This is a genomic window from Bacteroides rodentium JCM 16496 (genome assembly GCF_000614125.1).
Lineage (GTDB): Bacteria > Bacteroidota > Bacteroidia > Bacteroidales > Bacteroidaceae > Bacteroides > Bacteroides rodentium.
The window spans coordinates 57,672-98,900 of the sequence record NZ_BAKJ01000013.1 but is presented as its reverse complement, the minus strand read 5'-3'; the positions used below and the strand labels follow the sequence as shown (position 1 = coordinate 98,900).

Below are 41,229 nucleotides of genomic sequence, written 5' to 3'. Positions count from 1 at the left end.
ACCCTGACTAACTGGGTAATGGACAAGATACTGAACAAACTCTGATTAGCGTTCATGGGGTAGACCTTACCCCATGTCGAAACCTTCACATTTCCGACCGACCAGTTTGTACACATCGGCACTCTCGCCTACAATCCATACCACATCTCCCTCCACAAAAGGTTCATGCGGGTCGGGAGCATGCAAGGTCTCCCCTCCCCGTTCCACACCGGCAATCAGGCAGTGATATTTCTCGCGTATCCCTGCTTCTTTCAGGGTCTTGTTCAGGAAAGGAGACTGCCCGTCCACACAGAACTGGCGTAGAATCATCTCACTCTTCTCTATCACATCCGCATTCATGGCAGACACCTTATCCATCTCCTGGCCGAAGATGTTCAATTCCTCATCCGTGGCAATTACTTGTATCTTGTCCTGCGGGAAAAGGCGGACAGACGCTCCGGGAATATTAATCCGTTTCTTGCCCCGAAGGATAGAGACCACATGGATACCGTATTTCTTTCCAAAATTCAGCTCCGCCAATGTCCTGCCTGCCCATTCCGACTCGCCGGGAATCTCAAAATCCGTCAGGTGCAGGTCGCGTGACAGCAGACGCCCCGCATACTCCGGTTTCTTCTCTCCCATATACTCGGCACGCATGTCGCGGTACCGCAGATTCTGGAAGAATGTCCTCTCTATCATGATGGACTGCTTCTTCAACTGGCGGGAGAGTATCATTAAAGTCACCAGCAACACCGCCACTCCAAATACCAGTCCCACAGATATCTTGAATAAACCGGCTATAACGAACATGACAAACGAAACACCCAGCAGCAGACGCAGTACAATGGTAGCCACCAACGGCGCCCGGTTTCCACGGTTATCCTTCCATAAAGTCACGAACTCCTCCGAGTGATTCTTTTTAATCATGATAGCACGCAGAAACGGAGCGATACACAGAATGATGATAAAGGCAGCCAACAAAGAGCCCCATACCCCGGGCAGACTGTCGTGCACGAAAGGCACCAGAAAACGGAACGCCAAAGCTATCACCGCCACGCAAATGATGGAATATACAACCGTAATCCTGACCAGTGCAAATATCAGTTTCTTCCACAGGCTTTCATGGTTCATGGTCTGCGAACCCGAAGCATAGCGGGTCAAGAACTTTCTCCATTTTTCCGGCAAATGCGTATCCACAAGATTGGAAGCGGGGTCTGCCAAACGAATCATATAAGGAGTAAGGAAAGTAGTGATGACAGACACCGCCACCACAATAGGATACAAGAAATGGCTGGTGACATGCAACGACACGCCCAGCGAAGCTATGATAAAGGCAAACTCACCGATTTGCGTCAGGCTGAAACCGCACTGCATGGCCGTCTTCAGCGGTTGCCCCGCCAGCAGCACACCCAGCGTCCCGAAGAGGGATTGCCCGAGGATAACCGCTAAAGTAATCACGACAATAGGTCCCGCATACTCCACAATCATGGCCGGGTCTACCATCATGCCGACCGATACGAAAAAGATGGCGCCAAACAAGTCCTTGACCGGCTTCACCAGCCGCTCTATACTCTCCGCCTCTACCGTTTCGGCAAGAATGGAACCCATGATGAAGGCACCGAAAGCAGCCGAGAACCCCGTATGTGCAGCCATCACCACCATGCCGAAACAGAGTCCGAGAGAGACTATCAGCAAGGTTTCCTCGCTCATCAGCTTCCGGCACCGCTTCAGCAATCCGGGGATGAGGTAAATACCTACCACAAACCAAAGTATCAGGAAGAACAGCAGTTTGGCAATGCTCTCCAGCATCTCCGTACCTTCGAAGTTATGGCTGACTGCCATCGTGGAGAGCATCACCATCAATACGATGGCAAGAATATCCTCCAGAATAAGCACACTGAGCACCAGTCCCGTGAACTGCTTCTTGCGCATCCCCAAATCATCAAACGCCTTATAGATAATGGTGGTGGACGACATGGCAATCATACCGCCCAGAAAGATACAGTCCATCCGTTTCCAGCCGAAACCGGTACCTACCGCCACACCCAACAATATCATACAAAAGATGATGGTACACGCAGCAATAACCGCCGCCCCTCCCACCTTCACAATCTTCTTGAAGCTGAATTCCAATCCCAGTGCAAACAACAGGAAGATAACACCTATATCTGCCCAGGTCTGTATATTAGCCGTGTCCATCACCGACGGTGTATAGGCCATGTGAGGGCTGGCAAGGAATCCTGCAACCACATATCCCAGCACCAGTGGTTGCTTCAACTTCTTAAAAAGCAGGGTCATAATCCCCGCGCAAATCAATATCAGAGCTAAATCAGCTATGAGGGGAGCCAAATGTGACATAATTCCTTATCTGTATATATCGGTTTTCTTCGGGATGCAAAATTAGGTATAAATCCCGATTTATATACTGACATGGCAAGAAATATACAGAAAAATTCCGGAAGATATGTCCGGAAAACGGATAGATAAACACCTTTTAATCAGCGGCATCCTACTTTATCTTTCTTTATCAGCAATAAAGCGTCACTTTATTACTGATAAAGTATCACTTTACCGACTATAAAGCGATGCTTTACTACCGATAAAGCAGCACTGTACATTCAGCAAAGTGACTGTATACAGTGATTGCTTATGTGATGCTACCTGCCCTCCTCTTCTACAGCACTCCTTTCGAACTCGGCAGTTCAAAGTGATAAATATCCCTCTTCACCGCCATCTTCAGTGCACGCGCCAACGCCTTGAAGATGCCCTCTATCTTATGATGTTCGTTCTGTCCTTCGGCTTTTACATTAAGATTCATCCGGGCAGCATCGCTCAAGGACTTGAAGAAGTGCAGGAACATCTCCGTAGGCATGTCTCCTACCTTCTCGCGTTTGAAGTCGGCATCCCATACCAGCCACGGACGTCCGCCGAAGTCGAGGCACACCTGGCAAAGACAATCGTCCATAGGAAGGGCATAGCCGTAGCGTTCAATGCCCCGCTTGCTTCCTAAGGCCTGATAAAGGCAGTCGCCCAGGGCAAGGGCAGTATCTTCGATGGTGTGATGCTCGTCCACTTCGAGGTCGCCTTTCACACGGATGGTAAGGTCCATGCCGCCGTGCTTGCCTATCTGCTCCAGCATGTGGTCGAAGAAGCCCAGTCCGGTAGAGATGTCACAATGTCCGTCGCCATCCAAATTCAAGGATACGTATATATCTGTCTCCTTGGTAGTGCGACGTACTTCCGCCGTACGCTCACCGGCAAAGAGGAATTCGGCCACCTTGTCCCAGTCGCGGGTGGCGAGGGCGCAGTAATCTTCCAGTCCGTCACAAGCGGCACTGCCACCTTCGGAAACGGGTTTCAATGACGCCGTGTCATCTTGCAGAAGAATGGCGCGGCAGCCAGATTCTTTGCCAGTTCCACATCCGTAGGCCGGTCGCCGATGACGAAACTGTGGGACAAATCGTAGTCCGGGTTATCGAGGTATTTGGCAAGCATTCCGGTACGTGGCTTGCGGGTCGGTGCATTGTCGTCGGGCATGCTGCGGTCTATGCAGATGTCATCGAAGGTGATGCCTTCGCCGGCCAATGTCTTCATCATCAGATTGTGTGCCGGCCAAAAGGTCTCTTCCGGAAAGGAAGCTGTGCCGAGCCCGTCCTGATTGGTCACCATCACAAAATCAAAATCCAGCTTGCTGCGGATGAAGCCAAGATTGCGCATCACTTTCGGATAGAACTCCAGCTTCTCCAGGGAGTCCAGCTGATAATCAATGGGCGGCTCAATGACCAATGTTCCGTCACGGTCTATAAAAAGTACTTTCTTCTTCATAAATGGTAAATGCTCAAATCGTAAATACTTTCAACGCTTCAATCAACTTTTCATTCTCCCCTCTTGTTCCCACCGTCACCCGCAAGCAATTTCCGCAAAGTGACACGGAGTTACGATTGCGGACAATGATACCCTTGCCTACCAGATAATTGTAAATCTTCACAGCATCCGTCACACGGGCCAGGAAGAAATTGGCATGGGAGGGGAACATCTTCACCGTGCATGGCAGTGCGGCGAACTCGGCTTCCAGGTTCTCCCGCTCTTCTTTCAGGGTCTTCACCCAACGTTCTATTTCATAATAGCGGTGAAGCATTTCCACTGCCTGCTTCTGTGTCAACCGGTTCACGTTATAGGGATATTTTATTTTATTGAGGATACCGATAATCTCCGGTGAAGCAAATGCCATACCCAGACGGATGGCAGCACATCCCCATGCTTTGGAAAAGGTTTGCAGTACAATGAGATTCGGATATTGATTCAAATTTTCGAGGAAGGAAGGTGCCTCGGAGAAGTCATTGTATGCCTCGTCCAGTATCACCAACCCATCAAACCGGCGAATCAGCGTTTCAATCTCGCTACGGAGCAGGTCATTGCCGGTAGGATTGTTGGGAGAGCAGATAAAAATCAGTTTGGTATGCTCATCCGCAGCAGCCAGAAGCTTGTCGGCAGAGAACTGGAAATCCTCATCGAGCAGCACCTTGCGATACTCCACATCATTGACGTCGGCACAGACTTGATACATGCCGTAGGTAGGGTCGATGGCCACTACATTGTCCACACGGGGCTCACAAAAAGCACGGAACACCAAATCGATAGCTTCGTCACTGCCATTCCCTAAGAAGATGGAATCGGGACTCACCTTTTTAATTTTAGACAATTCTGTCTTTAGCTCCCGCTGCATGGGGTCGGGATAACGGTTGTGCGGCATGTTATAAGGATTCTCGTTTGCATCGAGAAAAACGGATGCCGCAGCACCATTATATTCATCTCGTGCTGAAGAATAAGGCTTCAGACGCCAGATATTCGGACGGGTAAGTTCTTGTAATGTTTTCACCATGTTATGTACAATTTGACGATTTACAATTTACAATTAAAATTACTTTAGGCCATCAACTCTCTATTTTCAACTCTCAATTTTCATTTTCCAACTGCCCCAGTCTCACGCTCACGGCATTCTTATGCGCATCCAGCTGTTCATTGGCGGCCATCAGCTCGATGGCAGGGCCGATGATATTCAATCCTTCCGGCTTTATCTCCTGGAAAGTTATCTTGCGGATAAAGCTGTCGAGGCTGACACCGCTGTATGCTTTGGCATAACCGTTCGTAGGCAAGGTATGGTTTGTGCCCGAAGCATAATCTCCCGCACTCTCCGGAGTGAGGGAACCCAGGAATACGGAACCGGCATTCACGATACGTTCTGCCACGGAAAGGTAATCCTTGGTTTCTATGATAAGATGTTCGGGAGCATACGCGTTGGTCAGTTCGATGGCTTCTTCCATGCTGTCCACTACAATCAGTTTGCTGTTGGCAAGAGACTTTTCGGCAATCTCTTTACGTGGCAGTAAGGCCAGTTGGCGTTCCACTTCCACCTTTACAGCTTGCTGCAATTCGACAGAGGTAGTGATTAGCATAGCCTGGCTGTCCACTCCGTGTTCTGCCTGGCTCAATAAGTCAGCGGCTACAAAGACGGGATTAGCTGTTTCATCAGCCAAAACTTCTACTTCCGAAGGTCCTGCCGGCATGTCTATTGCTACATCACGCAGGCTTACGAGTTGCTTGGCAGCCGTAACATATTGGTTTCCCGGACCGAATATCTTGTAAACCTTAGGCACACTTTCCGTTCCGTACGCCATAGCGGCAATGGCTTGTATGCCGCCAGCTTTGAAAATCCGGTTGACACCCGCCACTTTTGCGGCAAACAACACAGCGGGATGTACCTTTCCGTCACGTCCCGGAGGGGTGCAGAGAACAATCTCCTTGCATCCGGCAATCTTGGCGGGAACGGCCAGCATCAGTACCGTAGAAAACAGCGGAGCCGTTCCTCCGGGAATATACAATCCCACTTTTTCTATGGCAACCGCTTTCTGCCAGCAGGTCACCCCCGGCTGGGTCTGCACTTTCTTGCCCTCAAAACGTTGTGCCGCGTGGAAAGTCTCGATGTTCTGCTTTGCCAGGCGAATAGCTACTTTCAAGTCTTCACTCACCAGGTTTTCCGCTTCCTGCTGTTCCTCTTCCGACACTGCCAGCGAGGCCAACACCACTTTATCAAACTTTTCTTCATAATCCAGCACAGCACGGTCTCCCTCCGTCTTCACACGGTCGATAACGCTCCGCACCGTATCAAATAGATTCTCCGTATTCATCGCCGGACGCTTCAGCATCTCCGGCCACTGGGATTTATCGGGATTACTAATCAATATCATAATAACATATTTTGAATATTTATAAATAGGGATGAGGGTGTGTCAAAAGTGGTATTCACCACAGATTACGCAGATTTGCACAGATAAGCATCTTTGATTATCAGTAGATTAAGTCCATTCTGTGTTAATCCGTGTAATCTGTGGTGAATTTTGACACACCCCCTTAAATTATCATTTTCTCAATCGGCAACACCAGAATGCCTTCCGCCCCCAATGCTTTCAGTTTTCCGATTATCTCCCAGAAACACTTCTCGTCGAGCACCGTATGTACCGAACACCAGCCTTCTTGTGCCAAAGGCATCACCGTGGGGCTCTTCATGCCCGGAAGTACAGAGACAATCTCATCCACTTTCTCTTTCGGAGCATTCATCAGCACATATTTCTTATCTTCGGCTGTCTTCACGGCATCCATACGGAACAACAGCTCCCTCAATATCTCTTGCTTTTCCTCGCTCATGTTCTTGTTGCCAATCAGCAGGGCTTCGGACTTCATCACAACCTCCACTTCCTTCAAACGGTTGCTCACCAGCGTAGAACCGGAACTTACAATATCGAAAATGGCATCTGCCAGACCGATGCCCGGCGCCACTTCTACCGACCCCGTAATGACGTGTATCTCCGCATTCACCCCATTCTCTTTCAAAAAGCCGGAAAGGATACCCGGATAAGATGTCGCAATCTTCTTTCCGTGAAACCACTTCACCCCCGGATACTCAATATCCTTCGGCATGGCAAGAGACAGACGGCACTTGCTGAATCCCAAACGCTTGATTATCTCCGCATCCTCATTCTTCTCAACAAATTCATTCTCACCCACAATGCCTATATCAGCCACTCCGGTAGCCACAGACTGCGGAATGTCGTCATCCCTCAAAAACAACACTTCAAGAGGAAAGTTTGACGACTGCACCAACAACGAACGCTTCATGGCACTCAACTTGATATCCGATTCTCCCAAAAATGACATGGTCTCGTCATAAAGACGACCTTTAGCTTGTACTGCAATTCTTAACATAAGGTTATTTACTATTTTACGATTTACTATTTACTATTTTGAATGAGATGACAGAAAACAAAACGAGGCTTACCAATATTCGGCAAGCCTCGTCATTTATGTCATTTGTTGTACATATACACTCATACGCCCACCGAGTTATTCGTCAGGATGATGATGGTGATGATGTGCAACGATATTCTTCATATTTTTTTGTTTTAATGCGACAAAAGTAAACTAAAAGTTTGAAACTCCAAAAGATTTATCACAAAAAGTTTATTTTTTCTTTCAAATTCATCTTAGTTCACCACAGATTACACAGATTTGCACAGATTGGAATAAAAATAATCTGTGCAAATCTGTGTAATCTGTGGTGAAACAATCAAAGCAGCGGCAATATTTCCTCCTGCTCCACTTCGCAGCTATGGAAATGCATTTCCGTTTCCGCTTTCTCTTTCGGGAAGGTGAAGTAAGTGCAGGTAGCTTCCGTACAAAGTTCTCCCATACTATTGTACAGACGCGCTTCTATGATGGCGATATTCCGCTTTTGCTCCCGGAGTGAAGCCGCAGCACCACATGCGTGTCGTTGGTCGATATGGATTTGCGGAACCGGGTCTCCATTTTCGATGTCACCCCGCCGGTCTGCAGCTTGCGGAACACTACCCAACCGCAGATTTCATCCAGCAATACGGACTGGATACCTCCATGCAACGTATTCAGCCATCCCTGATACTCCGGACGCGGCTTCCAGATGCTCACCACCTCGTCACCGTCCTCATAAAACTCCATTCTCACACCGGCTTCATTGTCGGGAGAGCAACCGAAACAGTTGTAACCCTCCATATCTTTCCACGGATTGATAATCTTCTTCATATCGTATTCTTCTTTATCTGATTCTTATTCATAAATTCTCTCAATAAAACGTTCAATATTAGTCATTCCGATTGAGAACTACAAATTATTGATGCCTTTTTCAGAGAAAAAATTAGCGGGATACTGTTCAAAACCGGTTATTTTATTTAGCTTTGTATAAATGAGAGAGAACAACAAGATGCAAAGAGGGGCCTTTTTCTGCTTATGGATATTATTTACATTCTCATTGTTTGCGCAAAACAAGGAGAACGGTTCTGTCACATGCGACAGCATCGTACATAAAAACACCTTCGGAAAAGCATTGAAGAAATTCCTCAACTTCAGCGACTTCGACACTACCTATATCAGTCCCAACCGATACAATTACGCCCTGATGCTCGACCATTTCACCAATTACGAATATTACTCCGTGGGCAATGACGACCAGCGGCTCCGTTTCTCGCCCAACCCTCACAACAAGATAGGCGCTTACTTCGGATGGCGTTGGATATTCCTGGGATGGGCTGTCGATACGGACTGGCTCTACGGAAAGAAAAGCAAGAAAAAGCGCGGTACGGAGTTTGACCTCAGTCTTTACAGTTCCAAACTGGGAGTGGACATTTTCTATCGCAGCACCGGAAACGACTATAAGATACACAAGGTATCCGGCTTTTCCGACGAGATTCCCTCCAATTATTCCGAAGACTTCAACGGATTGAAAGTAAAGATGAAGGGATTGAATCTGTATTACATTTTCAACAACCGACGTTTCTCCTATCCGGCCGCCTTCAGCCAGTCCACCAACCAGCGCCGCAATGCAGGTTCTTTCATTGCAGGATTCTCCGTATCCACCCACAATCTGAACTTCGACTATACCAAGCTACCCGAAATCATTCAGGAAACCATGAACCCGGGTATGAAGGTGAAACATATCAAATACACGAACATCAGCCTCAACGCCGGCTATGCCTACAATTGGGTGTTTGCCCGCAACTGCCTCGCATGCCTGTCGTTCAATCCGGCTGTCGCCTACAAGACATCACGTATAGAGAAGACAGAAGAGCGGGAAGCGGACGACTGGTACAAGAACTTCAATATCGACTTCATTCTGCGTGCAGGCGTGGTATACAACAACAGCAAATACTTCGTGGGCACCTCATTCGTAGGACGGACATACGACTACTACAAAAACAGTTTCTCCCTAAACAACGGGTTCGGCACCCTCCAAATATATGCCGGATTCAACTTTTTTCTGAAAAAGGAACACCGGAAAAATAAAAAGTAGAGAAAACGGCTTTAATCCCTCTCAGAAGCTATAAACACACTCCACCCCTACTATATCCTTCCGCTTATCCTTCTCCCACTGCCTGCAATAGAAGATATCTGCCTCCCAGCGCTCGGACAAGGGCAACGTAATGCCCCCGCGATAGCGCATCCGCTTTACTCCGAAATGCTCTGCCCTATTCAAGCCATTATACATCTCGACCGATGCATAAGGCTCCACCTTGCACTTCGGAATGTCATATGCCACCTTTGCGCGTGAACGCAAGCGCAACTCGTCCGTATGTCCATCGAACGTATGCTGAAAGCGCTCACGTAAGGACAATTTCACCCTTTGTACACAGGCAGACAAGGTTCCGTCTACACGGTAGCGATGCCGGAACTTCCAGCCATCCGTCCCCCGGTTGCGATAATGTGTCTCATATCCTGCCCCGAGCTTCAAGAAGGACAGCGGCTTGTAGCTTCCTCCCACCTTCAGTCCCCATCGGTCTGTTTTCCCAAAATCATCTTTCGTACGCCACTCCAAAGCACCGGAAACAGTAAATGCCGGTTTCAACTTATATTCGAAACCGGCATTTGCCCAAGTAGCAAAATCCTTCTCCTGCGCCCGCAGGGAAAAAGACGAAACAACCCATAGAACCACCGGCAAAACAAGTACTTTCGTGCATGAAGCTATATTCCTTATCATACGCTTATTCCGTTAAAGTGTCAAAGGTAAGGATAAATTCTGTAACAATTCTGTAATACTACAAATCTTGTCTGCACATTTCCGATTTTTCAATGATACTTAAAAAACAGAAACCTAGATACAAAAAACAATTCAAAGTTGCCATATATGTATGGCATCATATATATTTGTAGCATGAAAAAAACACCCTTATAAGCGTTTCATAGATTATTTATTTGGGGTGATTCATTCGTGTGAAATCTCTTTCAAATGCTCCTCCACCTTTCCGAAGAAGGAAGCCAGATGAGAACCGTCGACAAAAGCATGGTTCACATAGATGGAAAGAGGAAATACCAGACGACCTTCGCGGGATACGGCCTTGCCGGCAGTCATCAACGGATAACTGCAACCGTTGCCTGCTTCGGCAAGTGTATAAGTTATCGAGGTGAAATACATTTTGGGAACTGCACTCAGATGGACACATCGTAATCGCCTTGTCCGGCAAGAATCTTTTCGGCGCCATACGGGTCACCGTCCTCGGGTATGTTTGTTATCAAGGCGTAAGCTTCGGCATAGAAACGTTCAAAGTCTTCGTGATAGGGAATGCGCACGGTATAGAATGTTTTCCCAGGAACGGCTATCGGAGAAATGATGTCCACCCGGTCGTGAAAAACAACCCGGCCTTCCTTGTCGGTACGGTAACGGAGTTCATCGACTTCATTGGCCGAACGCACCACGGCATACAGATAATAAAGGAAAAAGGAGCGCTTTGCAGCCCGGGCTGCAGCACTGGCTTCCGTACAGTCAATCTCTGTAGTGACAGAATACCAGGAATTTACAAAACTGCGGAAAAAGCCGTAGTTATCCCGGCGTTCCCAAGCATCAATGTCTATAATGTGTTTCATACAAAAAGGGGATTTAGTGAAAAAAGGATGCCTTTTTACAAGCATCCTTTTTCCGATTCTATCTATTTCTCTTTCTTATAATTCTCCAGTCCGGTCTGCAGGAATTCGATATACTTAGGTATATCTTCGTCGTAGGAGTAAGACTTGTTGAGCGCTTGCCTTCGTTGTCAATCAACACATAGAAGGGCTGCGCATTGGCACCGAACTTGACGCGCTGCAGATAACTCCACTTGTCGCCTACGGTACGCAGCGTACGCTCCGTGCCGTTCTCCACAATCTTCACGGGAGAAGGAAGCGGCGTCTTGTTGTCGACGTAGAGCGTGATAAGCACATAGTCGTTGTTGATAATGTCACTCACCTTCGGGTTTGTCCATACGGCAAGCTCCATCTTACGGCAGTTCACGCAACCGTAACCGGTGAAGTCGAGCATCACGGGCTTGCCATGCTGGCGGGCATACTCCATACCGAGGTCGTAATCATCGAACTTGGCATGCACCTCATTATTGTAAAGATTGAAATCCTGCGTCTGCATGGGCGGCGCAAAGGCACTGACAGCTTTCAACGGAGCCCCCCACAAACCGGGAACCATATACACCGCAAATGCCAGTGAGGCCAACGCCATAAAGAAACGGGGTACACTAACTTTCGTATCGTCATCATCGTGCGGGAACTTGATTTTGCCCAGCAAGTAGAAACCAAGCAACGCAAAAAGTACAATCCACAAGGCAAGGAACGTTTCACGGTCGAGGATGCGCCAACCGTAAGCTAAATCGGCTACCGAAAGGAACTTCAGGCAAAAGCCAGCTCCAGGAAGCCAAGCGTCACCTTGATGATATTCATCCATCCGCCGGATTTGGGCATAGACTTCAACCAGGACGGGAATAAGGCAAACAGCGTGAAAGGCAATGCCAATGCAATGGCAAAGCCCAGCATACCAATAGCGGGAGCTACCACGCTGCCCGTCGTGGAAACCTGAACCAGCAGGAATCCGATAATAGGCCCCGTGCAGGAGAAAGATACCAGCGACAAGGTAAACGCCATCAGGAAGATGCTGAGCAAACCACTTGTCGCCTCGGCTTTACTGTCCACAGCCGTACTCCATTTGGAGGGCAACGTTATTTCGAATGCTCCGAAAAAGGAAGCCGCAAACACAACCAGCATCAAGCAGAAAAGGATATTGAATACTGCATTCGTAGAGAGTGCGTTCAGTGCGCTGGCTCCGAAAATCAGCGTAATGGCCAGTCCGAGCGTCACATAAATCACTACGATGGAAGCACCATACGTCCATGCATCACGGATGCCTTTCTTCTTATCCTGCTACGCTTCAGGAAGAAACTGACAGTCATCGGGATGATGGGCCATACACAAGGGGTGAAGAGCGCCAACAGTCCACCGGCAAATCCGGTAATAAAGATATAAATCCAGGACATATCTTCCTGCGAAGTGGTTTCGCCCAAAGATTGCAGTTCATTAATGACTGGCTTCCAAAGGTCCACCTTGTCCGTCACATTGATTTCTGTCGGCCCGTCCGCACCACCGATGGCAGCCACAGAAGCCGTGTCAGCGGCAATCTCCTGCTTTGCGGGCTGTTCTTCGGCTTTCGTTTCAGCCACAGCGGCGGCAGCTTCTTTGGCAGCCCCTTCTGCCTTACCGGAGAATTGGAAAGGCACTTGCGTGGGCGGCAGGCAATTTTCATCGTTGCAAGCGCCATACTCCAGATATCCTTCCAGCTGATAGGCACCACCCGTCAATTTCAGCTTCTGCACAAATTGGGCCGTATTTTCAAAATAGCGTACCTTCATTTCGAACAACTTATCGAAAGTAGAAATTTCCTTACCTACGGGCTTCAGTTTGCCCACAACTTCCACCCCGGAGATTTTCTCCACATTGAACGTCGCTGAGATAGGACCGCCATCGCCCAGGTCGGTGGAATAGACATGCCAGCCCTTGTCAATAGCAGCCGTAAAAACAACCTCCGCTTCATCGGCAGCCAAAGTCTTCAGTTCGGACTTGAACTTGACGGGGTCCTGTATCTGTGCCTGCACTGCCACAGCGAAAAGCAACAGAAATAAAGGGAACAATAATTTCTTCATGTTCTCTGATTTAATTTTTTATTTTTAATTTTCAATTATCTCGTAGTCCACGCAGGCACGGCTCTCTTTCACAGCAGCGATAAGCTTGCCGGCAGCCACATGGTCGGGATGGGCAGCATAGTATTTCACATCATCCAGCGTATCGAACTCACTGTAAAGAGCGATACTCCAAGCCTCGGCAGGATTGATATTCAATCCGACTTCAATCTTGCGGATAACGGATATTTTAGCCGGGAGCGCTTCGATAGCTGCCTTGAAATTGTTCATTGCAGCCAACTTTTCGTCAGCCGGTGCCTCATCTTTTAACTTAAATAATACAATGTGCTTTACCATAACTTTGCCATTTAAATGATTTATCACTATATTTGTCAGCCTAAGCGGCTGTTTTAACAACTGCAAAAATACTGGTTTTGTTTCAAATATACACTTAAACGGATGTTAATAATAGGAATTGCAGGTGGAACCGGCTCGGGAAAGACCACCGTCGTACGTAAAATTATCGAAAGCCTACCGGCTGGTGAAGTGGTATTATTGCCACAAGACTCTTACTACAAGGACAGCAGCCATGTGCCCGTGGAAGAACGGCAGAACATCAACTTCGACCACCCCGACGCCTTTGAGTGGAGCCTTCTTTCCAGACATGTCGCCATGCTGCGCGAAGGAAAAAGCATAGAACAGCCCACCTACTCATACCTGACGTGTACACGCCAGCCCGAAACCATCCATATCGAACCCCGGGAAGTCATCATCATAGAAGGTATCCTTGCCTTGTGCGACAAGAAACTGCGAAGCATGATGGACCTCAAGATATTTGTAGACGCTGACCCCGACGAACGCCTGATCCGTGTAATCCAACGTGACGTGGTGGAACGCGGGCGTACCGCCGAAGCCGTCATGGAACGTTATACCCGCATACTAAAACCCATGCACCAGCAATTCATAGAACCGTGCAAGCGATACGCCGACCTCATCGTGCCGGAAGGAGGAAACAACCAGGTGGCCATTGATATATTGACCATGTATATCAAGAAGCACTTGGGGAGTTGATGGAAAATTGATAATGGGGAGTTGATAATAAAGGATTAAAGAATGCACTAAATCAATAAAATATGAACAGTCTGTTTTCTCTCGCCAAGCATAAATTCTCCATTTTCCATTATCCATTATCAATTGTCTTACTGTTGCTTTGTTGCATGGCAGGATGCCAGGGAAATCACCGTGCTGAAAATAAAGAAGCAGATGACCTGCAACAGATAAAGGATAGCGGAGAACTGGTTGTATTGACACTGTACAGCTCCACTTCCTACTTCATCTACCGTGGCCAGGACATGGGATTCCAGTATGAGCTAAGCGAACAGTTTGCCAAGAGCCTGGGAGTAAAGCTGAGAATAGAGGTAGCCCGGAATGTGCACGAACTCATAGAGAAGTTATTGGCAGGCAAGGGAGACCTCATTGCCTACAACCTGCCTATCACTAAAGAATGGAAAGACAGCCTGATTTATTGCGGTGAGGAGGTCATCACACACCAAGTCATCGTGCAACGTAACGGCGGACGCACCAAACCACTGAAAGACGTGACGGAACTCATCGGGAAAGATGTATATGTGAAGCCCGGAAAATATTATGAACGGCTGGTCAATCTGGACGAAGAGCTCGGAGGAGGTATCCACATCCATAAAGTGACCAACGACAGTATCAGTGCAGAAGACCTCATCACCCAAGTGGCACAAGGAAAAATACCCTATACCGTAGCAGACAATGATGTGGCACAGCTTAATACCACCTATTACCCCAACCTGAATATCGGACTCTCCATCAGCTTTGACCAGCGTGCATCGTGGGCAGTCCGGAAAGACTGTCCGCAACTGGCAGCCGCCGCCAACAAATGGCATGAGGAGAATATGACTTCACCTGCCTATACGGCAAGTATGAAACGATATTTTGAAATCGGCAAGGCCATTCCCCACTCTCCTATCCTCTCCCTGCGCGAAGGAAAAATTTCCCATTACGATGATTTGTTCAAGAAATATGCTCCCGAAATAGACTGGGACTGGCGCCTGCTGGCGTCTTTGGCGTATACTGAGTCCAACTTCGACTCCACTGCCGTATCTTGGGCCGGTGCCAGGGGACTGATGCAACTAATGCCCGCCACAGCCAGGGCTATGGGGTTACCCGAAGGAAAGGAACAGAACCCTGAAGAGAGCATAAAGCTGCCGTGAAATACATAGGCGCCACAGCCAGAAGTTTTTCCAAGATACCCCAGGAAGAACGCATCAACTTTGTGCTGGCATCTTATAATTCCGGAATCGGCCATGTGCTGGATGCCATGGCACTGGCCGAAAAATACGGCAAAAACAAGTATGTCTGGCGTGATAATGTAGAAAACTTCATTCTGCTAAAAAGCAATGAGGAATACTTCACCGACCCCGTCTGCAAAAACGGTTATTTCCGTGGCATCGAAACTTATAACTTCGTAAGGGATATTACGTCACGCTTCGAGCAATACAAGAAGAAGATAAAAAATAGGGATTAAGGATTAGGGATAAGGGATTAACATTCCTGCGGTATATATTCCTAATATTATGCGCAATTCGTTAATCCTTAATCCCTAATCCTTAATCTCTAATCCCCAATCCCTAAAACAGTTTCAGTTTATTCTTTCTCGCTTCTTCCAGAGAAACTGTTTGCAGTTGTGTTCCCCGGCTCTTTTCGCACAACTGCCGATACTTCTCATGCAGTTCTTCTTCCAGCTCCTCCTTTGTCTTAGGATTCATCAGCTTGGCTGCTACTGTAGCATTCTGTGAAGCGTCCTTCAGATGGATTACGGGAGCATGATAGACCGGAGCAATTTTTAGAGCAGTGTGAAGCGGTGAAGTTGTGGCACCACCTATCAGCAGAGGAACGTCCAGACCTGCCTTTTCCAGCTCAATGGCTACATGCACCATTTCATCCAGCGAAGGGGTTATCAAGCCACTCAATCCTATCATGTCTACCTTTTCCTCTATGGCATGCTGTACAATGGTTTCGGCAGGCACCATGACGCCAAGGTCCACTATATCGTACCCGTTGCAGGCCATTACTACCGAGACTATATTTTTGCCAATGTCGTGCACATCACCTTTCACCGTAGCCAGTAGTACCTTCCCGGCAGCAGTCGCACCTTCTTCTTTCTCCGACTCGATTACGGGCTGGAGGATGGCAACCGCCCTCTTCATGGTGCGCGCCGTCTTCACTACTTGCGGCAGGAACATCTTGCCTGCCCCAAACAAGTCGCCGACATGATTCATGCCTGCCATCAACGGACCTTCAATGATAGAAACAGCTTTGGGATACAGCTTCAACGCTTCGGCAAGGTCTTCTTCCAGATAATCGCCGATACCCTTTGTCAAGGCGTACTTCAACCGCTCTTCCACAGGAGTCCCCTCTCTCCAGGCAAGTTGGGAATGGGCGGCAGCCTGCCGCTCTCCTCCAGAAGTTTTTGCCGCCTCTGCTTCCGCTTTCAAGCGTTCGGCAGTTTCTATCAGGCGCTCAGCAGCATCGGGACGACGGTTCAAGACCACATCCTCTATGCGCTCCAATATATCAGCGGGAATATCGGTGTAAAGAACGGAGGCAGCCGGATTGACGATACCCATATCCATGCCCTCGCGGATGGCATAGTAAAGGAATACGGCATGCATCGCCTCGCGAATGTAATTATTGCCGCGGAAAGAGAAGGAAAGGTTACTCACTCCTCCACTGACATGCGCACCGCAGATTCTTGCGTATCCATCCGGTGGCACGGATAAAGTCTACAGCATAATTGTTGTGCTCGTCCATACCGGTTGCCACGGCAAGTACATTCGGGTCGAAAATTATATCATGGGGATTGAAACCTATCTTGTCCACCAAAAGACGGTATGCCCGTTCGCAGACCTCAATCTTACGTTCGTACGTGTCTGCCTGCCCTTTTTCATCAAAAGCCATCACCACGGCTGCCGCACCATATTGCTTGATGATACGCGCATGCTCCAGGAATTTATCTTCCCCCTCCTTCAAGGAGATGGAGTTGACGATGGACTTGCCTTGCAGGCATTTCAATCCGGCCACAATCACTTCCCACTTAGAGGAGTCTATCATGACGGGAACACGGGCAATCTCCGGTTCCGAAGCTATCAGATGGAGGAAAGTCGTCATCTCCGCTTGAGCATCCAGCAGTCCGTCGTCCATATTTATATCGATGACCTGCGCACCGTCCTCCACCTGCTGGCGGGCAATGCTGAGCGCCTCGTCATATTTCTTTTCATTAATCAGACGCAAGAATTTGCGCGAACCCGCAACATTGCAGCGTTCACCCACATTCACGAAGTTATTTTCCGGCTTCACTTCCAGAAGTTCAAGCCCGGAGAGCCAAAGATTTTCCGGTCTGGGAGCCGGCTGATGGGGCGTTGCACCGGCAATCAGCGAGGAGTACTCGGCAATGTAGCATCTGTCGTTCCGCAACAGCCACCGATAATATTCACCAATCCCTCATGGATATACTCTTTTACTTCATGTGCCATATCGGCAGGGGTCTGGTCGTATGTGCCCAGGCTGTTGGGCAGTCCGGCGTTGGGATAAGCGCTGATATAATAAGGTGCACGGGCAGCAAGCTGCTCCAGGAAAGGTTTCAGCTGGCGGGCGCCAAAGGAGCAGTTCAGCCCAACGGAAAAAATATCGGCATGCTGCACGGAGGCGAGAAAAGCATCCAAAGTTTGTCCCGACAGAGTACGCCCTCCAATATCAGAAACAGTCACAGAGAGCATCAAGGGTACATGAACTCCTGCAGTTTCCATCGCCTGCCCGGCAGCAAAAATAGCAGCCTTGGCATTCAGCGTATCAAAAATGGTTTCTATCAGCAAAGCATCCACACCACCTTCAAGCAATGCTTCCATCTGCTCACGGTAGGCATCGGCCAGTTCATCGTAGCTCAAGGCACGAAAGGCCGGATTGTTCACATCGGGACTCATGGAGCAGGTCTTGTTCGTCGGTCCTACGGAGCCTGCCACAAAACGGGGTTTGTCGGGAGTAAGAGAAGTAAACTCATCCGCCACTTCGCGTGCCAGGCGCACTGCGGCAAGATTCATCTCACGCACATAGTCCTGCACATGATAATCGGCCATACTGACGCGGGTGGAACTGAATGTATTTGTTTCGATAATATCCGCACCTGCCACCAGATACTTGCGGTGAATGTCTTGTATCACATCGGGGCGTGTCAGACAAAGCAGGTCATTGTTACCTTTCATCTGTCCGGGAATCTGCGAGAAGCGTTCACCCCGAAAATCTTCCTCTGTCAAGTTGTATTGCTGTATCATGGTGCCCATTGCACCATCCAGAATAAGGATGCGCTCACGCACCAAACTACCAAGTTTACTCATATTATCTTTTAAACATACGCGCCATATCGCGTTTGTCATCTTTTTCCTTCAGCGATTCGCGCTTATCATATTGCTTCTTACCTTTGGCAAGTGCCACCACAAGTTTGGCCAGCCCTTTTTCATTAATAAACAAGCGCACGGGAACAATGGTGAAACCCGGATCTTTCGTGCCGCGCATCAGTTTTTCAAGTTCCTTCTTATTCAACAAAAGCTTGCGCTCCCTGCGTGCATTGTGATTGTTGTACGAACCATAGAAGTATTCGGCCACATGCATGTTCTTCACCCACAATTCGCCGTTGGCAAAGTAACAGAACGTATCGACTAAGCTTGCTTTTCCCAACCGGATGGACTTGATTTCCGTGCCCGTAAGCACAATGCCAGCCGTATAGGTGTCCGTCAGTTCGTAATCGAACGTAGCACGCTTATTCTTTATATTTACAGGAGCTTGTTTCATAACATTTATCAGTTTAGCACTACCGTCAGCTTATTGAATATCCATTCGATGGCCACCGGACAAGCTATTAACAAAATAGAAGAAAGAATGGTGAAACGCAAACGGTCTTTTTCCGCTATCTGCATCACCTTTTTGCTTCCTTCCCACACCACATACACGATATAGAATTGGAGCAACAGAGCCATAATGCCGAAATCAGGCAATATGCCGATAACAATCCGCAACATGAACACCACTACCAGTGCATAACCTGCAAACTGTTGCGCCAAAGGAATATCACTGTCCAGCATAAACATGCGGACACGCAACCCATTGATGAGATAGGCTGCCAAAAAATATCCTCCAAACAAGGATACAGCCACCGCACAGCATTGTGTCATGGCATATTGAAAGCTTTGCGGCCCATCCCATCCCATCTTCATCAAAGAGCCGATGAAAACGGACAACCCGCATAAACCAATCATAGGATAGACAAAAGTAGTAAATACTTTTCGTCTATCCTCTAAACTAATTTCCTCCCAGGCACGAGCCGGAGAGGAAATCAGTAGTATTGCTATATGAAATAAATCTTTGTAATTCAATATCAATTTATTGATTAGTAGATGCAATCTTGTATTCTATAGTATATTCCGTATAATTTTCCGGTATTTCTGTATTGTTGTTATTACCACTTTCATGAGACTTAATAACTAACTGAGTAGGAAGATTTCCTGCTTTTTCTTTAAATTTTTCTAAAGCATTTTTTATATCATACCCATACCAATTAGAATAATAAACATCCGTTTTATCATCAGCACCTTTATCATGACGCAGATAGAAAACAAGGTCTTTAGCCCCAGCTTTAATTTCGTCCAGCACACAAGCCAAAGCTAATTTATGCATCTTAAACTTATCGTTGTCATTTTGTAATCTCCAAGCTATAGGAGTTACGAGTATATCCTTATTATATAAAAATGGCTGAACTGATCCATTTTCCAATTTCAAAGTTATCACCGGTGCTGTTTCCGGTGCATCAACAACCAAACTTTCTGCTGTCATTGAAACAACAGCGTTTGCAAAAGAAATAGGCTGAAAATTCTTCAAAGTGAAGTTGATAGTTTTAGATTTTTCATTTGTCTCAGGTTCTATGCTCTTTCCTAATATGATTCCCATTCGAGAATCAGAAATCTTCAAACTGTAATTTGCCTCAAATTGATTAACAGAGGCAGGTGTCGGTTGATAAGTGTTACCTGCAGCATCTTCAAAAGAGAGGAATCCCATATAGTTATTCACTAAAACCATACCATAAATGTCATCATACTCTCCATCATCTGAATTCAGACACGAAGTAAACGAAATGCCCATCAACAATGTCAAGGCAACCATCAAGAATTTTAATTGTTTCATCTTTCCTATAAATATTAGAGTTTGCAAATTTAGATAAAAGAATTGAGTAATATAATACTCTCCTCGTTTTTTCATTGTTTTTAAGATTAAATGAAAGATTAATCTAAATACTGCATGTCACAGTGATATTTAACATTTATATCAGTTAATCCACACTACACAATCTTGGCAAACAGCTCCAAATGTTCATCCACATAGCCGGCAACCAAAGCTGTATATTCCTCCTCCTTTTCCAAAAATTCATCTTCCAGTTCATCGAAAGCCTCATATTGCTCGTACATTGCCATAAACTCCTCGTCTGTGCGTTCACGTTCCAAGTCGTCACGATGGCTATCGTATATTTTCTTGGCAGCATAAACCAACTTACTCAAATCGCCCACTCCCCACAAACGCATCACTTTGGCAAACGGATTGTCGAAAATATAACCGCCATAACCATTTTGAATCAGTTGGCAGAAGCCCCCTTCCATCACTTCATCACGGAATATCTGATAGGCCAACAAAGAATGCTGCTCGCCGGAGAGCAGGGGCATCGTTTTGGCGGTAAGTTCTTCATCAATTACTTTCTTATAAACATCGGTAAATACGCCGATAAATGCATCCATCCCTTCGTCGGCAGCCTGTCGCAGTGCCGCATCTGTCACTTCTATCATAATTTGTATATTTATCTATTTATGCCGCAAAGTTAAGGGTTTGAATGAATAATTACACATAGAAAGGCCGAATAGTTCGAAATCAGGCCAAGAAAAACTCACCTCCATATCAATTCCATGCCCTCCGTGTCTTCTCCGTACCTTCTCCGTACTTGCTCCGTAGTCTATAGGTACGGAGCAAGTAGGAGAAGTACGGAGAAGACACGGACAAAGTACATACCTCCCGAATACACACCCTTTCACCCCCCAATACAGCACCGCTGCTTAAAGTCAATAGTTACACATCGAAAATCAGAATATCTACAACGACTTGCCAAAAGCCCACTACCTTTGCCAACAAGAAACAATAAAATCTGAAAAACATCCATGAAAAGAAATCTTGTCTATTTATTCATACTATTGCTATGCAGTTGTTCGTCCCACCCGTCACTGGCACAACAACCCGAAGAAGAAACACCGGAAAAAGCTCCCGAACAGCCTACGGAAGAAAAAAGCGATGAGGCTACGGACTTATCCGGACAACCCGTTGGATTTGCCACCACCGGCATCACTCCCACCGGCGGAGAAGGGGGGAAGCATATAACCGTGACCAGTGCAACCGAACTGGCCAATGCGTTGAAGAAACCGGAAAAACTCACCGTATATATAAAAGGCACCATCAAGGTGGACAATGTAATATCCGTGCAAGCCAGCAACAAAACATTGTTGGGACTTCCAGGCTCCATACTGACAAACCCCAACCGTACTAAAGATACTTCAGGAATCCTTTATTTCAAATCGGGTTCCGACAATCTGATATTGCGCAATCTTACCTTCAAAAGCGCAGGAGCTTATGATACGGACGGACGTGACAACCTCTGCATTGACGGTACCACAAATATATGGGTAGACCATTGCGACTTCCAAGATGGGGTAGACGGCAACTTCGACTGTAAAAACGCATCAGACCACATAGCCGTCACCTGGTGCCGCTTCCGATACCTCATCGAACCGATGGCCGGAGGTTCAGGCGGTAGCAACGACCACCGTTTCTCCAATTTATGGGGAAACAGTGACAGCCATACCCAAGACCGGGAACGCCTGAACACCACCTTTCAATACTGCTGGTGGGATGAAGGATGCCGCGACCGAATGCCGCGCGTACGATTCGGGAAAGTGCATATAGCCAACTGCCTATACAGCAGTACTGCCACCAGCGGTTGCATAGGAGTGGGTTATGAAGCCGATGTATATGTAGAGAAATCTGTCTTCACCAACATAAAGAAACCTCATAAAGTATATGACGAAAGCGGGCAAATACGTTTTGACGGATGCAGTTTCCATAACTCTACTGTTGACAAAGGAACAGAAAACTCGTTCACACCTCCCTACATCCTTGAAGCAATCCCTTTGGAAGAAGTTGAAAATACTGTCAGGACACATTCCGGAGCTACACTGAATATAAAAGAAACAGACTAACTGCAAACTCCACTTTGCATTCCGCAGAAATTCAACTTCTTATTACTTCTTTTTAATAAAAAAGTCAAATTGAACAGTTGGCAGAAACGGGGAAAACAACTAACTTTGCGCCCGACTTATAAAAGTAGACTACGTTTTTTTTAATTATATCACTTAAAAAAAGAGCTAATTATGACTTATTCACACGAAGTGGAACACATGTGTGTTGTGAAGAAAGGTCCTAACCACGGACCGGCTCCTATTCCCGAAGAAGGTAAATGGGTAAAAGCTAAAGAAATTGTTGACATCTCTGGTCTGACACACGGTATTGGCTGGTGTGCTCCTCAGCAAGGTGCATGTAAATTAACCCTCAATGTAAAGGAAGGCGTTATCCAGGAAGCTTTGGTCGAGACTATCGGTTGCTCCGGTATGACTCACTCTGCTGCTATGGCATCAGAAATCCTCCCGGGAAAGACTATCCTTGAAGCATTGAACACTGACCTCGTTTGCGACGCTATCAACACAGCTATGCGCGAACTCTTCCTGCAAATCGTTTACGGTCGTACTCAGTCTGCTTTCTCTGAAGGCGGTTTGATTATCGGTGCCGGTCTGGAAGACTTGGGTAAAGGTCTGCGCAGCCAGGTAGGTACACTGTACGGTACTTTGGCTAAAGGTCCTCGTTACCTGGAAATGGCCGAAGGTTACATCAAGAATGTATTCCTGGACAAGGACGACCAAATTTGCGGATACGAGTTTGTTCACCTGGGCAAGTTCATGGATGAAATCAAGAAGGGAACTGACGCAAACGAAGCTTTGAAGAAAGTTACCGGTACTTACGGACGCGTAACAGCAGAACAAGGAGCAGTTAAACACATTGACCCACGTCACGAATAATATAAGGAGGAAAAGAATATGATTAGAGAAGTGAAATTTGAAAGTCAAGACCGTCGTATCAAGCAGATTATCGCTGCTCTGAACGAAAACGGCATCAAAGACATCGAAGAGGCTAACGCTATCTGCGAAGCTCATGGACTTGATCCTTATATGACGTGCGAAGAAACTCAGCCTATCTGTTTTGAAAATGCAAAGTGGGCCTACGTTGTAGGTTGCGCCATCGCTATCAAGAAGGGCTGCAAGAACGCTGCCGAAGCTGCCGAAGCTATCGGTATCGGTCTGCAGGCATTCTGTATCCCGGGTTCTGTAGCCGACGACCGTAAGGTTGGTATCGGTCATGGTAACCTGGCAGCTATGTTGCTGCGCGAGGAGACTAAGTGCTTCGCTTTCCTGGCAGGTCACGAGTCATTCGCTGCTGCCGAAGGCGCTATCAAAATTGCCGCTAAAGCAGACAAAGTACGTAAAGAGCCTCTGCGTTGTATCCTGAACGGTCTTGGCAAGGACGCTGCACAGATTATCTCTCGTATCAACGGCTTTACATACGTTCAGACTCAATTCGACTACTACACAGGTGAGCTGAAAGTAGTTCGTGAAATCGCATACAGCGACGGTCCTCGTGCCAAAGTAAAATGCTACGGTGCTGACGACGTTCGCGAAGGTGTAGCCATCATGTGGAAAGAAGGCGTAGATGTATCTATCACAGGTAACTCTACCAACCCGACCCGTTTCCAACACCCGGTTGCCGGTACTTACAAGAAAGAACGCGTATTGGCCGGTAAGCCGTACTTCTCAGTAGCATCCGGTGGTGGTACTGGTCGTACTCTGCACCCGGACAACATGGCTGCCGGACCGGCTTCTTACGGTATGACAGACACAATGGGTCGTATGCACTCAGACGCTCAGTTCGCTGGTTCTTCATCAGTTCCTGCTCACGTGGAAATGATGGGCTTCCTGGGTATCGGTAACAACCCGATGGTAGGATGTACAGTGGCTTGTGCGGTAGACGTGGCTCAGGCTTTGAGCAAGTAATTTAAGTTACTTAATACAGATAAACTCCTGTAATCCTTATGGTTGCAGGAGTTTTTTATTTGTGGTAACTTGACTTAGATAACAGATTGAAGCACCTTGCATCACTCATTATTTGGAGTGAATGAATGGTGAATCAGTAAGGAGATAACAAGATAAATCCTGCTTTATTTAAGTCCAAACAACTCATGTAAAGAGTAGCCAATTACCCCTCAAATCAAGCCATAAACAGGTTACTTTTGCAGCCGATTTGCAGCCGAATTTGCCATTCTTAAAAAACGGCTGCAAGAATTGGCATAATCAACTATAATACAATGCGATACACTCCATATAACATTTAATTTAAAATGGAGAAACATTGTACAATGGTTTACTTTTCATTAAGAGAAAGTAAGCAAAACAAAAAAGGTCTATCACCTATTGAGGTTTCAATCACCACTAACGGAAAGAGAATCTACTTTAGTACAGGTAAACACGTACCTGCTGCTGACTGGAACAAAGAGAAGCAAGCTGTAAAAGGCAAGAGTGAAGAAGCGCAGCTAATCAACGGTTATCTGATTCAACTACGGAATAAGATATATCAAAAAGAAATTGAGCTACTCCAAAAGGGTTATCTTATCACTGCTGAACTATTAAAAGAAGCTATCACAGATAAGGTGGAAGTCTGAACGAGAAGACTTTATTGGATGTTCTGAATGAACATAATACAGAGCGCAAAGCATGGTAGGTAAAACTGTTGCCCCTGCCACTTATTGGGTGTTTGAATATACAGGCAGACTATTCAAAGAGTTTATTCAGAAGAAATATGAACGTAAGGACTTATATTTAAGAGAGATAAACTTAGGTTTCATTCAAGGATTCCATGCTTACCTTTTAGGAGAGAAGAAGATGGGACAAAACTCCTGCACCAAGCATTTAAAGTTCTTAAAGAAGTTACTAAATTTAGCTGTCACCAACTCTTATATATCCTACAATCCTGTAAATGCTTATAAAGTAGAACGTGAACCCGTAGAAGTGGATTTCTTGGATGAAGAAGAATTGAGGAAGATTATTAACTTTGATACTCCTCTGCCACGATTGGAGCGTGCTAAAGATATGTTCCTCTTTGGGTGCTTCACTGGGCTTAGTTACATTGACATTAAGACCTTGACACCAGAGCACTTTGAGAAAGACAGTACAGGCAGAATATGGATTAAGAAGCGTAGAGTTAAAACAGGAGTTCTATCACGCATCCCCCTACTCCCTATCGCCAAACTGATATTGGATAAGTACAAGGGTGGAGAGAAACTACTCCCTATTCAAGACCCTGCGGACATCAACAAATATCTAAAGGATATAGCTATACTTTGTGGAATCAATAAACGGATTTGCTTTCATACTTCGAGACACTTTGACTTGCCTTTGTGTTTGAAAATGAACAGTTTGCAGAAATTCGTTTCTCGATAGGTAACGATTTAGAAACGAGCGAAGCTCTGTATTCTGTCTTGTTCTGCATTACATCATAAGAACGCTGCATCCTAAATGCAAAGGTACAATTTAATCCAGATGCTCACAAGTTCCTTCTGTTCTTTTTTATGATGACACTGTACAATGTTGATAAAAAGGTTAATAAGCGATAGAATTTTATCATTAGATGATAATACTCTCAAAAATCTTTTGTATATTTGCCAAGTAAAATGAGATATTAATACCAAGTTATACTGAAGTGAATCGAATAAAATTGGTTTTAGACAAGAAAGGGATAAAACAAAAATGGTTGGCTGAACAATTGGGTAAAAGTTTTAATATGGTAAATTCTTATGTTCACAATAGGACTCAGCCAAGTATTGAAACCCTTTATAAAATAGCTTCTATATTAGAAGTGGAGATTGATGAACTTCTGTCTCCAAGAGAAGATGTTGAAAAAATGAATCATATCAATAAGCAATAATATGGCAACTGCGACACAATTGAAAATGCTTGTAAAAAGTCATTTTGAAGATAATAACGAGAAATTTAATACTATCGCATTGCAAATTGCGGCACATGAAGCAAGGTTGGGGCATACTAATCTTGCAAATGATATTCGTAAAATCATAGATACTTCAAAATCAAGTAAACCCAAGCTAAAAAGCATAGACCCCAATCTACAAAGTTTGTTCTTAGAAATATATCCTCAAGAGCGTTTGTCCGATTTGGTTGTTGCTCCGCAAATAAAAGGTCGAATAGAACGAATTATCAATGAATTCACATCTAAAGAAAAACTGTTTAAGCATGGCCTTGAAAACAGACGCAAAATTCTGCTTTCCGGACACCCTGGGACAGGAAAAACCATGACTGCATCAATCATTGCGAATGAACTAAAAATGCCTATATATGTTGTCCTTATGGATAAAATTGTCACAAAATATATGGGAGAAACAAGTGCAAAGCTTAGACAAATATTTGATTTCATCGAAGATGTTCCCGCCGTATACCTTTTTGACGAATTTGATGCAATAGGTGGGCAACGTGGTAAAGATAATGAAGTAGGAGAAATGCGTCGTGTACTGAACTCTTTTTTACAATTTATAGAACGTGACCATTCTGATAGTCTAATTATTGCAGCAACAAATAATTTGGAACTTTTGGATCAAGCTCTATTTAGACGCTTTGATGATGTAGTTCATTATAAATTACCATCAGATAAAGAGAAAATACAATTGTTAAAAAACCGTTTAAATGGGAATCTGGGCAATGATGAAATTAAAGCGTTGTTGCCAGAACTAGAATCTTTAAGTCATGCAGAAATAAATCAAGCGTGTTTAGATGTTGTAAAGGCATCTATTATATATGATATTCCTATAAACTTTAATTTAGTTATTAAGACCATTAAGGAAAGAAAATCTGCATATCAAATAGAATGTGAATAATGGAAAGATACGAACATCTAGTAACGCCAGAACAAATAAAGGTGGCTATGAGTTATTCTCCAAGGAATGCCGGTGGAGACAACTCATGTATTCCCGTTAGAAACAGGACCGAACATGCAGCTCGTCTTCAACAACTTTTTGAAATGGCTCGTGTTGAAAATGAGAGAATTCAGGGAGAAATGTTAGCAGTTTCCTTGCCTGCAAGAACTGGCACATATTTAGAATTTGCGGGAGCTCCTGCAAATGATTTAATAACTAAAAGTTGGAAGATCAAAAGATGGGAATTAGACTCTTGAATATAAGAAATATTCCTATTAATGATTCTGATAACCAAACATTTGCTACAGTTTTTGTGCCCCATGGAAAAGAGAGGGAATTTATAAATAAGCTACAAAAGTATGCCTCTGAAGATACTCCATCAGGAAAGCCCAGAAATGACAAGCTTTTCAGAAGTATTGAATCCGTAAACATTGCCCTATTAAGGTCCTTATGGACAGACGACACATGCAACTTACCAGCAGAACAAAACGATTGGTATGAGGTCTGGATACGCATAAATGAATCCGTCTCATTGGAAGATCAACACCAGACATTTATAGATACATTAAACACCTTACAAATACGCTATAAAACAGACTCAATCTTAACTTTTCCAGAAAGGTCCGTCATCCTTGTTTATGCTAATAAAGAATCACTTACAAGTCTATTACAAAGTTCTGATCAAATAGCTGAATTTAGGGGCGTAAAAACGCTGGCAAGTTTTCTTCTTAATGAATATAGAAGCGAGCAACAGGAATGGATTGAGGATGTTCGCAATAGAGTAATAACAAATTCTAATAGTAATTCTGTTGTATGTATCCTGGATACAGGATTGAATAATGGGCATCCTCTTATTACAGATATTGTGCCAGATGAGAATTGCGCAACCGTAGTAGGTGAAGGTAATTCGGACCGGAATGGTCATGGAACGAATATGTGTGGTATTACGATATATGGAGATTTAAATCATTGTATTGCGAACAATAATCCTATTGTTATTGACAACCTTATTTCTTCTGTAAAATTATTACCGCATAATAATGCCAATTCCAAAGAATCTTGGGGCTATTTAACGGAACAAGCAATTTTAGTTTCTGATGTTATATTTCCACGAAAAAATATTTGTTATTGTATGGCCATTACAGCGGAAGATTGTGAGCATGGGAAACCATCTTCATGGTCTGGAGCTATAGACACAATATCATATAATGGTGGTGATAATGGCAAATTATTTTTGGTTTCTGCAGGAAATATTGGCCGCGTAAATGAACAAGATCGTGGTATTGTAGAACAATATCCAACGGGAAATAGTTTGCGTCCAATTCAAAATCCTGCGCAAGCATGGAATTGTATGACTATTGGCGCATATACATCTATCATTGCTAATAATAGTCCTAAATTACGAGGTTATGAGCGAGTTGCGCCAAGCGGTGGAATCAGTCCCTTTTCACGCACTTCGTTACTATGGAAGAAATCTTCATTGATTAAACCAGAAGTAATGTTTGAAGGAGGTAATTTAGCCATAACTGGAGATGCTCAATTTCCATTTTCTGCGGATGAAGAGTTACAATTGCTCACTACAAATAACAACTATCAGGTAAACGGTTATTTTGATGTAATAAATGCTACTAGTGCCGCTACTGCACTTGCCTCAAAATTTGCGGGAAAACTGCAAAACAAATACCCCAATTTATGGGCTGAAAGTATCAGAGGGCTTATTGTCCATTCTGCTAAGTGGACACAATGTATGGAGGAACAATTCCCTGTGCGGAATAGAACAGAAATGGAGCGAAGACTGCGTTTTTGCGGATACGGAGTACCGTGCGAAGACAGAGCGTTAAATAGTTATGGGAACGGGGTGACATACATTGCTCAGGAAACTATACAGCCTTTTATCAAGGAAAGAGGCAACAGTGCAGTAAAAATCAACGAAATGCATTTCTTTGAATTTCCATGGCCCAAAGAGATTTTAGAGCAATTAGCAGAAATTGAAGTGTCCATGAGAGTCACTTTATCCTATTTTATAGAACCTGCACCAGGAGAAATCGGTTGGAAAGACAAATATAGATACGCATCATGTGGCTTAAGATTTGATGTTAATAACGAAAATGAAGATCGTCGAGCATTTCAGTTAAGAATCAACAAAGCTATCGAAGCAGAAGAAAATGAAGAACGAGGAAAAAACGATTCTGCTCGTTGGACAATTGGAGCAGATAATAGAAATAAAGGTTCTATCCATTCTGATGAATTAAGGCTTACGGCTGCACAATTAGCAACATGTAATTTAATAGCAGTGTACCCTATTGGTGGCTGGTGGAAAACACGAACAAACCTGAAAAAGTATAATAACAAGCTTAGGTATTCTCTTATAGTATCTTTAGATACACCAATAGAGAATGTTGACATGTATATAGATGTAAAGAACAAGATTGAAACAATAATTCAGACACCGATTGAAGTTGAGATTCCAATTAACCAATGACAAAGTGGGGAGTTTAAAGCACCCCACTTTGTCATTGGTAATATGAATAATACAAGCGATTACTTATTGAGTGCTTTTTTAGATAGCATTTCGATGATATATAGTTGATTATTTTTATCAATATTAAACAAATTGTAAAGTTGAGCATTCACATCTCCATTGTAATCAATAAGACTATTCTCATCTGAGTAGTCCAACAAATCAGGAACTTTCTTAGCCAAAGAGGTCAAGGATTCGTCTGTAAGCAAGAAGGCAAAGCGGATTATTTCGCTTGTTGCATATTTGAAGAAGTTCTTTGCTTCTTGTTCGGTTACAAATGTTTTCAATGCTACGCGAGAGCGACCAAATGCACTATGATTATCCACTATGGCTATTTGATTGCTACGTTTTTGGCCTCCGGCATTGGCACTTGAAACAATGACCTTCCATTTGTTCAAGTGGTCAAGTCCTGTTTTAATGACATCTTTGTTTGCAATATACCATCTTGCCCTTCCACTCTTTCCCGCTTTGTCATTTGTAAAGAGTTTTATCTCTGATTCTGAGTTATAATTGTCCCCCTCGTGATATTCTCTCACAAGCGTGGGATTTTTCTCTACGAAATCACTTTCGATAGAAAACAAACTACGAGGAAGTATGGCATCATGCAAACATCCATACTTGACAATAGCGCTATTCAAAGAATCTGCAATCTCGCTATCAAGAGGATTTAATGAGAACAATTCTTCCTTAGGGTTGCTGGCATCAATTGACACTTCCTTTCCATTTTTAGAAAAGACATATCGGAATCCGTTACGATTCTTTTGCGTATCTTTCATCACTATGGACAAACCATCTGCAATACCAACTTCTTTGAAGACATCCATGGAGTCAGGGAAGAACTTCAATAAGCACAAATGTGGGTCATTGATTTGTGCAAGCCCAAACTGTTCAAGTCCTTTTCCCGAACGATGAATCCATCTTGCACCCGGATAGATAAGAGAAATGTATCGACCTAATCGGTCACTGATTGTTTGAAAGTATTGAAATATGCTCACGCTAACTTTTTGCCCATTGGAGCTTTCCTTTTGAGCCACGACTTCCTGATACGGCGGATTGCCCACTATCGCATTGAATTTCATATTCTTTATCCCTGTTCTTTCGGAAACAAATTTTTCCACTTGCCTGATGAAATGTTCCGGCTTGTTCTTGATTTGATTGATTAAGTCCTCGAAGTATCGGGTGTTCACCTTCGCTTTGCGGAAGCCGATGAGAGTACGCTTGGTGATGCTCTTAGCCATCGGAGTCTTGCAGATGACAAAGATGTTTTCTGCTACCACCTTGTCCCAAATGCGCTGTTCGTCCTCAATGCTTGACACCGAAAACAAAGAGTTTTTTACCCGTGTGCGGTAAATGCTATATGCCATGTAAAGAGGATACAAGCCGGACTTGGAGTTGATTTCAAGGATACGGGAATCCTCGGCAAACACATTGGCTGTCACTTCGCCGTGGTCAATGAAGCGAGGCTCGGACAATGTAGTTTCGTAGTTCTTCTCAAAGAAGTTGTATCCACCCAAGCAATCACCAAGGTGCATGTTCACCACACGCCACGGAGTAAGTACTGTTTCCTTATCCGGGTTGCGGAACGTACTGAAAATATCGGTGATGCGTTCTATACGTTCCTCCACACTCAGTTTGTCTGCTGCACGGGCCATCGCACGGATGCGCTTGCCTGCCGCGCAGAATATCTCCGGGTCGTAGTACCGCTTGAAACTGTTGAACTTCTGCTTGGTCACGCCCTTGGGCATAAACTCCTCCCATGACTGCGGGTCGATGAGCGAGGCGAAGTTGTCAATCGTTATCTCCTGGCTCTCGTCTCGCAGTTCTGCTCCATAGATGAGCAAGGGCATACGGATAGAGATACCGCGAAGAATAGATATGGCAGCCTCGCGGTTCTCCTTTTTCTTCTTCAGTTCCGCCAGCCGCTGTTTCTCTTCCTCTGTCAAGGGCTGCTTGTCCTTGCTGCGTTTCTTGGATTTCTTTTCAAGGTCTTCAAGTTCCTCGTATTGCTCGTCCGTCAGTCCCTGATTGTTGATGTCCACCTGATTGGTCTTGGGCATGGCCTTCGTCTGACCGATAATTTTCTTTAAGTCGTCAAACTCCTGCAATTCCAAGTCATTGAGCTTCATCAACTCGTCATTATACAGGCTCTTGTCCTCGAAACCATTGCGGACCACCCGCTCCACATAAACCTTTTTGAGCTGCTCCAGCATCCGTGGTACATCGAACTGCTTCATCTTTGAGCCTTCGATGGAGATAATCGGACAGAAGTTCAGAAACTCGCCCATAATCTTGCGGTCGTTACCGCTGGTCTTTCCTGCCTTTGCCGAAATCTTTGCTGTCTCGGCAATGACCTTCAACGTGCGGTCAGGAGCGAAGTCAAACACATAACATTGCTCCTTGACACGTCCGTTGATGGTGGCAGGTGTCTGCACACGGAAGATGGTCTGCATATAGCTTGATGCAGCGGTATTGTAGGAGCCGGATAACATGAACACACCCGTCCACGCCTTGACACTCACGCCCGTAGTCAAGCGTCCGCATGACAATGTAATCGTACGTGTGGAATCCGGGTCTCTGCCAATCGATTCCTCTACAGCCTTCAGTGCATCCTTGCTCTCTTCGTCCTCGTCACCTTCTCCGGCCACATTCACCACCTTGAAGTGTTGGAATACGGGATGCGATTGTAGCAAGGCACTCATGGCACGAGCCTCCTTCACACCTGGCAACATCCACAGCGTATGGCGAAAGATGTTTCGATATTCATCATTGGCAAACGGATAGCAACTCTCCTTATCATCTTCGGTCAGAAGATTCAAGAAGGCTTTGACATCCTTTTCGTGGACGAATGTCCCATTATCATTCACACGGAAGAACTCGCGGAAGTTGAAGGCCACATCCTCATCCACGAACTCATGGAGCAGCCGTCCGAGGTCGTAGGTGTAGATGTTCATCGTAGGCAATGAGGCGTATGGATTCGGATCACCGAAATGAGTCAAATCCCATGAGGCCTTTGCCAGCTGTTCCATCACATAGTCCCATGTGTAGATTTCTTCATCCTTGAAATCATCCAAAAGATTGAACGGAGTGCCTGAAAGGCGAAGGATTTTGGTCTTATCCTTGGTCAGTTCCAGCATCACCGCCTTGCCCAATTCCGTCTGCGTGCCTTCGTGCGCCTCGTCCACAATGATGCAATCCCATGCGGTGGCAAACACCTCATTATTCTTATCGAAGTTGCCACCCACCAGTTCCGAACCACGCAAATCCTGCATGGAGGCGAAATAGACATACTTACATTGACCACGCTTTGCCCTCGTTTCAAGAGAGGCATGACTATCGCCGTTGTTCTTGGAACCATACGCAAATGCCGGGCTATCGTAGAATATCTTGCCGAAATCCTCAAACCAACCGCTGTCCACTACCGGGCGATGGGTAAGGATGAGCGTTCGCCCGAAGTCCATGTCCTTCACCACTTGCAAAGCCGACAAGGTTTTGCCAAAACGCATCTTGGCATTCCACAACATCTGATTGCCTTTCTTGAACTGCTTTTTGGTCTTCTCAATGGCCTCGCGCTGTTCAGGACGGAACGCAATCGGGCTTTGGGCATGTGATACTTCCGCAGAAGATAAAGATTCCCGACCTTCCTTTACCGCTGCTATCGCCCGTTTGACCGTTTCAAGGTCAGTGATGAACCACTCATTGGCCTTGTTCTCGGTATCAAAGACCTTTTTCCTGATGCCGGAACGCTCCAGGACGTTATGTACTTCCTTGTCATTAAAAGAACACAAACCATTCCTACTATTGTGTATCGTCAGTTCCGTATAGAGTAGGTCGTATGCGATACCTGCCGTCTGCGTATATTGGTTGATGCGCTTCTTGGCGGATTCGTTGAGTGCCTTACTGTTGGGCGCAAGACCAAACACATTGTCATTATCACAGGTGGCCTCGCCCACCTTTAAGCAGCCTTTGTGCGCTGCATCGTTGATGCGGAACACATATATCAGTTTCAGTTTTAGTGAAGATGTGAATTTCATACTGCACTATTTTATGAGGTCGATAAATCGGATTCGTTTTCCCATCTTTCCCGTTTCGGGATCCTTTGCCCGCCAGTCCTTAATGAGGCAATAGGTGCCGTTGTGCCTGCGTATGTCATCTTTCGCACAACCTTCGCATTGGCTGACTTCCTCCCTCGTTCCGAACAGTTCATACACAAGTGTTCGCCGCTCACCGCAACTGTTCGGTACAACACCCTTCAGCCCGTCCATCTGCCACACGTTCCATGATATGATGTAGGCGATGTAGTTGATGGATTTGAGCAATGGCCGTTTTCCAAACTTCTGCTGGTAGTATTCGATAAAGGTGATGAGCATCGCTTCACGGGCAATCAGCAAATTGTCTCCCTGCCACTCGTAGGCGTATGTGCTCTTGTAGGCTTCCTGTGCCCACTCCAGCCATTCGCCGGAGGTTTCCGTATTCTCACCTACGACCCGCAGTTTGCGGTCAAGCAAACCTATGCGTTGCTCTAAGGGAATGGCCTCTCCGGTTGTGGTATCATAGCGGCTGACGATGTAGGGAGCCTCTCCGCAGGTTATCTCCAAACGATTGTCGCGTACATAGTCCTTCCAAGTCTTATTTTCGGGGAATACAATGTTGTCATCTGTGGATTTCCAGCGATGAACTCCATGTTCATCTGTGTATTCCGTATTGAATACATCCTTTCTTCCGAACCACGCTTCATCAATCAAGTTGTTCTGTGCGTTGCATATCCACGAAGGAGTGAAGACTTCCGCCATGTCACGGGAACGTGCTGTCTGGGTATTCCGGCTTTTAAGCACACGGGGCATGATGACATGACCGTTGTCCCCGGTAATCAGATGTGGAAGAATCGGATCTGCATATTGGTACCCTTCGCCAAGACTTTCATAATCAGATGTGGCCCAAAAGATATTGCGCTGAATACCCTCCCTGCTCATGGTATGGTCTTTGAGCAGGGTGTTCAGCAAATCGGGCGAAAGCCGAAAGATACAATCCTCCAATATGTCAACTTCAACGGGCATTTTCTATATGATTAAGGAGGTATCTCTCCGTAAGAGACACGTTGAAGCTGATAGTCAATAGTTTGAATAGCGTTTCACAAAACAAAATGGCTGTTTATCGATGATATAGAGTATTTTATCATCTGATAAACAGCCTAATTCTCATAAAAATGTGTACCTTTGCGTTATAGTTAGTGTCTCTTACGGAGAGAAGATTGATTTCGCAAAACAATCATTCGTCTTACATCAAATCCCTTAATATCTGTGTGTTCGCCTTATCCACGACAGAGTTGTCTAATGAAGTCAGATAGATTTGTGTCGTCATTTCCGAATCATGTCCCATACCTTCGCTGATAACCGAGATGGGGATGTTCTTGCTTTTGGCTATGCTTGCCCACGAATGACGGGCTACATACAGTGTTAATGGAATGGATAAACCTGCTAACTTGGCAATCTCTTTCAAGTTCTTGTTGGTACGATAAAGTGCATTCTTGTATTGGTTACGGTTGTCGTAAGGGTATTTTAGAATCGGGAGCAAGTAAGGGCTACCATAATCTGTTTTGTGTTTATCCGCAATCTCCTGCATACACTTCTCCCATTTGATGAATAGCTGTTGCCCGGTCTTGCGTCTTCGATAAGACAATATGCCGTTCTGCAAATCCTTCTTCTTCAGATGGGCCATGTCAATGAATGACATTCCACGGGTATAGAAGGAGAAGAGGAACATATCACGGGCGAAGTCCAAGGATGGGTGTAAGAACAAGTCAAGGTTCTTGATTTTCTTGATTGCCTTTAATTGGATTGCCCGTTTGACGGTCTTGTCAACTCCCGTATAGACGTGCTTGAACGGATTGCGATTGTTCGTCAGTTCCTTCTCTACGGCACGGTTATAGACAGCCCGCAATATCCGCATATAGAACGAGCTGCTGTTCTTGGTTATCCTTTTGCCGTGCAGCCATGCCTCATACATCAGCATTAGGTCCGAGTCTATTTCATCCAGAAGTATATCCTTGCTCTCCCGGAATTGCATAAAACTTCTAAGCGTAGCGTAGTAGGTTTCGGAGGTGCGATGCTTTCCCATTTGCTTGAGTCGTGCAATAATACCATTCATGAAATTGAGCAGCGTTTGTTCGTTGGCAGACTTTTGAAAAGCGGAAATAATATCGTCAGCGGCGTAACTTTTCTGCTTATTTTCCCAATGACTGACGATATTTTCCAATCGCCTGACATCCCAATTCATCCGTTCTTTAATGGATTGAAGATACACATTCCTTCCGTTGTTGGCGAGAATTAAGGTAGCACTTCTTTCGTCCCACTCATCCGCATAGATGCTGTAATTCGTCTTTAGCTGACGGATTACACGCTTATGGATGATTTGGTAATAGATTGTCCCTTCCTTGCTCACGGCTGTGGAAGGTCTGAACTTCACCTTGATTGAGGTCATACAATCAAACACGATTTATTTGCTCCCACTTGGCATACATCTCCCTCGAAAGTTCGACGATTTCACGGCTTAGTTTCACGAGGTCGATGGTCTGCCTCTCCAACTTGTAGAGCAATGCCATCGCCTTCTTCTCCGAGAAGTGGCAACGTAGTTCCTTCACAACTTGGTTGTAGTTCGTTCCGATGCCCCGGAACTGGGCGTGAAAGTCGGACAGCTTGGTGCAGTATTCCAGCATAGCCTTGTCCACCTTCAGCACCTTGAACTTCTGCCCGAAGAAGTGCGCCTTGAGAAAGACGGCCTTCGCGTACAACTGTGATTCCTCATACATCGTGAGGAACTTGTTCCATTCCACATCATCGAAGCGCACCATCACGCAGTGCGTTTTCGGGTTCAACATGGGATTCCTCCCGTACTTGCTGTTCTTCTTCATCTTGTTTTCTTATTTTAATTTAATGATTCTTTCTTGGTCTAATCTCTGATTAAAAACTTGGAAATTATCCGACTGCGGAGGATAATTCTGCCCACGGCGGTGCAAGGATTTTCAGTTACCGGGAAGCCCCGGAGTAACTGAAAATATATCTTGCTGTGTCTTTGAAGACACGAAAATCCTCCGCTTGTCGGATTGGTTTGTGAGTATAATGACTCATTTTGTGTATCGGTCTAACCGATGAAGTGTAGCCACTGACTTAATCGGTTAGACCGATTTTCTCTTAGAGCTTACGCCACTGCTCTATGTCTTCCCGATAGGTTTCAAGATGTAGACGAGTGAGGTTCTCGATAAGTCCCGAGGCACTCATGCCACGTCCTCCGAGACGGCGTACAATCTCGTCCAACTCATCGCGTACCTTCTCGCTGACAAACACGGGCTTCCGGTTGATAATCTTCGGAACTTGGAGATAGGTTGTGCGGTACTCTTCCAGCGACAACTTGCGCTGCTTGCTGCTGACACGCTTCTGCGGCGTGGTCAGCTCTTCCGATGTGATACTTTCTGACGACTTTTCCGCAACGCTGGTTTCTGATTCCTTTACAGCTGTTCCTCCGGGCTGTGCCAGTTCTTCCGGATCCAGACCGAGATTCCTGTAGAAGTCGTCCATAGACTTCTCACTGCGGGATTCTCTGCGCCCCATTCTGTCCACGATTTCACGAGCCTGCTGCTCACTGATGTTTGGTTCTCTTGTCATTGCCATAAAACAAATTATTTAAGTTATTAACTATGGTCTTGGTGTTCACCTTGACCGATTATCGGGAGCAAAGTAAGGCGCTTTAGTACAGTCAGTCAAACACTTGGATTCTCTTAGGCAATTTTGTGTAACTTTGCTTTGGGACAATAGGAACAATGGTGCAGACTTCACCGATTTGCTGGACACAAGGAGTAGAAAAATCAAAGTCTCATTTACGGGCGAACTTGAATTAAGGTCTTATTGAGATTGGGCTATCATCTTAAACGTGGAAGTTAGATGAAACAGAAAGCCTACCTATAAGGCTTATCCTGGCCAAGCTATACCATACCGATGCCAAAGGCTGCCAGTTATGAAAAAAGCATTGTCGGATGACGGATTATCCATTCCTTTGCGACAAAAGAAACACAAAAGGAAAGAATTATGGAAATAGTATCAATCGAGAAAAGAACTTTTGAGACGATGGTCGTCAAGTTCGACCAGTTCGTCCGCCGCATGGATGCCATCTGCCATCGGCACGGCGAAAAGACGATGAGTGAGTGGATGGACAATCAGGACGTGTGCCGGATGCTGAACATCAGTCCACGCACGTTGCAGACATTGCGGGACAACGGCACGCTTGCATTTTCGCAAATCAACCACAAGACGTATTATTGCCCCGAGGACGTGAAGCGCATCGTTGCTCATGTGGAGGACAGACGAAAGGAAGCACGCTTCAAAGGACGAACGATATAAACAATAAACAAAGTAGAATAACAATACCCACTAAATCCAACGTAACATGAATGAACTGATGACCAAAGACAACGAGTGGATCCTCCACTTCATGGGCAGTCTCGACCGACTGCTGGACAACTACGAGCGTATGACCGCCGACTATCGTCCGACATTGGGCGGAGAGCGTTTCTTCACTGACAAAGAAGTCTCGGCACGGCTGAAGGTCAGTCGCCGGACACTCCAGGACTACCGTAACGAAGGGCGAATACCCTACATCCAGTTGGGTGGCAAGATTCTCTACCGCGAGTCGGACATAGAGAAAATGCTGCTTGACGGCTACCGCTCCGCCTACCGACAGACCGCCACCTGATTTTCTTGAAGGAGCGCAGTTTGCCGTCTGTCCTATAACTTGCGGTAGCAAAAAGGAAAAGGAACGGCTTACAGATGAAGCATCAAAATTGCGCTTCATCTGTAAGCCGTTCCTTTCTTGTCTTTTGATTTCCCGTCAGTCGCTTGTTTCCGTTGCCGGATGCCCTACGAGCGTATGGTCAGTAGAGGCAAGGTTTTCGGGCTGAATACGCTCCGCAGGAGGAAGATTCTGGCCGAAACAGCTTTGCCGCCTGACCTTGCTTCTGCCATCAAGCCATGCGCTACCTTTGCATCCGAGCATCGGGAACGTGCGTCTGACGGGATGAACTCAATTATACCATCGGTTGCTTCCTCTGCCACAAGAAACAAGAAAAGACATCGAAGCACCTCTCATCGTTGCACTCAGTTTACCGATTACAAACTGTCTGAACAGCATAATCTTTTTACTGCGTATCCTGAATGCAATGGCCATAACCATTTCAAGGCTGTAAACGTCATAACTGACACCTTCGGGTTGCTTGACATACTTCATTGTGTCCACTTCGTTCAGTTCCTTGTTCTTGTAAATGCTGTGTATCGCTTTGCGAACATCACACGAGAATACCCCGAACAAGTCGGCAATCTCGAATTGCGTCATCCATACGGGTGCAGTAGCATACTCACCACACCGCATTCACTGATTGTAATGATTCCTCGTTTCATTGTACTTTCTTTGCTTTGTTGGACTTCTGTTCATTTCTTCTCTCCATGAGCCTATCCATATCTTCCGAGATCTTATCATCGGTCACCCGTGCATAGCCCTGCGTGGTCTTGATGTTCGTATGTCCCATCATCTTGCTGATGCTCTCTATCGGAACACCAGCCGAAAGCATCATGGTTCCGAAAGAATGTCTACTCGCATGGTAGCTGAGGTTCTCTTTCACACCTGCCAATATGCCTATCTCGTGGATGCAGTACCAAAGGCTGTCACGATTGGGTAAAGGGAATATGGGTTCTTCGTCATTGGTGGTGTTATACAAGGACAATATCTGCTCTGCCACCGGATGCAGCGGAACGAAGGATTCCACATCGGTTTTCTTTCTGTTGATACGGATGTAACGCCTTCCATCTGTAGTTGTCCCGATATGTGAGGGGTAAAGCCGCTTTACATCTACATACGACAACCCGGTGAAGGCGGAAAAGATGAATATTCTTCGGGTAAGTTCTTGCCGTTTCTCCGGCATGGGCTGTTCCATTATCCTCTGTAGTTCGGCTCTGCTGATGTGCTTCAACTTGTGGTCTGGCTTTTTCTCGTATGACACGTCTACAATGGGATTGAAGCGGATGATTTCTCTATCCACGGCAATGTATATCAGTCTGTTCAGCCAAGTAAGGCAATGATTGATATGGCCTGTACCACAGCCTTTGGTCTTCAGATAGAGCTTGTAGCCCCACCCGAAATCCTCGGTGATGTCCTCAAAGGCAATGTCACGCATACCTAATGAAAGGAGGTATTCGTGCAGATAGGCTTGTGAGGACTTGGACTGACGATAGGAAGATGTGGAGTCTATCACTTCCGCACGGATCCGCAACCGTTCACGTTCTTCTTCTCCTGCTTTCATGAGTGTAGTGGGGATGGTAGCTACACATGTTATCTCGTTTTTCAGCATTTCTGCTGTAACCAGACCTGTCTCCTTCAACATCTTCTCGTAAGATGTTTCTATTTGAGTCCGTAGTGCGATAAGGAGATTGTTAGTCCGTGTTTCTTTGACCTCACCGCTTTTCGCGTTCCAGTTATCCGGATTGCAATAATAGCCCGTGGAGAATACGCTTTTATTTCCGTCAATGGTAATACGGCACAGAATGGCAGTAGTGCCGTCCGCCTTGACTTTCCCACGGTTGATGTAGTATAGAATTGAAAATGTGCTTCGCATAATTGAATTGTATTTAGTGATTAGAGTATAAGTTTCAAGTCCTTTGTTGCCTCGATGTACTTATCCATGTCTTCAAAGAGTTTCTTCGGGGTCACGCGGGCATATACTTGGGTTGTTCTTATATCGGAATGTCCCAGCATCTTGCTGACGGTTTCAATGGGTACTCCGTTTTCAAGAGTCATGAGGGTAGAGAAGGAATGCCGACCCATGTGATAGGACAAGCGGCCCTTGATTCCGGCTTTCATCTTGATGCTTGTCAGACACCACTTCAAGGGCTGGTACTGGATTACGGGAAACAGTGTGTCCGTGTATCGTCCTTATATTTCTCGATGAGGGCAATCGCTTCCGGCAAGAGCTTGACACGGCAGAGCTGCCCGTTCTTGCCTCTGCGGTATTTCAACCATAATGCACCATTGTCATCCCGTGAAAGGTTGTCGGGAGTGATAGCCACCACATCCACATACGAAGTCCCGGTATAGCAGGCGAAAAGAAACATATCACGGACAATGGAATGCACGGGGCGGCATCCTTGAAGATCTATGTCACGGATTTTCTCAAAGTCCTCTTTGCTCAATGCCTTTGGAGGTGTTTCTTTCTGCTTGGGCAGTGGGTAGTGCTCGAAATAGAATTTGTCCGCGTGTCCGTCCTTGAATGCCATACGACAAATCTTCTTCAGTATCGCCAGATAGTGGCGTACGGTCTGCACACCCAAGCCCTTCTCGATTACAATGAACTCTTGGAACTCCCGGATGAATTGCTCATTAAGCTGGCAGAAGGCAAGGTCGGAAACCTTAAATCGGTTGCTGACAAATTCACCAAGACGTTGCCGGGTATAGATGTAGTTCGGCAGTGTGCG

28 protein-coding genes and 10 pseudogenes (1 of these 38 cut by a window edge) are annotated in these 41,229 nt (G+C 45.6%); 13 read left to right on the top strand and 25 right to left on the bottom strand.

The window, feature by feature from the left end; genetic code table 11:
* Positions 1 to 66: 66 nt before the first annotated feature.
* The 6 genes and pseudogenes from JCM16496_RS08105 to JCM16496_RS08080 all read right to left on the bottom strand — a co-directional run bounded on the left by JCM16496_RS08105 (position 67) and on the right by JCM16496_RS08080 (position 8,094).
* Positions 67 to 2,337, bottom strand: a complete 2,271-nt coding sequence (locus JCM16496_RS08105) for a monovalent cation:proton antiporter family protein (protein WP_025833490.1) — start codon at positions 2,335 to 2,337, stop codon at positions 67 to 69.
* Positions 2,338 to 2,653: 316 nt separating this feature from the next.
* A pseudogene (gene hisB, locus JCM16496_RS08100) lies at positions 2,654 to 3,804 on the bottom strand (bifunctional histidinol-phosphatase/imidazoleglycerol-phosphate dehydratase HisB).
* A 13-nt stretch (positions 3,805 to 3,817) separates the two neighbouring features.
* Positions 3,818 to 4,861 carry a histidinol-phosphate transaminase gene (gene hisC, locus JCM16496_RS08095; protein WP_128809500.1) on the bottom strand — a complete coding sequence of 348 codons (1,044 nt, stop codon included), beginning with the start codon at positions 4,859 to 4,861 and terminating at the stop codon, positions 3,818 to 3,820.
* 73 nt (positions 4,862 to 4,934) lie between these two features.
* Positions 4,935 to 6,227, bottom strand: coding sequence for a histidinol dehydrogenase (gene hisD / locus JCM16496_RS08090; RefSeq protein WP_025833487.1), 1,293 nt, complete (start codon positions 6,225 to 6,227; stop codon positions 4,935 to 4,937).
* Between the two features lie 163 nt (positions 6,228 to 6,390).
* Complete coding sequence (gene hisG, locus JCM16496_RS08085; RefSeq protein WP_025833486.1) at positions 6,391 to 7,242, bottom strand: ATP phosphoribosyltransferase; 852 nt, start codon at positions 7,240 to 7,242, stop codon at positions 6,391 to 6,393.
* Positions 7,243 to 7,603: 361 nt separating this feature from the next.
* Positions 7,604 to 8,094 (bottom strand): annotated as a pseudogene (locus tag JCM16496_RS08080) (PaaI family thioesterase).
* A 160-nt stretch (positions 8,095 to 8,254) separates the two neighbouring features.
* Here JCM16496_RS08080 and JCM16496_RS08075 point away from each other — a divergent pair.
* Positions 8,255 to 9,358 (top strand): DUF4421 domain-containing protein, encoded by a 1,104-nt coding sequence (locus JCM16496_RS08075; protein ID WP_439644522.1) that lies wholly within the window; start codon positions 8,255 to 8,257, stop codon positions 9,356 to 9,358.
* 21 nt (positions 9,359 to 9,379) lie between these two features.
* Here the strand turns inward: JCM16496_RS08075 and JCM16496_RS08070 are convergent, their stop codons facing one another.
* The 5 genes and pseudogenes from JCM16496_RS08070 to JCM16496_RS08055 form a co-directional block, all read right to left on the bottom strand.
* The gene (locus JCM16496_RS08070) at positions 9,380 to 10,042 is read right to left on the bottom strand and encodes a DUF2490 domain-containing protein (protein WP_025833482.1); all 663 of its coding nucleotides are present in this window, start codon (positions 10,040 to 10,042) and stop codon (positions 9,380 to 9,382) included.
* A 225-nt stretch (positions 10,043 to 10,267) separates the two neighbouring features.
* Positions 10,268 to 10,926, bottom strand: a pseudogene (locus JCM16496_RS08065) (CatA-like O-acetyltransferase).
* A gap of 62 nt (positions 10,927 to 10,988) precedes the next feature.
* A pseudogene (locus JCM16496_RS08060) lies at positions 10,989 to 12,425 on the bottom strand (protein-disulfide reductase DsbD family protein); the annotation flags it as partial.
* 81 nt (positions 12,426 to 12,506) lie between these two features.
* A pseudogene (locus JCM16496_RS25245) lies at positions 12,507 to 13,019 on the bottom strand (protein-disulfide reductase DsbD domain-containing protein); the annotation flags it as partial.
* A gap of 24 nt (positions 13,020 to 13,043) precedes the next feature.
* The gene (locus JCM16496_RS08055) at positions 13,044 to 13,352 is read right to left on the bottom strand and encodes a Dabb family protein (RefSeq protein WP_025833481.1); all 309 of its coding nucleotides are present in this window, start codon (positions 13,350 to 13,352) and stop codon (positions 13,044 to 13,046) included.
* Between the two features lie 102 nt (positions 13,353 to 13,454).
* Here JCM16496_RS08055 and udk point away from each other — a divergent pair, with 102 nt between their 5' ends.
* Both udk and JCM16496_RS08045 read left to right on the top strand, forming a co-directional pair.
* Positions 13,455 to 14,066, top strand: a complete 612-nt coding sequence (gene udk / locus JCM16496_RS08050) for a uridine kinase (protein WP_025833479.1) — start codon at positions 13,455 to 13,457, stop codon at positions 14,064 to 14,066.
* A 146-nt stretch (positions 14,067 to 14,212) separates the two neighbouring features.
* A pseudogene (locus JCM16496_RS08045) lies at positions 14,213 to 15,552 on the top strand (MltF family protein).
* A 103-nt stretch (positions 15,553 to 15,655) separates the two neighbouring features.
* On the opposite strand, the pseudogene metH reads toward JCM16496_RS08045, so the two are convergent.
* The 5 genes and pseudogenes from metH to JCM16496_RS08010 form a co-directional block, all read right to left on the bottom strand.
* Positions 15,656 to 18,418: pseudogene (gene metH / locus JCM16496_RS21625) on the bottom strand (methionine synthase).
* Position 18,419: 1 nt separating this feature from the next.
* The gene (smpB, locus tag JCM16496_RS08025) at positions 18,420 to 18,872 is read right to left on the bottom strand and encodes an SsrA-binding protein (protein ID WP_005831836.1); all 453 of its coding nucleotides are present in this window, start codon (positions 18,870 to 18,872) and stop codon (positions 18,420 to 18,422) included.
* A gap of 8 nt (positions 18,873 to 18,880) precedes the next feature.
* On the bottom strand, positions 18,881 to 19,453 hold the full coding sequence (locus tag JCM16496_RS08020) for a Yip1 family protein (RefSeq protein ID WP_008665379.1): 573 nt from the start codon (positions 19,451 to 19,453) through the stop codon (positions 18,881 to 18,883).
* A 7-nt stretch (positions 19,454 to 19,460) separates the two neighbouring features.
* A complete protein-coding gene (locus tag JCM16496_RS08015; protein ID WP_025833467.1) occupies positions 19,461 to 20,333 on the bottom strand; it encodes a hypothetical protein in 873 nt (290 codons plus the stop codon).
* Between the two features lie 80 nt (positions 20,334 to 20,413).
* Positions 20,414 to 20,911: a DMP19 family protein gene (locus JCM16496_RS08010; protein ID WP_025833465.1), complete on the bottom strand. Its 498-nt coding sequence runs from the start codon at positions 20,909 to 20,911 to the stop codon at positions 20,414 to 20,416.
* Positions 20,912 to 21,277: 366 nt separating this feature from the next.
* Between JCM16496_RS08010 and JCM16496_RS08005 the strand changes: the two genes are divergently transcribed.
* From JCM16496_RS08005 to JCM16496_RS07975, 8 genes and pseudogenes are all read left to right on the top strand, one after another.
* Positions 21,278 to 22,369, top strand: a complete 1,092-nt coding sequence (locus JCM16496_RS08005; protein ID WP_025833462.1) for a pectate lyase family protein — start codon at positions 21,278 to 21,280, stop codon at positions 22,367 to 22,369.
* 171 nt (positions 22,370 to 22,540) lie between these two features.
* Positions 22,541 to 23,242: an iron-sulfur cluster assembly scaffold protein gene (locus tag JCM16496_RS08000; protein ID WP_005832778.1), complete on the top strand. Its 702-nt coding sequence runs from the start codon at positions 22,541 to 22,543 to the stop codon at positions 23,240 to 23,242.
* Positions 23,243 to 23,260: 18 nt separating this feature from the next.
* Positions 23,261 to 24,271: a GGGtGRT protein gene (locus JCM16496_RS07995; protein ID WP_025833460.1), complete on the top strand. Its 1,011-nt coding sequence runs from the start codon at positions 23,261 to 23,263 to the stop codon at positions 24,269 to 24,271.
* 344 nt (positions 24,272 to 24,615) lie between these two features.
* Positions 24,616 to 25,714: pseudogene (locus JCM16496_RS07990) on the top strand (phage integrase SAM-like domain-containing protein).
* Positions 25,715 to 25,973: 259 nt separating this feature from the next.
* Positions 25,974 to 26,198, top strand: a complete 225-nt coding sequence (locus JCM16496_RS07985) for a helix-turn-helix domain-containing protein (protein WP_025833457.1) — start codon at positions 25,974 to 25,976, stop codon at positions 26,196 to 26,198.
* Position 26,199: 1 nt separating this feature from the next.
* A complete protein-coding gene (locus JCM16496_RS07980; RefSeq protein WP_025833455.1) occupies positions 26,200 to 27,159 on the top strand; it encodes an AAA family ATPase in 960 nt (319 codons plus the stop codon).
* Entirely contained in the window at positions 27,159 to 27,455 is a 297-nt protein-coding gene (locus JCM16496_RS21620; protein WP_128809499.1) for a hypothetical protein, read from the top strand. Before JCM16496_RS07980 ends, JCM16496_RS21620 begins: the two co-directional genes overlap by 1 nt.
* Positions 27,422 to 29,680 carry a S8 family peptidase gene (locus JCM16496_RS07975; protein WP_128809498.1) on the top strand — a complete coding sequence of 753 codons (2,259 nt, stop codon included), beginning with the start codon at positions 27,422 to 27,424 and terminating at the stop codon, positions 29,678 to 29,680. The genes JCM16496_RS21620 and JCM16496_RS07975 overlap by 34 nt, the downstream gene beginning before the upstream one ends.
* A 59-nt stretch (positions 29,681 to 29,739) precedes the next feature.
* Here JCM16496_RS07975 and JCM16496_RS07970 read toward each other — a convergent pair whose 3' ends face one another.
* The 5 genes from JCM16496_RS07970 to JCM16496_RS07950 form a co-directional block, all read right to left on the bottom strand.
* Complete coding sequence (locus tag JCM16496_RS07970; protein ID WP_025833454.1) at positions 29,740 to 33,750, bottom strand: Eco57I restriction-modification methylase domain-containing protein; 4,011 nt, start codon at positions 33,748 to 33,750, stop codon at positions 29,740 to 29,742.
* 6 nt (positions 33,751 to 33,756) lie between these two features.
* Positions 33,757 to 34,773, bottom strand: a complete 1,017-nt coding sequence (locus JCM16496_RS07965; RefSeq protein WP_025833453.1) for a hypothetical protein — start codon at positions 34,771 to 34,773, stop codon at positions 33,757 to 33,759.
* A 220-nt stretch (positions 34,774 to 34,993) separates the two neighbouring features.
* Complete coding sequence (locus tag JCM16496_RS07960; protein ID WP_025833451.1) at positions 34,994 to 36,196, bottom strand: site-specific integrase; 1,203 nt, start codon at positions 36,194 to 36,196, stop codon at positions 34,994 to 34,996.
* A 4-nt stretch (positions 36,197 to 36,200) separates the two neighbouring features.
* Positions 36,201 to 36,626 (bottom strand): conjugal transfer protein MobA, encoded by a 426-nt coding sequence (mobA, locus tag JCM16496_RS07955; RefSeq protein WP_025833448.1) that lies wholly within the window; start codon positions 36,624 to 36,626, stop codon positions 36,201 to 36,203.
* Positions 36,627 to 36,906: 280 nt separating this feature from the next.
* Positions 36,907 to 37,377: a DUF3408 domain-containing protein gene (locus JCM16496_RS07950; protein WP_025833447.1), complete on the bottom strand. Its 471-nt coding sequence runs from the start codon at positions 37,375 to 37,377 to the stop codon at positions 36,907 to 36,909.
* A 420-nt stretch (positions 37,378 to 37,797) separates the two neighbouring features.
* Here JCM16496_RS07950 and JCM16496_RS07945 point away from each other — a divergent pair, with 420 nt between their 5' ends.
* Both JCM16496_RS07945 and JCM16496_RS07940 read left to right on the top strand, forming a co-directional pair.
* Positions 37,798 to 38,109: a helix-turn-helix domain-containing protein gene (locus tag JCM16496_RS07945; RefSeq protein WP_025833445.1), complete on the top strand. Its 312-nt coding sequence runs from the start codon at positions 37,798 to 37,800 to the stop codon at positions 38,107 to 38,109.
* Between the two features lie 46 nt (positions 38,110 to 38,155).
* Positions 38,156 to 38,461, top strand: a complete 306-nt coding sequence (locus tag JCM16496_RS07940; protein ID WP_025833443.1) for a helix-turn-helix domain-containing protein — start codon at positions 38,156 to 38,158, stop codon at positions 38,459 to 38,461.
* A 135-nt stretch (positions 38,462 to 38,596) separates the two neighbouring features.
* Here the strand turns inward: JCM16496_RS07940 and JCM16496_RS22655 are convergent, their stop codons facing one another.
* The 4 genes and pseudogenes from JCM16496_RS22655 to JCM16496_RS07925 form a co-directional block, all read right to left on the bottom strand.
* Positions 38,597 to 38,761, bottom strand: a complete 165-nt coding sequence (locus JCM16496_RS22655) for a hypothetical protein (RefSeq protein ID WP_159102440.1) — start codon at positions 38,759 to 38,761, stop codon at positions 38,597 to 38,599.
* Positions 38,762 to 38,788: 27 nt separating this feature from the next.
* A pseudogene (locus JCM16496_RS07935) lies at positions 38,789 to 39,162 on the bottom strand (virulence RhuM family protein).
* The gene (locus tag JCM16496_RS07930) at positions 39,159 to 40,373 is read right to left on the bottom strand and encodes a site-specific integrase (protein ID WP_025833441.1); all 1,215 of its coding nucleotides are present in this window, start codon (positions 40,371 to 40,373) and stop codon (positions 39,159 to 39,161) included. Before JCM16496_RS07930 ends, JCM16496_RS07935 begins: the two are co-directional and overlap by 4 nt.
* Positions 40,374 to 40,393: 20 nt before the next feature.
* Positions 40,394 to 41,229, bottom strand: a pseudogene (locus JCM16496_RS07925) (tyrosine-type recombinase/integrase) (it continues 393 nt past the right edge of the window).

Coding starts and splice junctions, on each gene's coding strand:
- JCM16496_RS07940 (WP_025833443.1), top strand. CDS start 38,156: ATGAATGAACTGATGACCAAAGACAACGAGTGGATCCTCCACTTCATG.
- hisG (WP_025833486.1), bottom strand. CDS start 7,242: ATGTTAAGAATTGCAGTACAAGCTAAAGGTCGTCTTTATGACGAGACC.
- JCM16496_RS07965 (WP_025833453.1), bottom strand. CDS start 34,773: ATGCCCGTTGAAGTTGACATATTGGAGGATTGTATCTTTCGGCTTTCG.
- JCM16496_RS08010 (WP_025833465.1), bottom strand. CDS start 20,911: ATGATAGAAGTGACAGATGCGGCACTGCGACAGGCTGCCGACGAAGGG.
- udk (WP_025833479.1), top strand. CDS start 13,455: ATGTTAATAATAGGAATTGCAGGTGGAACCGGCTCGGGAAAGACCACC.
- JCM16496_RS08055 (WP_025833481.1), bottom strand. CDS start 13,352: ATGGTAAAGCACATTGTATTATTTAAGTTAAAAGATGAGGCACCGGCT.
- JCM16496_RS08105 (WP_025833490.1), bottom strand. CDS start 2,337: ATGTCACATTTGGCTCCCCTCATAGCTGATTTAGCTCTGATATTGATT.
- JCM16496_RS22655 (WP_159102440.1), bottom strand. CDS start 38,761: ATGCTCGGATGCAAAGGTAGCGCATGGCTTGATGGCAGAAGCAAGGTC.
- JCM16496_RS08000 (WP_005832778.1), top strand. CDS start 22,541: ATGACTTATTCACACGAAGTGGAACACATGTGTGTTGTGAAGAAAGGT.
- JCM16496_RS07930 (WP_025833441.1), bottom strand. CDS start 40,373: ATGCGAAGCACATTTTCAATTCTATACTACATCAACCGTGGGAAAGTC.
- smpB (WP_005831836.1), bottom strand. CDS start 18,872: ATGAAACAAGCTCCTGTAAATATAAAGAATAAGCGTGCTACGTTCGAT.
- JCM16496_RS21620 (WP_128809499.1), top strand. CDS start 27,159: ATGGAAAGATACGAACATCTAGTAACGCCAGAACAAATAAAGGTGGCT.
- JCM16496_RS07970 (WP_025833454.1), bottom strand. CDS start 33,750: ATGAAATTCACATCTTCACTAAAACTGAAACTGATATATGTGTTCCGC.
- JCM16496_RS08075 (WP_439644522.1), top strand. CDS start 8,255: ATGAGAGAGAACAACAAGATGCAAAGAGGGGCCTTTTTCTGCTTATGG.
- JCM16496_RS07980 (WP_025833455.1), top strand. CDS start 26,200: ATGGCAACTGCGACACAATTGAAAATGCTTGTAAAAAGTCATTTTGAA.
- JCM16496_RS08070 (WP_025833482.1), bottom strand. CDS start 10,042: ATGATAAGGAATATAGCTTCATGCACGAAAGTACTTGTTTTGCCGGTG.
- mobA (WP_025833448.1), bottom strand. CDS start 36,626: ATGAAGAAGAACAGCAAGTACGGGAGGAATCCCATGTTGAACCCGAAA.
- JCM16496_RS08015 (WP_025833467.1), bottom strand. CDS start 20,333: ATGAAAAAACGAGGAGAGTATTATATTACTCAATTCTTTTATCTAAAT.
- JCM16496_RS07995 (WP_025833460.1), top strand. CDS start 23,261: ATGATTAGAGAAGTGAAATTTGAAAGTCAAGACCGTCGTATCAAGCAG.
- hisC (WP_128809500.1), bottom strand. CDS start 4,861: ATGGTGAAAACATTACAAGAACTTACCCGTCCGAATATCTGGCGTCTG.
- JCM16496_RS08005 (WP_025833462.1), top strand. CDS start 21,278: ATGAAAAGAAATCTTGTCTATTTATTCATACTATTGCTATGCAGTTGT.
- JCM16496_RS07960 (WP_025833451.1), bottom strand. CDS start 36,196: ATGACCTCAATCAAGGTGAAGTTCAGACCTTCCACAGCCGTGAGCAAG.
- hisD (WP_025833487.1), bottom strand. CDS start 6,227: ATGATATTGATTAGTAATCCCGATAAATCCCAGTGGCCGGAGATGCTG.
- JCM16496_RS07950 (WP_025833447.1), bottom strand. CDS start 37,377: ATGACAAGAGAACCAAACATCAGTGAGCAGCAGGCTCGTGAAATCGTG.
- JCM16496_RS07945 (WP_025833445.1), top strand. CDS start 37,798: ATGGAAATAGTATCAATCGAGAAAAGAACTTTTGAGACGATGGTCGTC.